Below are 57,671 nucleotides of genomic sequence, written 5' to 3' on the forward strand. Positions count from 1 at the left end.
GCGTCTAGGGGAGACCCCGCAGGCGAAAGCCGAGGAGGCTCCCCGACCGCCCGCGGAAAGCGAGTGCCTGGAGTGGAAATCAACGGCCAAATTGTACAACTCATAAAAAATAGACAAACTCGATTTTCCTCGAGTTTGTCTACAGTCTGGCCCATGTAATATACACGGGTTTTTTCATTATCTGGAGCATTGTTTAAATATCGAAAGATTGCCCCGTCTACATCCGCACTGATGTCTACAATTACTAATCTTTTTTCATAATCATTAACATATCTCTAGTAATTAAATGATCTTATCTATGTTTAGGCCATTTTACACAATTGATGACTAAGTCTAAACCTTGAGCACTGTCTTAATACATTGTTGATTTGAAATCTGTTGAAAATGCGGGTATTTTAATCATTACCCCCTGTTTTAAACATGTCGACTTTAGATAAACGGAAACAGGAAGACAGAAGATGTTAGACAGCTGAATTTTTGAAAATTAAATAGTAACTAATTGGAAAGGTTAAAAGAAAAGCGTAGTAACTTTTAGCATGGTAAGAATTGCTGGGATATTCCGCGAAACTTCTTAGAACTGCATAATGCTAAAATAGAAAATTTGTGGCTTTAACCCTGGTGCAGGAGGAGAATAGCAAAAATAACTTATATTGTACTACCGAGGTATGCATTTATATCCAAGCCTACGAAGGTATAGTCGGTTTTATCATTGGAAAATATTGCAGATGAATTAGTATTTTTAAGGATATGATTGGCAAATGGTTAGGTTAATTGAATTAAATCAATTGGCTACCTTTTTGGAACTTGATAAAGTACCGAATAATTGTGTGATGTAGGCAAAATGAACATACTTAACATAAAAAGTATCTTCCTTAAAGTTAATAGAGTTTTTAGACCAAAGAGGTGTGTAGCAGTGAAAAAAGGGAAATGGAGTCTACAGTTTACTATTATGATACTGGTGTGTGGGGTAGTAGCCCTATCATTATTTATTACAGATATTCTTATTAGCCAAACAGTAGCGGATACAATAGAGAAGAGCCAGACTGAAAAAGCAGTAAACGTAGCACGCATGGCAGCACAAGCGCCGCTTGTAATCGAAGCGTTAAGTGGAAGTGGGAACAATCAGGAAGTTCAGCAATTTGCCAATAGGATAAAAAAATCGACAGATGTAGAATTTGTAGTAATAATCGATAATAATGGAATCCGGAAAACTCACCCCGATCCAAGTAAAATAGGAAAAAAATTTGTTGGGGGGGATGAGAAAGATGTATTACGAGGTAGAGAGCACATATCTATTTCCAAAGGAACTTTAGGCAGGTCATTGCGTTCTTTCACCCCTGTTTATGATTCAGAGGATAATCAAATTGGAGCCGTGGTGGTCGGTATTTCTCTTCAAAAAGTTAATGATGCTGTTTTAAAAAGCCGTTTTAATATTTATGTGGGAACCGTTTTTGGAATATTAACCGGAATTGGCGGGGCTATACTTTTGGCAAGGTATATTAAGAAAATATTATTTGGGCTGGAACCTTTTGCTATTGCGAAGGTTTTAAAAGAGCGAAACGCCATTTTACAATCAGTTCGGGAGGGAATTATAGCGGTAGATCAGAGTTCAACCATTACTCTCATAAACAAAGCAGCTTTAAAGATATTTAAAAAAGCGGGCATTAATGAAAATCCAACGGGTAAAAAGGTAACTGGTTACATGCCTGACTCAAACCTGGATAGAATCCTGGAGACCGGCAAGGCCGAATTGGATAAAGAGCAGGATTTAAACGATAGTGTCTTACTAGTGAATAGGGTACCAGTATTTGTGAAGGATGAAATCGTAGGTGCCGTGGCTACATTTCGTGATAAAACAGAAATACATCTGCTGGCGGAGCAGCTGACTGGAGTCCGTTTATATGCTGAATCGTTAAGAGCCCAGTCGCACGAATTCATGAACAAACTTCATGTAATACTTGGTATGGTGCATATGCATTATTATGATCAGCTTGCAGCATATATTAGTGATCTTGTTGACCACAGAGAGAACGAGATTGGCTTTATTACCAAAACCGTTAAAGATCCAGTACTAGCCGGTTTTTTAATTGGAAAACTAAGTTATGCCAGGGAAGCAGGTGCTAAGCTGGCATTATCCTCTGACTTTCAATTGCCAGAACCAGAAAATGCATCTATTACTCATGAGCTAATTACGATAATAGGAAATTTGATTGACAATGCTATAGAAGCAGTGGAAAAAAGGCCCGTTAAACGAATTGAATTAAAGTTTGATTATGCAGATGATATTTTAACTATTGAAGTTCATGATACTGGACAGGGAATATCTGATGCCAATCTTAATCATATCCTTCTAAAAGGATTTACAACAAAAGGAGATGACAGGGGGATTGGTTTATATTTGGTTAAGGCAAGCCTGGATAAGCTAGGTGGAGATCTCGATATTAGTTCAAAAGAAGGTCAAGAAACAACGTTTGTGGTTTATATACCATACAAAAGCAAGGATGATGTAGGATGATTAAGGTAATGATCGTAGAAGATGACCCGATGGTTGCTGAGTTCAATAAGCGCTATTTGAATCAAGTCGATGGCTACGAATTAGCTGCTGTCTGTTCCTCAGTGGATCAAGCTCTGAATGTATTGGAAAATCAAAGAATTGGGTTAGTTCTATTAGACATTTTCATGCCTGGGAAAAATGGACTCGATTTACTCTCACAAATTCGAGAAAGTGAAAAAGAGATAGATGTTATTGTCATTTCTGCTGCGTCGGACATTGAGAGGATTCAGAAAGCATTGAGACTAGGTGCTGTTGATTATTTAATTAAGCCGTTTGAATTTGAACGTTTTAACGCGGCCTTATCAGCATATCGGAACAAATCAGCTTTTATTCAAGATAAAAATATGCTAAATCAAGAAGAATTAGATTATCGAATATTGCATCAAGAAGAAAATCATTTACCAGAGGAATTACCGAAAGGATTAGCTCAAGATACCTTAAAGATTATATGGAATGTGATACGGGTATTTAAAAATGCTCCCTTTTCAACAGAGGAAGTCGTAAATGTGGCGGGTATATCCAGGGTATCAGTAAGGAAATATTTAAAATTCATGAAGGATATCGGGGTCCTTGATGTTAAGGTAATCTATGGAACGGTAGGCCGACCAGTCTCCCAACACAAATTTAATGATGACAAGAGCCATATTATTCAACGTTATCTGTAAGTAGCTAAATGGCTGCTTACTTTTTTTAATTACATAATACTAAAATTAGTTAAATAAGCTAGTGTCCCCCGTAAATGACTACTAAGATATACACTGGCGATTGAGTTATTTATAAATTTTTCATGGGATTAAACAAATAAGCAGTAATGAGGAAATATTTATGTTTTTATGTGCTGTATATTTATTTTCCTTTTTACAGTTTTCTTTTAGTAATTACACTTCCACAGGGAAGAATATACTCTATTGCCTGGTAATGATTATTTATAAATATACATTTTTAGGAAGAGGGTACGTCTATGACAGCTTATGATAAGACAAAAAAGGGCTTGGAAACAACTTTAAGAGGAAAAGGTATTCTGTCAAACCCTTTTATTAATAAAGGGGTTGCTTTCACTAAGGAAGAAAGAAATGAACTAGGATTGGTAGGCTTGCTGCCATCCCAGGTGCTTACTCTTGAGGAACAAGTAAAAAGAGCTTATGTACAATTCTCCACTCAACCTAGCGATATTCGGAAGAATGGAATGTTATATGATTTGTTTAATAGGAATGTGGTACTGTTTTACCGCCTACTTAAAGACCATCTAAGTGAAATACTTCCGATCATTTACACACCTACTGTAGGAGAGGCCATTCAACAGTACTCCCAAGAATATCACCGTCCAGGAGGTCTATACCTATCTATAGATAATATGGAGGGAATGGAAGATGCATTTAAAAACCTGGACCTTTCATCTGATGATATCGATTTAATAGTTGTTACAGATTCTGAAAGTATTCTTGGAATCGGAGATCAGGGAGTTGGTGGAATTAACATAGCCATTGGCAAATTGGCAGTCTACACTGCAGCTGCGGGAATTGATCCAAGCAGGGTGCTACCTATTGTCCTGGATGTTGGGACTGACAACGAAAGCCTGATTAGTGATCCACTGTATATTGGTAACAGGTTTGGGCGTGTTCGCGGTGATGAATACACCGAATTCATTGATTTATTTGTTAAAAATTCTCAAGCCTTCTTCCCAAGGGTATTACTTCACTGGGAAGACTTTGGAAATATAAATGCACGAAATATAATCGATAATTATGGTGAAAAGATTCTCACTTTTAATGATGATATACAAGGTACAGGTGCAGTAACACTAGCCGCCGTAAAGTCTGCATTACAAGTAACTGGTGTTCCTTTAAAGGAACAAAGAGTTGTTGTTTTTGGTCCAGGTGCAGCAGGAATCGGTAATGCTGATCAGATGGTTGAAGCAATGATTCTTGATGGCATTTCAAGAGAAGAGGCATATGGTAACTTTTGGGCTGTCGATTATCGTGGATTGTTGATAGATGACATTCCGGATGTTTTGAAATTCCAAAAGTCGTATTGCCGGAAAGCTGAAGAAGTTGAGGAATGGGCTCGGAATGAAGTCGGAATTATCCCATTATTAGAGGTGATAAAAAAGGTTAAACCAACCATCTTAATCGGTACTTCTGGTCAAACAGGAGCTTTCTCAGAAGAAGTTGTAAAAGAAATGGCAAAGCACGTGGAACATCCTATTATTATGCCGATGTCAAATCCGACTCCCTTAGCGGAAGCTGTTCCTGAAGACCTTATAAAGTGGACTCAAGGTAAAGCCTTAATAGCGACAGGAAGCCCGTTTGATGATGTTGACTATAATGGTGTGATTTATACAATCGGACAATCTAATAATGCATATATTTTTCCAGGACTTGGACTTGGTGCAATTGTCGCAGAAGCAACAATAATCTCTAAGGGCATGCTTGCAGCAGCATCATCTGCTGTTTCAAGATTATCGGATAGCACTAAGCATGGTGCTTCTTTACTCCCTTCAATCAAACAATTGCAAGAGGTTTCTAAATCTGTAGCCATCGAAGTGGCAAAGACAGCCATTGAAGAAGGAGTTGCGAAAGCGGATATAAAAGATATTGAAAAAGCAATTACAGAATACATGTGGAAGCCGGAGTACAAAACTATTCATGGGAAATAAATCCATATTATTTTGTTGTCTCAAAAGAAAGGGGATCCGTTTTAGGGGATCTCCGTTTAAGTCAGTCATAGTAGAATCTTTTAAATAGGACAATTTTTTGGAAAGAGAAGTGCATCTCGAGTGAATATTGGGAATATATTTTTAACATTAATACCAATCTTTTTTACAATTATTATTGGTTATTTGGGTGGCTATTTTAAAATTTTTAATTCAGAATCATCCAAAGGGCTTAATACGTTAGTTACAAAATTTGCATTACCTGCACACTTATTCATTGGGATCACGACAACCTCAAAACAAACCTTAATTAATCAATGGTCATTTTTCTTAACTATGACCATAGGTGTTATTGGCTTTTACATTATCCTTTTAATAGTGGCTCGTTTGGTGTTTAAATACGATTTAACTAAAGCATCTATGTTTTCATTAAACGCAACTCAGCCAGCCTTTGCTTTTATGGGGATATCTGTATTAGGCAGTTTGTTTGGGGCGCAAGAGATAGCTATACCTATTGCGATTACCGGTATTGTGGTGAATGCCCTCCTGGATCCATTAGCAACAATAGTTGGTACGGTCGGACAATCCAGATTGGGTAAATCTAAAGATGAAAAAACAAACATTCTAGGTATTGTTTTGCATGGTCTTAGCGAACCGCTTGCATGTATTCCCTTACTTGCTGTTGTATTAACACTATTAGGGTTCCAGGCACCGGATATCATAAAAAATGCGCTTGATCAAATTGGGTCAGTGACATCTGGGGTTGCATTATTTGCTGTTGGTGTAACCGTGGGTATCCGTAAGATTAGCTTACGACCAATTGCTTTTGGTATTTCCATTTTAAAAGTTGTGGCTATTCCATTATTTATGATTCTGGTTGCTCATCTAATTGGCCTTGATCATGAAGATACAATTAAAGCTATTTTGCTAGTATCATTTCCGGGATCTGCTGTAGCTGCAATGATTTCAACTAGATTTGATTCATTATCAACTGAAACAGCATCTTCATTTGTAATTAGTACCATTCTATCTTTAATTACATTACCTATCTATATTTCCTTGTTAATGTAGCCTTCTAAGTATCCATCCTTCTTGGATGGATACTTTTCAACAGAAGTTTGTGAAATACTGAACAAACTTATTATATAACATTAACCTTTTTTTGAAAAGAGTAGATGTTGGCTATTTTTATTTAAAGGGATGGCGTTTGATTAAAGGTGTAAGCCTAGGAAAATGCGTCGCAAATATTATCGATTGTAAAAATTATCTATTTATCAAAAAAGATTATAATAATAGGATTTGTATAATTACATATTCGAATGCAGCAGTTGACCAAATCTAAAATCTAAATCTTCGGTGTACAGGAATCATTTTTTAACTTACAAAACGTAGTTTGTACACAATAATAATTTTTATTAATTGGTAAATTAAAAACCAAATTATCTGATGATCAGGAACGGTTTGCAGTTCATTTAGGTGGGACTACGACATAACTGAAAGAATTGTAGGGACATGATTAAGATAGGGCCTTATTTGGGGCTAAGCAAAGAAGAGGACTTATATCTTAGGGAATATTTAGCTGAACCTATATGAAGCGAAGTATGGGTTTTTGTTTTGGGATAAAAAGGAATGAAGAATCGAATTCTACTAAAATAGATTATTATTCCTTTGACAATCGCCCGAAACTCCTTTATATTTAGCTAGTACTTTAGTGCTTAAAAGCGTTTCAGTAATTGTAGGGAGTGAAAAGTCCTATCCTTACCTTAGAGAATATACAAAATGAAAGCGGGGAAATACATTATGCGTCTGGAGGATGCAAAGCTAAAGCTCTCCTTACCTGAAGCAATTGGAGTTTTGGCAATTCTATTCTTAATTATTGCAACTGGTATCATACATTATGGACTTGCCCCCCATATTCCAATTATTGCGGCAATCCTTTTCTTATTTGTTTATGGGAAGATCAAGAAGCTGCCATTTTCGATTATGGAAGCCGCTATAGTCAAAGGTACAGTTTCTGGTATGGGAGCTATCTTTATATTCTTTTTCATTGGAATGCTGATTTCCATCTGGATGGCAAGCGGGACGATCCCTACCATCATGTACTATGGGTTTGACTGGATTTCCGGTGAATATTTCTATGCGATCACATTTCTGGTGTGTTCGCTAATTGGGCTTTGTATCGGGAGTTCACTTACAACTTCAGCCACAATCGGCGTTGCTTTAATAGGTATGGCGGCAGCGATGGATTTATCGTTGGCAATCACAGCCGGTGCAATCATTTCCGGTGCATTTCTTGGGGATAAAATGTCTCCATTATCCGACTCGACCAACCTTGCATCGGGAACGGTTGGAGCACCATTATTTGAACATATCAATAATATGCTTTGGACTACGATTCCAGGTTTTGTAATATCACTTATCATCTTTTATTTCCTTTCACCGAATGTAAAAGTGGCCCGTGTTGAGGAAATCGAAGCCATGACCAAAGCTCTGGAAATGGAAACGAATATAAGCATATGGAGTTTGATTCCGTTTGTCATCGTTCTAGTCATGGCTTTGAAAAAGGTGTCTGCCATTCCGACATTGTCGGCAGGAATCATTTCGGCAGCCATCATCGCTTTCATTCAAACGCCTAATTTGACGGTTGCAAAACTAGCAGATATTTTATACAGCGGATTTGTACTCAAGAGTGGAATGGATCAACTTGACTCAATCTTATCGCGGGGCGGGATTGAAAGTATGATGTTCTCCGTTTCGATGGTGTTGTTGGCATTGGCGATGGGCGGATTATTGTTCGAATTGGGAGTCATACCTTCTATTTTAAATGCGGTCCAGGATTCATTGACGAGTGTAGCGAAAGTGATTTCCGCTACTGTATTTGCAGGAATCAGCGTGAATTTCCTGGTGGGTGAACAGTATTTGTCAGTTATACTGCCTGGGAAAGCATTTCAGCAGAAATATGAAGATTTAGGCTTGCAGCCCAAAACGCTTGCGAGGGTGCTTGAAGATGCGGGAACAGTTGTGAACCCTCTGGTTCCTTGGGGTGTTTGCGGTGTATTCCTGACTCAGGTATTGGGTGTTTCAACCCTTGAATATGCCCCATTTGCATTCTTTTGTTTACTTTGTCCTTTGCTTAGCTTGATTTCAGGCTTTACGAAAATCGGTATCCATTATAAATGAAAAAACAGGCGGTCGGTTTTGACTGCCTGTTTTTTTATGTGATATCCCATAACCAAAGATTGGAGAGAGGGTATGACTAAAACCCCCTGACATGAACAGAAATGTCAGGGGGTGAAGGATTGGATCGTTTATTTTGAAGAAGCGATCTCATCTTTTGGGATGGACACGACTTTCTCTTTCTGTTCAAGTAAATTCATTCGCATTACGACATTTTGGTATATTCCCATTGACAGCATGAGCAGCAGTAAGGAAGATCCTCCATAGCTGATGAACGGAAGGGTGATACCAGTAATGGGAATTAGTCCAGTCGCACCGCCGATGTTGATCCCAACTTGAATGCCAATCATGGATGAGATCCCGATCAATAATAGGCTTCCAAATGGATCTTTACATTTTGCTGAGAGTATAAACCCCCTAAGGACGATAAACCCAAGTGTCAATAGAACGAAGCCTACACCGAATATTCCAAGTTCTTCTGCAATGATGGAAATGATGAAATCCGTATGTGATTCGGGCAGGTACCCGTATTTTTGTACACTGTCACCAAGTCCCACGCCTGTAAGGCCTCCTGATCCTATCGCATACAAGGAATTCACGAGCTGATACCCATTTCCTCCCTCTTGTCCAAAAGGATCTGCAAACCCGGTAAATCGAGACACTTTATTTTCAGAGAAAACGGATGAAAAATTTCCTGTCACGATTACTCCTAATGCAAATATTGTAACGAATATCGCAGTAATCAAAGAGAGTTTGGAAATACTCTTAAATGACATTCCGGATGAAAAGATCATCGTACTTGAAATTAGGAAAATGACAGCTGCCGTTCCGTAGTCAGGTTGAATCCCGATTAAAAAACAAATAAATACGAGAAAGAAAATCGGGGGGATGACGGCTTTATCAATGCTATTGATTCGATCCTGCCTTTTTCCGTAAATGGCTGCCAGATAAATGATCATGGCTAACTTGGAAAATTCCGCAGGTTGGACCGATTTTGTCCCTAACTTGAACCAGCTTGTGGCATTTCCTGCTGTATGGCCGAAAATAAATAGCAGCAAAAGGATACCGGCCATTCCAAACATCATAGACATCAAGAAAATTTTGTTTTTGTACATCTTATAAGGAAGAATCATCGTCACGATCATTGCCAGGAATGATATGACAAAGGCCGTTTTTTGTTTCTCGAAGAAGAAATCCATGGACTGGTGGTACCGAGCAACAGCTGTAATCATGCTCGAACTGTAAATCATCACTAAACCAAACAAACAGAGTAATACGACAGCGATGAAAATAGGGAAGTCGTATGCTTTAATTATTCTTTTCATTTGTGCGCTCACCTCAAATATGTATGCGCGAAAAAATCGCCTTCTTATATAGTAACGGAAAATCAGTTATATAGATAATAATTTTTATTCGATAATATGAATTTATCCTCCCAAACCCCATATTAAACACTAAACCCGATAAACTTGACAGCTGCAATTCCCTTTGGTTTCCTATACATTAACTTCGATAGTTATCGGGAATTCTCCTTTTAACAATGATTACTTTTACTATATATTCCATTTTGGTAGTGCTATTATGGCTAGGAGATTACTATTCAAGGTAAATTGGTGAGAGGAATTATTCGATGAACTTCAACAAAAAGTCACACACATATTTAATCTTGACGCGATATACGATTTAGATATCCCTGAAAAAATTGACCGGCTTGTCAATGTCGTAGGTAAGGACCATGTAAACGAATTTGCTAAAGGGGTAACTAATCTTAAGAGGTATACGTCCTTTAGCACCCGTTATGTGGCAGGGAATCGGGAAGGGATTCTTTACGAGCATGAATTGCGCTTTCCGAAAAGCTTTAAGAATCATTATGAACGACAAAATTTGAGGCTGAATTACTTGTCGAGGAGCTTAAAAAGAGATTCCTATTACGATAATCAGGCCCAGGATTGTTAAGGGGCATTCCCAAACAGGGGAAACGATTAAATTCGATGGTCGCTATTTCAACCTTAATTTTCTTGATCCATATATTTCATCGGAGAGGGAAACGGTAGTGAACCTGGTTACAATCGATTATATTATACAGGCTACTTTATCTCCGGCATTATATAATGAAGGCAGGGAAAACCTATCATTTAACTGGTCCCAACCCAAGTAAGGCTAGAGAATTTTATGAACTTTTCGTTGATGAATTGTATAAGAAAGACCAAAAGGCCATATTCCAAGGGGACTAAGCCAAACGCTCCTATCAAGGGTCCTATGAAGGCATATTTAGGACAAGAAGCCCCTTGATTACTTCACTTGGAAAGGACGTTTTGACAGTACTGCAGCCCAAAACGATTTAGTTGCTTCTGGAATCATTTGTCCTGATTTCAGGGAAGTTGTTCCTGCTATGGTCAATTTTTATTTAAAACATAAAAATGATAAGGAGTACCAGATAAGAATTTGGTAAAGAAAGGGGAATAGTTATGGAAAAAATACAAGGCAAGTGGGATGTGTATTCCCCGGCAACAGGTGAGAAGATTGCGGAATTCGTTCCAACACCACTGACCTCGATCCCTGATATATATAAGAAATCAAGATATGCGTTTCAAGCGTGGTCGAGTCTTCCCATCAAAGAACGGCTGCTATATTTAAAACGGCTTCGCTTATTGATGGTTGAAAAAATGGATGAAATAGCTGAAGTTATTTCAAAAGATACGGGAAAAGTAAAAATTGAAGCGCTGGTTGCTGACATTATGCCCACCATTGATGCGATCAAGCATATCGAGAAACATGCAGTAAAAGCTCTTTCCGGACAGAGGGTGTCCACTCCACTCATGCTAATTGGGAAAAAATCCTATGTCCATTTTATGCCCCGTGGAACGGTCCTCGTCATTTCACCATGGAATTATCCGCTGCAGCTCTCCATGGTACCCATTCTAAATGCTCTAGCAGCAGGAAATACAGTCATCGCCAAGCCATCAGAGGTAACTCCTTTAGTTGGGCTGTGCATTGATAATCTGTTTCATGAAGCTGGTTTCCCAGTGGGAACTATACAGTTTGCGCATGGGGGGAAAGAATTGGGTGCGGCACTAACTGAGCAAAAACCAGATTATATATTTTTCACTGGATCTGTAAGGACCGGAAAAATGATTGGTGAGGTCGCAGCTAAACAACTTATCCCAACTACTCTTGAGCTTGGCGGGAAGGATCCGATGATTGTTCTGTGTGATGCTAACCTGGAACGGGCTGTGAACGGGGCTCTTTGGGGTGCTTTTACAAACAGCGGGCAAGTGTGTATGAGTGTCGAAAGGGTTTATGTAGAACGTTCCGTTTATAAGGAATTCCTAACGATGCTTAAAGAAAAAGCGAAGTCCATGAGGCAGGGGATTCAATTAAACGATGATATCGGTTCAATGACTTTCCCAGCACAAGTTGATATTGTGGCTGGACACCTGGAGGACGCACTGAATAAAGGGGCCATACTTGAAACCGGAACCTCTCCGAAAGAGTGGAGAACGGGACAGACCCACTTCATTCCGCCGACGATTCTGTCCAATGTCGACCATTCCATGAAAATCATGAAAGAAGAAACGTTCGGACCCGTGTTGCCTGTTGTACCTTTTGATACGGAGGAACAAGTGATTGCCCTTGCAAATGAAAGTGAATATGGACTCAATTCGAGTGTATGGACGATGGACAGGGAAAAAGCAAGTCGGATTGCGTCACAGTTAGTTACAGGAGCGGTGACGATCAATGATGTGCTGATTACTGTTGCTAATCATCATTTACCATTTGGCGGTGCCAAACAAAGTGGCATTGGCCGCTATCATGGCGAGCATGGATTGAAGATTTTCTGTCATGAAAAAGCGATCATGATCGATAAAGGTAAAAAGAATACAGAAATCCAATGGTATCCATATGATGGGAAATATCCGAGGTTTTTATCGTTGTTTCAGAACTACTTTTCTGGAAAACCGAACTGGATCCGTTTTGGTAAAGAATATTTGCAGTTGATTAAATTATCCAAAGGGAAACGAAGAGGATGATCCAAATATAAAAAAGATTGTTATTTTCATAATAAGTGCGTATACTATTAATATACTTAATAACTGATTTTCCTTTCAAAGGGGAGTAGCGTTAGGGTTCGCCCTAAAACAAAGTCGTCATTACGTGAATGGGAACATTCATCGGCTTTGTTGACATGTTTTCATGTTCAGCAAGACCTTTGCCTATACGGCAGAGGTCTTTTTATTTTGCCAATGCCGATAGGGAGAAAATACAAACTATTGGAGGTTGAATGGATGGAAGCATCAATATTATTGGAATATGGTTGGGTCCTTCTTATCTTGGTTGGACTAGAAGGAATACTCGCTGCGGATAATGCAGTCGTCATGGCTGTCATGGTTAAACATTTACCAAAAGAACAACAACGAAAAGCCTTGTTTTATGGTCTGATGGGAGCTTTTGTTTTCCGCTTTGCAAGTCTATTCCTTATTTCCTTTCTTGTCGACGTGTGGCAAGTTCAAGCGATCGGTGCCATTTACTTACTTTTCATTGCTTTTCAGCACATTTACAAAAAATACGTTGGTAAAGGTGAGAAGGAAGTCACAAAACCTAAAAAGCAATCTGGCTTCTGGTTGACCGTGGTAAAGGTTGAAGCTGCTGATATCGCTTTCGCAATCGATTCCATGTTGGCTGCCGTTGCACTGGCTGTTACACTTCCTGCAACAGGCTGGATGAAAGTCGGCAGTATTGACGGAGGGCAATTCGCCGTTATGTTCCTCGGTGGTATGATTGGATTGATCATTATGCGGTTTGCAGCAAATGCATTCGTGAAATTGCTTCATCAGCGTCCTTCACTTGAAACGGCAGCATTTTTGATTGTAGGTTGGGTTGGGGTGAAGTTAGCGGTATATACACTCGCACACCCTTCACTGGCTGTCATCGATCATCATTTCCCTGAATCAACTCTTTGGAAATCGATATTCTGGGTCGTATTGATTGGAATTGCCGTAGGTGCGTGGATCATTTCAAGCAAAAAAGAGAAAAAAGAAAAAAAAGAGAATCAAATACAGGAAGCATAAAAAAACAGGCGTGCAAGTTTACGCCTGTTTTTTTATCTTCTTAATGTATTTATGGAGATGACCCACACAAGACCAGGTATGTTTGCGAATGATATGTTAAAAGATGTGAATATTAAATTCCGGTTAGAAAAATGACAATTGTCCCATTGATTTGTACAATGATCCTGTAAAAGATATTTTACTGTAATTGCACTGTAATAAACGAGAAGAAACTAAGTATTTTATCATGTGGATATATTATGTGATTTCATTTATATCGCAAAAATAGTTCTTTTGGCACTGTCTTTTAGACTCCCTCCGCTTAAGATAAGTATGTTGATGCGTATTTTTGTTCAACGGGAGCGAGGTGAGCAAATGCTTGGATTGATGTTTACAGCATTCAAAAAAAAGCGTTCTTTAGAAGAAACCGTATTGAAAATTCAACAAGGCGATATAAGCCTTCGTAATGATACTATAGAGTCTTTCAAACCTTTTATTGCAAAAACCGTCTCATCAATCTGCAGACGTTACATATACGAATCAGATGATGAATTTAGTATTGGAATGATTGCTTTTAATGAGGCAATCGATAAATATTCCCCGGAAAAAGGCCGTTCTTTATTGGCATTTGCCGAAACCCTCGTTAAACGAAGGGTTATAGATTATTTAAGAAGCCAGTCAAAACGGAAAGAAGTCCTTTTGGATTTATCTCTGAATGATGATAATGATCAAAGCCATATATATATCGATAATGAAAATTCCATGAATGAATACGAGAAGCAAAAGGAATCGGAAAGAAGAAAAGAAGAAATTCACCTTTATATAAGCCATCTACAGGATTTTGGTCTGTCATTTGAGGATTTAGTCGAAAACTCTCCAAAACATGCGGATGCCAGGAAGGGAGCTATTATGATTGCTAAATTGTTAATGGAAGATGACGAACTGAAAGAAATCCTGTTTGCAAAAAAGCGGCTGCCAGTAAAGCAGCTTGAAGGAAAAGTGGATGTAAGCAGAAAAACGATTGAACGGAACAGAAAGTACATCATTGCTGTGGCAATCATAATAAACGGAGATTTTTTGTACTTGAATGATTATATAAAAGGGGCTATCAATGGATGAAAAAAGGAGTAATTCTTTCAGTTAATAAGCGTTTTGTAACCCTATTGACCCCCGAGGGTGAATTTCTAAAAACCAAAAGGCAGGAAAGGGAATATGAAGTAGGTGAGGAAATCACTTTTTCGCCTATTAAACAAAAGGTCACTTTCGCCTTTCCCAATTTTAATTCATCTTTCAAAAAAAAGGCCGTGCTAAGCATTGCCTCCACTTTCCTGATTCTCTTTTCGTTTCTTCCATCCTATTTCTCTGAGCATGTATCGGCATACATGACAATTGATGTGAATCCCAGCATTGAATTGGAGCTTGACCATCATTTAGAAGTTCTCAAACTTAGCGGGTTAAATGAAGACGGCAAGCTTGTGATTGGTCAGCTGAAAGATTGGAAAGGTAAGGACATTAAAACGGTTACAAACCGAATCGTCGAAACGACGATGCAACTTGGATATCTGAAAGAAAAAAAACAAATAGTCGTTTCCACAACGATATTGGATAAAGATAAAAAATTGGATAAGAACTTAAAAAAAGAGATAAAAGAAATATCAGAACAGAATAATGTTTCTAATACGAAGATGAAAGTGATTCAGGCAACAAAAAGCGATAGGAAGCAAGCAAGGGAACAAGGCATATCCACAGGTAAGTATGTCGAAAAGAAGTTAAATGAAGATAAAGAGAAGGTAAAAGTCAATACGAGGGAGTCTGCACCAGCAACGGATAAAAAAGTAGAGGAAAAGGTTGTTATTCCGAAAGAGCAGAGCGAAACGCTGAGTACAGAAAAAAAATCGGTTGAGGAAAAGAAAAAAGAGAACAATACAACAAATGAATTAAAGCAAAAGTCAGTAAATGAAGCAAAACCAATTGAACAGAAAAACTTAGGAACACCATCAGACCAAAATAAGGGAAAAACCAAAAGTGAAGATAAAAATGGAAAACGGAATGAGATAAATGACTTTAAGGAAAAAAGCATGGAATCAAAAGGAAAACCTGTCAGCAATCAAAATAATCACAGCAACCAATTTAAGGACAAGCAGAAAAATGAAAAGGAAGATAAAAGGCTTGATGGGAAAAGATATACATCGGTCAATGAAAAGGGAAGAGAAAGAGAACGGAATAATGGCGATCATATAAAGCTCGAAAATAAAAGTAAAAAAGATAAACAAGATAAAATAGTGATAAAGGTTAAACAAGATTGGGATAAGTGGAAAAAGGGTAAGGGCAATAATGGAAACGGACAAGGGAATAATTAAAAGAGTCCAGCACGGAGCTGGACTCTTAGCCATGGATATTCAATTGTGATAGTAATTATTGACCTTGACCTTTAAGTTGAGATTGAGCTTGTGCTACAAGTCGTTTCGTAATTTCTCCGCCAACTGAACCATTGGCACGTGCTGAAGTATCGGAACCTAGTTGTACACCGAATTCTGATGCAATTTCATATTTGATTTGTTCTAATGCTTGTTCGATTCCAGGAACAAGAAGGTTGTTACTGCTGTTAGCCATTTGAATCTCCCCTTTACTTTTTCAACGGCTTTTGCCGCTGTAATGATAGTATAAGTAGAATGCGGAGTTTTACTTATAGTAGCGGAATCAAACTTTTTGGTAAACCTGCCTTATTGTTGTAAGTAAGACAGTTTTAAAAGAGAATGGAAAAAAGAATGAAAAAAGGGTAAACTAGATTTTTAATGGTTATGTGATTCACATAACTATAAAGGAGTAAGAAAGGAAACTCTTTATGTTTGCTATCAAAAAAATATTATCAAAATTAACACCAGCTCAGCTTATCGTCGGTTATTATTTTTTAGCTGTCAGCATCTCGACAGCGTTGCTTAGCCTGCCGGTTGCCCTAAAACCTGGTGTTGAGTGGGAATTCATGGATGCCTTATTTACAGCTATCAGTGCTGTCAGTGTTACAGGATTAACTGTAGTCAGTACGCCTGATGTGTTAAGTGAGGCTGGCTATTTCATTCTGATGTTCGTTCTCCAGTTTGGCGGGATTGGCATCATGACACTCGGAACCTTTTTCTGGCTAATATTGGGCAAGAAGATCGGTTTGAAGGAAAGGCAATTGATCATGACCGATCAAAACCAATCGAATCTTTCGGGCCTTGTTAAATTATTGATTCAAATCATTCAGATATTCCTCGTTATTGAAATGATTGGTGCCCTGGTTTTAGGTATTTATTTTTTGAATTATTATCCAAACTGGAAAGACGCCTTCTTAAATGGCTTATTTTTGGCAGTCAGTTCCACTACCAATGCCGGTTTTGATATCACCGGTATATCGATGATTCCTTTTAAAGGGGATTACTTCGTACAGTTCATCACGATTATCCTGCTTACCCTTGGAGCCATTGGGTTTCCGGTCTTGATCGAGTTGAAAGAGTTTTTGTCCAATAGTGCCCGTACTTATAAGTTTCATTTTTCTTTGTTCACGAAGCTGACATCAGTCACTTTCTTTTCCCTTATCATTGGGGGGACGATCCTGATTTACCTTCTGGAAATGAATGGGTTCTTTAAAGGTAAGAGCTGGCATGAATCGTTCTTCTACTCGTTATTCATGTCCTCCAATACGCGAAGCGGAGGGTTAACAACAATGAATGTGAGTGACTTTTCGGAACCGACCCTTTTATTGATGAGCATATTAATGTTCATTGGGGCATCCCCAAGCTCAGTCGGGGGAGGGATCCGCACAACCACTCTGGCTATCATGATTCTGTTCTTATGGAATTTCATGAGGGGAAGGCGATCCATCAAAGTGTTCAAACGGGAGATTCATCCAGATGATATCCGAAAAGCGACAGCAGTTATGATCATGGGTTCCTTCCTGTGCATATTGGCCATCTTCATTTTATCGATTACCGAGAATTTCACTTTAACCCAAATCATTTTTGAGGTATGTTCGGCTTTCGGTTCAGTTGGCCTTTCGATGGGAATCACGCCTGATCTCAGTAATACCGGTAAAATTGTCATTATGATCATTATGTTTATTGGCCGGGTCGGGATAACGTCCCTGCTTTATATCATAGGCCATAAAGAAGTTACGGAAAATTATCATTATCCAAAGGAACGCGTCATCATTGGGTAAATGATTTAAGTTGAAAAGAGACCTTTCCATCAAGGAAAGGTTTTTTGCGTTGTTTGCAGGAATCAAAGGTAAAATGTTGAAGTTTACCTATAAGTGAGTTTTTTACCGTTTTAATATACAGTATATGCATATTTGAACCCTTACTTGCTGGAACTCCGTCGAATGAAGTTTAAATCATTAGTAAAGGAGGTGGAAAAAATGAACAAATATACTGGAAGGATCATTGTCCCTGCCCTATTCTTCATATTGATATTGCCCTATTTAGGATGGCTGGGCCATGAAGAACGCAGGTTTTCCGCCTTTGCAGGAATATATTTACTCGCCATTCTATCCATTGCTTGGTGTTTGGGTGCTATCTATGATAATAAACGGAAAACGATAGCTATATTGCAAGATAGCGAAGGACGTTATCGCATCTTCTCCAAGTACTCCAAAAAATTGGTCAATAGCTTCAATGAGGTTATTTTTCAAACGGATGATAAAGGAAAATGGTTGTATTTAAACCCAGCATGGAAATCGATGAGTGGTGCGACGGTGAACGAATCACTTGGGCTTCACTTTTCTAAACATATGGATATGACTTCTTATCAGGACGTATTAAAGGCCTTTGCGGAATCCTTTCATCAAGGAAATAAATATTTTCGAGTGGACATTAAACTGAATGCGAAAAAAGGTACCAGTTGGGTTGAAGCATTCGTTAAACTAATTTACGATGACGCAGGGAAATTCATAGGGACGGTAGGCATATTATCGGAAATTAATGAACGTAAACATGCAGAAGAAAAGCTTGTTAGCCTAAACGAACATTTGGCAATCACATCAAGCAAGTTATCAACGGCTGCACAACTTGCGGCAGGGATTGCACATGAGGTCAGGAATCCGATGACAGCCATAATGGGGTTTGTAAAGTTGATTAAAGATGGCGGTGCTGATAAAGATGAATATTATGATATTATTTTTTCGGAAATAAATCGAATCGAGCAAGTCCTGAATGAACTTTTGCTGCTTTCGAAACCCGCGGAGGCGGTTTTTCTTGAGAAGGATTTAAAAGAAAGCTGTAACCATGTCGTTACACTGTTGGAGACAAATGCCGTATTGAACAATATTCAAATTCATAAAAATTACGATACAGAACCCATTTTTATTTACTTTGATGAAAACCAAATCAAGCAAGTATTAATAAACATGATAAAAAATTCCATAGAATCGATGCCGAATGGCGGAGATATTTTTGTGAGCGTAAACGAAAAAAATGGGGAAGTTTTTTTGAGCATTTTGGATGAAGGGGAGGGTATCCCGGAAAACTCCCTTCAAAAAGTAGGAGAACCATTTTTCACTACAAAAACATCAGGAACGGGATTGGGTCTTTCCGTTTGTTTTAGAATCATCGAAAAGCACGGCGGAAAAGTGTTCATAACAAGCGAACTGAAAAAAGGTACGAAAATCGTTTGTGTATTCCCCGCAGTCCTACCAAGTGATTATAACGGGAACGAAAATGTCCAGATAACGGGACAAGAACGACATGAAAATATATAATTCAATCGTTATAAAAGTCAGAATATTGCGTGTACTCCAACGGTAATAACATACTAACCGGTTAGTCAGTTTTAAAGGAGGAATTCAATTTGCAAATTGAACATGATCAAGAGGTGCAAAATCTGGAAAAGAAGTTAACGGAATTCATGAAAAATACGTATTCCCAAATGAATCTGTATATCAAAAGCAGCTAGATTCACAGAAGAGCCGATGAGTGATATACCGCCGCTTTTATCTGAATTAACGGCAAAAGCAAATTGTGGAATTTATTTTTACCTTATCGCAAATATGGAGCAGGTTTAACAAATCTAGAATATGCCCCGCTTTGTGAAATCATGGGAAGGACGATGATAGGACCTGAAATCTTCAATTGTAACGCACCGGACACCGGAAATATGGAAGTATTGGTGAGATACGGTTCCGATGAACATAAAGAACGCTGGCTGCAGCCATTGCTTGCCAGGGAAATACGCTCATGCTTCTCGCTAACAGAATCAGAAGTGGTGTCTTCCATGCTACCAATATAGAGTGCAGTCTTGAAAAGGCAGGTAATGAGTATGTCATAAACGGCCGGTTATGGTGGTCTTCAGGAGCAGGAGAGCCCCGATGCAAGATTGCCATCGTTATGGGTAAGACAGATCCTGAAGCGTCCAAGCATGATCAACAGTCAATGATTCTTGTACAGCTGGACACACCGGTTTTCAAAATCGAGGAAATGCTCCCCCTGTTTGGTTATAATCATGCTCTGCATGGCCATGCGGAAATCAATTTTGCAAATGTGAGGGTCCTGGCAACGAATATACTATGGTGAGAAGGTAAAGGGTTTGCGATTGCCCAAGGAAGACTCGGGCCTGGAAGGATACACCACCGCATGAGTCTGATCGGTGCTGCTGAAAGAGCACTTGAAGAATTATGTAAGTGTATTCAATTCCGTTTCGTTTGGTAAACCTTTGGCGAGGCAAGGTGTGATCATGGAATGGGTTGCCGATTCACGGATTGAATTCGAACAAGCAAAGCTTATTACTTTAAAAGCTGTATGTGATGGAAACTGTCGGGAACAAGGGAGAGAAGGCGGGAGATAGCCATGAAAAAAGTGGTGGCACCAACTAGGGCATTAAAAGTGCTGGACAGGGCAATTCAAGGGTTTGGAGTTGCAGGGATTTCAACGATTTACCGTTTGCTGCACATTGGGCAAATGCACGGACATTGAGGCTTGCTGATGGTCCTGATGAAGTGCGCCGTTCACAAGTAGCTAAAATAAAAACCTCGAAAATACCAACAAAAGCATGAGGTGAAAGTATGAAAGGTACCGGCCTATTCAATCTAACTGGAAAGACGCCGATCGACTGGATTTGTCGAAGCAGGGGTGAATGTCGTGCTTTGTTCAAGGAAAAAGGAAGCATGCGATGAAGTTGCTTCGCAAATTGAAAAACTTGGAGGCAGGGCGCAGTCCTTCAAGTGTGATATCACAAATCCGTCAGATGTACAGGAAGTGGTTAACGAGACTTACCGGGAATTCGGTGCCATTGACATTTTAGTGAATAATAGCGGGGCATCCTTGGGGGCTCTGGCCGTCGACATGCCCCTTGAAGCCTGGCAGAAGGTGATGAATGTCAATGTAACCGGAACTTTTATCATGAGCCAGACTGTAGGAAGGATCATGAAGGCTATGGTCTTACGGAAGCTTCGCCAACTACGCATTGCAACCCGGTATTTGCTGAAAGGAAGCATGGGAGTGTCGGGATCGGAATCCCTTCGACAGAATATAAAGTGATGGATCTAGGAGACGGGACTTTAGAAGTGGCCCCAGGCGAAATGGGGGGATTGGTCATCAAAGGACCTCAAGTGATGAAGGGTTACTGGAATATGCCAGAGGAAACGGCGGTGACTCTTAGGGATGGTTGGCTTTATACGGGTGATATCGCCAAAGTTGATGAAGAAGGGTATCTCTATATTGTTGACAGGAAAAAAGATTTGATCATTGCAAGTGGGTATAATATCTACCCGCGTGATGTCGAGGAAGTCCTCTATGAACATCCTGCTGTCCAGGAAGCGGTTGTCTTTGGAGTTCCAGATGCTTACCGAGGGGAGTCGGTAAAAGCGGTGCTTGTACTTAAAAATAATAAATGGCAAGTGAACGGGAAATCATCGAGTACTGCCGTGCAAACCTATCGGCTTATAAAGTTCCGCTATTCGTTGAATTTCGTGAGGAGTTACCAAAAACAAATGTCGGAAAGATTTTAAGGCGTGCTTTAAGGGAGGTAATTTCCAAGAAATAAGAAGGCTTTGATAGTACGGAGCGTATGATATCAATTCAGCTGAATTTTTACAGATTGCGAGGATGCTTACATGAAAGAAAAAATGACAGAACATAGCATGCGCTTATTCGAAAAGAAGGGCTTTAGTGAAACTTCGATTTCTGATATCGTCGAATCGGTTGGAGTGACAAAGGGAACATTTTATTATTACTTTAAGAGCAAAGAGCAGTTGCTTATGGATATTCATATTGCTTATATAGACGAGTTGCTTAGTGAGCAGGAAATCATCATTTCGGATACTAGGAAAAACTGTAAGGAAAAGCTTTTCGTTATGGTATATATGCTTTTAAAAAGCATCAAAACAAAAAAATCAAGCGCCACGGTCTTTTTCCGTGAAATGAAAAATCTAAGTGACGAAAAACTTGCACAAATCCTTCCTAAGCGGGATGAGTTCCGTAATAAAATCAAACAGGTGCTGGTGGAAGGCATCGAGAGCGGAGAACTACGTTCCAACCTTGATGCATCCATCATCTCTTTTGCTATTTTGGGTGTGGCCAATTGGAGCTATCATTGGTTCGACTCTGAAGTTGAAAAAACCGAACAGGAAGTAGCAGACATTTTTATGGGGATGATTCTACAGGGCATTAAAGCTTGACCAGGCTACATACTGACCAATTAGTAGAAGGGCATGACCAGCAAGCAAATTCAATCAATAACCGTAATTGGGGCTGGGCAGATGGGGCATCAAATTGCGATGCTTGCTGCATTTGGAGGTTACGAAACGATTCTTCAGGATGTTCAGGAAAACGCGTTGAATATAGCCCAAGAAAAATTGGATCATTAAACACCCAGATATGCTGTTGCCTGGCATTGAAGTCTTTTTTCTTACCGGGCTTCTGGAAAGCTTAAGCTTGCGATCGGCGTCATTTATCCGATTGAAAAGGCGGCAGATGACCATGCAGAAATGAACGCCCGTCTAACTAAAGGAAAGTGGATTTTACAAGTTAAATGAGAATAAGGGGTATATACCGAATGAGCTATACACCCCTTGGTTGTTATTAAGGATTTCACTTGTACCATTGACCCTTCCAGAACCACTCAATCCGTATCAATGCTAACATCTTTATCAGGATGCATAAAAGGAGGCTGCGGCGTTCTTTTAGCCTCTAACAGTTCACGGTTTTCAGTTGAATTCCAGCCTATATCATTGGTGGGGTGTATCCAGTCGTCTCCAGCCATGATTTCCGGGTCTGTATCTTCGCTCCAATTTTCGAGTGGTGAGTTTTCAGATGCATATTTACTGTCACCAATGACGACTCCATAATCATTGACAAATGGAGCTCGTGGTTTTATGCCGGTCCCTTTATAGCTTGGTGCGTTAATTTGGTGGGGTTGTGTATCATCGATAATTGGTGAATCCAATTTCTTTTTCATCTAGAATCTCCCTTTCCGTTTTACGGTTATTTTTTCTCGTCTGTCCCTATAATATCCCTGAATAATTTTCGGCAGTTTTACCCCATTCTAAAACGTAAACTATATTAAAAAGGGTGGATGAAAATGAAACGGAAAGCTAATGTAGATGGTGCTGTCAAAGCAAGTAAAACGCCAAAAAGAAACCAAGCCGAAAATGAGTTTTCCAATGAGTTCGCATTAGAGGAAAACCCAATAAAAGGTGCCAACCGCAATTCAAAGCAAGGCAGAAAAGGAAGAAGTTAATGGAAAAAGAAAAACGGAACTCCCAGGAAAAGGTGGGGGAACATGTACGAACTGAATTTGGAATCGAATTCAGTGGCGATATGAACGCAACCAAAATTTATGAAATATTAGCAAAAGAAAATAAAAAACGTGATAATAAATAAATAAATAAGGACGGACCCATTTTGGGTCCGCCCTTAATCTTTAAAAAATGGCATTTCTAGATTTTGGGAGCGGGAAAATGTTTGATCCCTTTCCACTCGGATCAAAATAGGCAAGCATGATCGATGGTTTCTCGACGATTGTACCCTCTGCTAAATACGTTTCCAAATCAAAGGGTATTGCCTCGAGCAAGGTGTGTTTGTGTATTTCTTTTTCATTAAGTGCCAAGGCTGTGAAAGACGAACCAAGCTGTTCAGGTTTATTCAGAATATCTTCATATATCACTTTCCGTCCATTTTTATCCAGGGAAGCTTCCCACCAAGGTTTACGTGGTTTGTATTTTTGGTTCATGAAATAATCCAATTTCATGAGTCCGATAATGTTATTCAGTTCAGCAGATTCCCGGGAAGCCAAAAACTGCTGTAAGCGTCTGAACAAGTCTTCAAGCTGGTGTCCGATTCGTGACCAGCCTTGTTCATCCCAAAAGGTACCGAAATCCTGAAAAAAGTCGAATGGTGATTGAAATACCGTTTTGACAAGGTATTCCGTGGTGTGATCCATTCTATGATCGTTCCAGTATTTTTCAAGGACGTCTTCAACTTGTTTAATGCGGACAATGTCATCGAAGCTTAAAACATTATTTCCCAGGATTTCATAAGGAGCATGATCACTGTAAATATATTGGTGTTCATTGGCACGTATCCGTAAACCCGTACCACGGAGCATCTTTAAGAAGCCAAGCTGCATCTCTTCGGGTCTCAGCTCAAAAACATCATTGAAAGTCTTTTTGAAAGAATGATAATCTTCTTCAGGTAAACCGGCAATCAGGTCTAAATGCTGATCAATTTTCTGCCCATCTTTTACCATAGTTACGGTCCTGGTCAGTTTTTCGAAATTCTGCCTTCTCATAACTAGATCATTTGTATGGTCATTCGTCGATTGTACCCCTATTTCAAAGCGGAACAATCCTGCAGGGGCATTATCGTTCAAGAACTGGATAACTTCCGGACGCATGATGTCCGCAGTGATTTCGAACTGGAAAACCACACCGGGAAGATGCTCATCGATTAAGAATTGAAACATTTCCATGGCATAGCTTCGGCTGATATTGAAGGTTCGGTCAACGAACTTAATGGTCTTTGCACCATTAGCCATAAGGTACCTGATATCTTCTTTAATCTTTTCACGATCAAAATATCTGACACCCACTTCAATCGATGACAGGCAAAATTGGCAGCTGAACGGGCATCCTCGGCTAGTTTCGATATAGGTGACACGTTTAGATAAATCGCCACGGTCTTCCTCCAAACGATAAGGAGAAGGGAGCGATTTCAAATCAACCTTGCCGTTTTGAGGCTGGATGATTTTTTTTCCATCCAGTCGATACGCAATGCCTCCGACCTTCTTATAGTCATTCGAACCTTCAATTTCAGATAAAAGGGACTTGAAGGTGACCTCACCTTCGCCAATTACGATAAAATCAGCCCCGGGAATCTGATCAAGCCATTCTCCAACATCATATGTGACTTCAGGTCCTCCGAGAATGATGACCAATTCTGGATTGATTTTCTTCAGCATGGCTACTACTTTCATTGTTTCCTCGATGTTCCAAATATAGCAGCTGAATCCTATGACATCTGGTTTTTTGGAATGAAGGTCACCAACTATGTTCATAATCGGATCTTTTATCGTATATTCTGCTAGATGTACATTATAATCTGGCTGGGCATAAGCCTTTAAATAGCGGATGGATAGCGATGTATGGATATATTTTGCATTAAGAGTACTGATTATTATATTCATGTTAAAGGGCGTAAAAGAAACGCCTGGCTCCTTTCGTGTACATATCTTTTTAAGCCAACAAGCACTAACGAGTAATTTTACCATAGTGCGCTCCATTTGAAAAATGAGTTATTGAATGAACGGAAATCTTTCAGCTTTAAAGCCGAACTGGAATTACTTTTTGAAAAAAACGGATAAAGCAGAAAATGCTTTATCCGTTTTATTTAAAATGCTTGTTTTATATATTCTTTCGTTTTAGTCATGAATCGTTTTGTTTTGGTCGCCTTCAATTCGATGATCGGCTGTGCCATTGTGGCAATCATTTCGCTTGATAATAACACGGTAATCAAGAAGGATAGACCGGCAAGCATGATAAAGCTCTCTGTATTGCTGAAGTAGTCATGTATAGTGCTTTCACGGAAGAAGCGGATGAAGAATCCGTGCAGCAGATATACATAAAGGGTTTGTTTACCCCAATTCGTAAAGAAATATTGTCCGCGTGGGATGAATGAAAGGAAGCTGAACACTGAAATTACGCTCAATCCATAAAATCCCAGGCGTTTAAACATGGATATGATTGTCGCATCTTCAAGCTCGGTATATGGTTTCGAACCGAGGAGCCATTTATAATTGACATCGGCATTTAAATAAAAACCGATAAAAATTACTAACATGACACTAAGTGAAGCCAAACGAACCTTGGGTGTGAACAGTTTCTTTAAGTGTTCCTTGCTTAAATGGTATCCGATCAAAAACATCGGGAAAAAAACGAATGTCCTCGAGAGACTAAGGTAATTGGAGACATTGTCAATATACCCAATCAATAAAGCGATTAAAATGGATAAACCTATGCCTACTGATGGCTTTAGCTTTGAAAAACCAAGCAGCATGATGTTCCAGCAGAATAAACTGATCAAGAACCAAAGCGACCATTGGGGATCAAGCAAGTCAACAGTGATTGCAGAACGTTCATATAAAAAATAATAGTAAACGGTATATATCAATTGGAAAATGATGTAGGGTAAAATTAGTTTTTTTGTAATTTTGGCTAAATACCCTTTTTGATAAAAACCTTTCGCAAAAAAACCTGAAACTAGAATAAAGGCCGGCATGTGAAAGGAATAAATGGTTTTATATAAAGCGTAAATCGTTTCACTATCATGTATATACGTATTCAGCAAATGTCCAAAGACGACAAAAGCCATGAGAATGAATTTGGCGTTATCAAAGAAAAAATCACGTTGTTTCATAGTTGCCTCCTAAAATTTTTAAGGTAGCTAGAGAGCATTGTTATTTCTTATACCCTAAATACATTGATCTAAATCAATATTTATAAAATTTATAAAAATAATATTAAATTAACCTTAACGCTAAGTTTTAAGTGATTCAACATACTATTATTTGACATAAAGGATAATTTAGGTTTTCGATGAATGCACGGATTTTCGATAATACCGAGGAAAATCCAGATGGGTGTCGAATAAAGTTTGATAAGTATGGGTTTTGAAAAGGGGTGTCAATATGAATATCGGTTATGGGAATGAAACGGAAAATAAACAGGAAATTATAAAATTGAATAAACAGATCGAAGGGTTTTTGAACATTTTCAATTCAATGCCAGAGCCTTATATTAGGGTTGATGAGGAACTAAGGCTCACTTATGTAAATGATGCCGCTTGTGCACTGCTGGAAACATCGAAAAATCAGCTGTTGTCCATGAAGATAACTGATTTTCTCGAGGTTAGCCCTTTAAATGATCAGGAAGAGTCCGGTACTCCAAAAAAGCCGAGTGAAAGTGAAAGACAGATGATCCAGCTCCATACCGGTGCCCTAAAGCATATAGAGTTTATACCAATAGGGGCTCCTTCCGAAGGACAGCAATTTTATCGTTTAGGGGATGTGACATTGGATCTTTCATCATCCCGGGAAACAAGAATGTCAAGGCAGATGTTTTTGGACCTTTTTGATACGGCCGTAGAAAGCATCGTCCTATTCGATGGTTCAGGAATAATCATGGAAGTGAACCATGCTTTTATCCATGTCATGGGCATCCCGAAAAAAGAGATTGTCGGCAAGAATATGAGGGACCTCATTTCCCCTGATTATAAGGCATATTGGGACGAGAGCATAAAAAGAGCATTTGTTGAGTCGAACTTCAAAGGAGAGGTGGAGATAATGATCGGGGTTGAGCGGCATCATTTTGCTTTTTCTATCAGCTCAGCGGTAGGAAATGAATTATACATGTCGGTGCTTCGAAGAATTACAGAATCAAATTTAATAGAAAAGAAGTTAGAGACGAGCGAACGGATTTTTGCGGAATTATTCGACCAGTCCATGGATGCAATCATATTCTGGAATGATGACGGAATCATTTTTCGAGTCAATCAATCAGCATGTAAAATATTTGAATCAAGCAGAGAGGAATTGATAGGCAGTTATATCTGGAAATACGTATACAGCAACAAACATCATTTTGAGCAGATAATGGAAACGTTTGAAAGGGACACCCAAGTGAGGGGGGAACTGATTTATAAAATGCCGAATCACCAAATAAAATTACTTGAATTGACTGCCAAAAAACATGAAGGTGATGGGTATAACGTAACGATATTTCGAAATGTCAGTGAACGCTGGCTGATTGAGAAGGAATTAAGGGATAGTGAGAAGAAATTCAGGAAGATTTTTGAGGGGACATTAGACGGCTTGATTTTATGGAACCATGAAGGGTTCACGGATATTAATGAAGCGGGTCAGGAAATATTGGAAATATCGAAGCGTAAACTGCTTTCTTTATCTGTAAAGGGATTCATCGAGAAAATCCCTGGAAATGTTCCTGCCTTGAACGCACATATTGATAATGTTTACAAGCATGAGGTCTACTCATCCATCATTCCGATAACATTCGAAGACGGAACAATTAAGCATATTGAATTTTTAACGAGAAAGAATTTATATTCGAACTTGAATCTAAGTATTTTCCGTGATGTGAGTAAAAATCTCGAAATGCAGGAACAGATCCGGAAATCAGATACTTTGAATGTCGTTGGTGAATTGGCTGCAGGGATTGCCCATGAAATCAGGAATCCAATGACTGCTTTAAAAGGGTTTATCCAGTTGCTTGAGGATGGTGTTAAGGGAGATTTCTCCACATATTTTCATGTGATTACATCTGAAATTAAGCGAATCGAAACCATTATCACGGAATTTTTGGTACTGGCAAAGCCACAGGCGCTAAAAGTTTTTAAACAGGATGTCCATACCATTTTGAGAGAGACGCTAGAATTACTGGCCGCTCAGGCATTGTTGGAAAATATTCAATTCGAGACAGATTTCGAAGAAGATGAGTTTAAGGTTTTATGTGAAGCGAACCAGTTAAAGCAAGTGTTCATTAACATAATCAAAAATGCATTGGAAGTCATGCCGGATGGCGGATCTGTACGAATTAAAACAACCCGATATTCAGAGAAATATATTTGTATTTCTATTACCGATCAAGGCATGGGGATCTCAACGGAAAAGCTAAAAAAATTAGGTGAACCTTTTTATACGACGAAAGATAGGGGAACTGGGCTGGGGCTAATGGTCAGCTATAAAATCGTTGAAGAGCACAAGGGCTTTATAGAAGTGGAAAGCGAAGTAGATATAGGGACGAGCTTTCATATATATTTGCCATTCGAGTGAGAGGTGGAAATGTTCTAGACCTTTGCCCAGTAACCAGAAAAGTATGGAAAATCCTAATAGTATATGGGGGTCCTTATTCAATGGATTCCTTTTTTTAGTTTCCGTTTTCCATCATTATTATCTTGGAATCACGACTGAGGTTGTACCTGTCCAAAAAATATTGGGCTCACATTAAAGGGACTATCATTTTTGATAAATTTGTCCGGTTTGATATTGAGTTAAACTGCTGAATTATTTAAGAGGAAACGAACAGTGAAAAATCAAATGGGAGAACTTTCGAATCGAGGTTCGGAGCTGGCTTCATATCAAATCCTCCTAATCATTATAAGAGGAATATGGGTTAGATATTTCCGTCATATCCTGTCTGCTGGAGGGTCAAGCTTTATCGCAATTTAAGAAGTTTTGTCTTTTTTTGCGAATCTATTTACATATAAGGCATATTTTGTAATACTTCTTTATTATGATGTAACTTTAAAAGGGCAGGAGTAGTGAATGCAGTTATGAATTCTAGGTGTGTAACGGAAATTTGTTCTGAGATTCAAATGAAGCGTTGGGAAATGATGGAGCTGGCAAAAATGTATGGAATAGGCCATGAGTTTACCCTTCGCCAAAGCGAGCAACTTGATAAACTTATAAATGAGTATTTGATCCTTCAACATCATTCGTCAGTGGAAGTGAGAAATAAGCGCGAAGAAATGGTTGTTATTGTACAGAAGCCCTTTAATGATGATATTACAATTTAAATGGAACTGAGAATGCACCATGTCTTCTTAAATTGGCGGTATTGGAGATAATCACCTTTAGGGCTAATGATCAGGTGACCGTTTTCTGATGGAAATGAACTTTACAAACATTTCATAAATAATGTCAAGAAAGACTCATATAAAGGACAATCATTTTCTTTTGAAATTCCTATGGGTATGAGGCATACATTGAGGGGAGGCCACCAGAAGGTGTCCTTTCTAACATCGGGAGTAGTTTAGAAGTCGAACTTAACTGAGTGGATAACACTGATAAATAAAAACTAAAGGCTGACCCAAATAATGGAGCCAGCCATTGTCAGGTCCGGAAATCACAAAATTTCCAATAATATTACCATGAACAAAAGACCAACAATGAAGGAATAGGTTGAGGTGCGTTCATTACCATCCCCATGGCTTTCAGGAATCAACTCCTTATAAACGATGAAAAGCATGGCTCCGGCGGCGAAAGCTAGGCCGTAAGGAACCAGGAACCCAATGTAAGAGGTTAAATAATAACCCAATAAGCCCGTAATTATTTCGATGGTACCAGTTAAGGTTGCTATCAGGAATGCAGTGAATTTACCGATTTTTTGATTAATTAAAAACAAAGCGACTAGTAAACCTTCCGGAGCATTTTGCAGGCCGATGGCAAAGGCGATCAAGTTACCTGTATCAGCTGAATCAGAGGCGTAACTGACACCAACAGAAAGGCCCTCAGGAATATTATGCAGTGTAATGGCAGTGATGATAAGCAAAGCCTTTTCATCAAACTGAATACCACTTTTCGTATGGCTGAGATCGATATGCGGAATGTTTTTCTCCATGATCGTCAATGTCATTACGCCGAGAAAAACCCCAATGACAAGCTGTATATACCCTCCGGTGGCTATAGACTCCGGGATCAGGCTCAATAACGAAGCAGCCATCATAATACCAGCGGTAAATGCCAGAAGCGTGTCTCTGAATCGATGTGTGATTGAATCTTGAATGAACAAGATCGGTAACGCACCGAACCCTGTAGACATGGCAGATAGGATGCTGCCTAATAGAACTCCACTCATGAATTTCTCCTTTGTATGGTCCATATCAACTTTATCAACTTAAACAATACTTCATTGTATGGGATGGTAAAAAAATATGTTCCAGGAAACACCCATTTTGCAGTCATGCATGAATGATCTGTATCATTCTTCTGCATACCATTTTTTCAATGTTAGATCAGTCGGCAGCAATACGCTGATGATCCCCAGCAATGGCAGGAATCCCACTAGCTTAATCATGGATTCGATCCCGATTATATCAGCAATGGCACCCAGTGAAACGGATCCAATGGCTCCCATTCCAAAGGCTAACCCTACAGTCAAGCCGGCCATTGTTCCGACTTTTCCCGGGACCAATTCCTGTGCGTATATTACTGTGACAGAAAAACTGCTCATTATAATGAAGCCTGCCATCAATAATAGGATAAAAGCGGCTGTAGGTGGTACGAATGGTAAAAGTGCGGTTAATGGCATACTGGCAGCGAACGAAAAGAGAATCACATTTTTGCGACCGTATCTATCCGCAAGCGGGCCACCGAAAAACGTACCTACAGCTCCAGCGGCTAAAAAGGCAAATAGGAAAATCTGAGCGGATTTTATCGTAAATGAATGCTGCTCGATTAAATAAAAACTATAAAAGTTCGTCATGCATGATACATACCAGGAACGGGCAAATATAATGAATAAAATTAATACCAAGGCTTTGGCCACTTTATGGGACCGCTCTTTATTGATTACTTTTGCCGCAACCTTTTTAGGCTGGAAATGAACTAATTTTTGAGAATACCACTTGGCAATATACAGCAATAGGATAACGGCCGTTAAGGCAACTAGGCCAAACCAGAGTGCACCTTTTTGACCAAATGGAACAAGCACGATGGCTGTGATGAGTGGGGCAAGGGCCTGCCCGCTATTCCCGCCTACCTGATAAATTGATTGTGCCAGGCCTCTTTTGGGGCCGCCTGCCATGTAGGCAACCCTAGAGCCTTCCGGATGGAAAATGGCTGATCCAAAGCCCATCAAGATGACTGCACCAAGGATTATGGTATAGTTTGGGGCAATTGCAAGAATGATGACCCCAATTAATGTACTGGTCAATCCAATGGGCAATGCATAAGGAAGGGGCTTTTTATCAGTATAGAACCCAACTGCGGGTTGAAGAAGGGATGAGACGATATTCAGGCAGAATGCAATCATCCCCAGCTGAGTATACGTTAGAGACATTGATTTCTCGAGGATTGGGAACATGGCCGGTACAACGGCTTGAAGAGAATCATTCATTAAATGGCATATGCCTATGATGATCATGATTTTCAGAGTCATATCTTGTTTTTGGGGTTTTGCTTTAATGGCAGCGATGCGTCCCATATGTATATTTCCTTCTTCCTGATTAAGAATTTTACCCATTCCATAATTAAAATAGATTCGATAAGGTACGTATGCATGACACCTTTAAAAAAATCGGAATCGTTAGTCCTAGCTTCATTTATAAATGAAACTCCTCAATGCATTACTAAGGATGGTCATTAATTAGTGGTAGGCTGATTGTCACGGTTGTACCGTTGAGAGGTTTACTTGTAAGCTCGATGGTTCCGTTAAAAGATTCAATTATTCGTTTACACACAAAAAGTCCTAATCCGGTTCCTTCCTTTTTCGATGTATAGAATGGTTCGAACACTTTACCGATATCTTGTTCATTCAGTCCTTGCCCGGTGTCGATGATTATGATTTTAGCCCGTTCATTTTCATGGTGGATTCGTATCCTTAACTTTTTTCCAACTTCCATGGCCTCGAATCCGTTTTTGGCAATGTTAAGAATGACCTGTTTGAGTTGGTCCTTTGTACAATGAACCAGGATCGGTTCCTTTACGATATTCCATTCCACTTCAATATTGAAGTGACGTGCTTCTGATTCTATTATTGGTCTCAATTCGGCAATGATACTGCGAATATCATATAAGGATAAGGTCTGGACCATGGGTTTCCCTAAAATCAAAAACTCGCTGACGATACTATTGATCCGTTCAATTTCCTTCATGATGACAGAGTAATAAAACTGATCTTGTTCTTCAGGATGTTTTTCAACCAGTAACTGTACCAGTCCCTTTATGCCCGTTAGTGGGTTTTTTATTTCATGTGCAGTACTAGCAGCCAATGTGCCGACAAAATCTATTTTTTGTTTATCGTTTAATAACTTTTGGTTTTTCGTATTTCTGCGTACGATCAGTTCCTCCACGACGGTATAGATTATGTGAGTAAAGAAGAAGGTGAAAAAGACAAGCATTAAAAAGACATTCATGTTATTTGTGTTAATCTTGTCAGGTATCTTCACGGACAGTTTCCAGTCCACTTCGGTTAAAGGAACATCCACCCATGTTGGATGTTCAGTAAATTCTTCGGCATTTATATCTAAAATTCGGGTTTTATCGCTTGTTTCCAATCTAAAGGTATGACCAGGGCTGAGCATTTTTAATATTTTTTCCATATGATCCAGCCTAATATGTGCCAATAAAAACCCTTGCGCCTTTTTCTCATGATCCAGAATGGGAGCAAAAATGGAAAAATAATTGAAATCCGGGTCATACAGCTCCTGGGTTCCTACAACAACGGCTTTTTGAGTTTTTACTGCACGCTTTATATCATCCTGTTCAATTAAATGGTAATTATTGAAATGTTTATTCGTCCCCGAGATGGAAACGCCATCCTGATTTAGCCAATATACTCCGGCATACCTGGAATCTGTATCTTTGATCCATTTCATAAGGTGTTCGGTTTTTTTATCATCCATATAAAGAACAGAACTGCTAAGGCTAAGCAGCTCAAGGTTTTCCTTTGTTTCACTGATAACTTGATCTATGTATTCTTGATAAACCGTTCCCGCCCATACAGCTTGTTCCCGTCTTTCTTTTTGAATGGAACGTTCTAAATACATCCAATAAATGATGGATAGAATAATTAATGGTAGAATAACAATAAGTAGATATGTGGTGAATTTATGCCTTGTTTTCATGTTCGTCACTACTTTAACTTTTTTTTCAAGTATATCAAACTGAGTGATTAAACAATAGTGCATACTAACAGAGCAGATTGACAAAAAAGTCATAATGCCATATAATAACTTTTAATTCAAGATATTTTAATTAAAAACTTTAAGGTTGTGAAGTTATGGAGAATAATAACATCCAACAGTCTTTGAAACTGTTTATTGTGATGTCTAGAGCTCATCGATCAATTAATGATGTGGTGAATAAACATATAGCCGAAGAAGGTTTGAATCCAACTGAGTTTGCCGTACTGGAATTACTTTATCATAAAGGCGATCAGCCTCTTCAGCAAATAGGCGGAAAAATCCTGCTAGCGAGCGGCAGCATTACCTATGTCGTGGATAAACTTGAACAGAAGGAATATCTACAGAGAATAGCATGTAAAGAGGATCGCCGTGTAACCTTTGCAAAAATAACGGATAAAGGAAAGGCCTTTATTGAAGGAGTATTTCCTGAGCATGAAAAAAGAATCGATGATATCATGAGTGTACTTACTCAAGATGAAAAGGCCACCGTGATAGAATTACTTAAGAAGATTGGATATTCAGCTCAAAATTAGCTTAAGAACCAGCACCCCGATTTTACTGCAGGTGCTGGTTTTTTATGTCTAATTGGATGTTGTGCAATGCTGGTACAACCTTAATTTGTTCAAAGGACATGAAGGTTTTTACTAACACTGTGGCGAATTAAATTATATTACGATAACCGCGATAATGAAGAATGTGTCTTGACGTTAATCCGGATTTTACAGTCAAAAAAAAATCTTGTTATATCTGAAAAGGAGTGTATATATGAAATTTAATGAGTATGAGTATAGACGTCCTGAAATGGATGAGATTAAAACCCGGTTCATGAAGGCCTTGGAAAAGTTTACGGACGCTGAAAATGCTGCTGCACAAATAAAATCCATGGAAGAAATAAGTGAAATTCGAAATTATGTGGGTACGATGTTTAATTTGGTCTATATTCGACATTCCATTGATACCAATGATGAATTTTATAAAGCGGAGAATGATTATTTAGATGAATTCTCCCCTGAAATGGAAGAGTTAACATCAAAATTTTACAAAGAACTCGTCCGCTCGAAATATCGTCAGGAGCTTGAGGGGAAATGGGGAAATCAACTATTTGACTTGGCAGAGGCACAGCTTAAAACATTTTCGCCCGAAATCATACCGCAACTGCAAAAAGAAAATAAATTGTCAAGTGAATATTCGCAATTAATTGCCTCTGCAAAAATTCACTTTGATGGAAAAGAGCTAACACTTGCGCAGCTTCAGCCTTTTATGGAGTCGGCGGACCGTGAGTTAAGGAAAAATGCAAGTAAAGCATATTACGGTTTCTTTGAAGAAAAGCAGGAGGATTTGGATCGTATATTCGATGAACTTGTCAAGGTGAGGCATGGGATTTCGATAGCGCTAGGTTATGAAAACTTCGTGGAGCTTGGGTATTATCGAATGACAAGGACTGATTATAATGCTGAAATGGCTGCTGCTTTCCGCAAGCAGGTGAAAGAAGAAGTGGTACCGCTTGTAACTCGACTGAAGGGCCGTCAGCGTGAACGGCTTGGCTTGGAGAATTTGAACTATTATGACGAGAATTTTCATTTCAGAACGGGTAATGCCGTTCCAAAAGGCGATGCTCAGTGGATCATCGAAAATGGGAAAAAGATGTACCAAGAGCTTTCACCTGAAACGAATGAGTTTTTCAACTTTATGATCGATAATGACCTGATGGACCTTGTGGCGAAGAAAGGAAAAGAAAGCGGGGGCTACTGTACTTTTATAGAAGACTATAAAGCTCCATTCATCTTTTCAAATTTCAACGGGACTTCGGGGGACATAGATGTTTTAACACATGAGGCAGGCCATGCATTCCAAGTGTATCGCAGCCGTAATCTTGACATTCCAGAGTATTATTGGCCTACCTATGAAGCGTGTGAAATCCATTCGATGAGTATGGAATTTCTAACCTGGCCATGGATGGAGCTATTTTTTAAGGAAGATACGGAAAAGTATAAGTTTTCCCATTTAAGTGGTGCACTTACATTTCTCCCGTATGGGGTAGCCGTTGATGAATTTCAGCATTTTGTCTATGAGAATCCTGATGCCTCCCCAATTGAAAGAAAGCAGGCTTGGCGTAAGATCGAGATGGAATATTTGCCGCATCGTGATTATGAAGGGAATGAATTCTTGGAGAATGGTGGGTATTGGCAGCGGCAAAGCCACATTTATCAGGCACCTTTTTATTATATCGACTATACATTGGCTCAAATTTGCGCTTTCCAGTTTTGGAAAAGGTCGGCTGAAAAAGATGAAACGGCTTGGAGGGATTATTTGAACCTGTGCCAACTTGGAGGCAGCAAATCTTTCCTTGGTCTCATTGAATCTGCGAATTTGAAATCCCCATTTGTTGAAGGTACTGTTCAGTCCGTTGTGAAGGTGATAGACGAATGGCTTTCAACTGTCGATGATAAAGCATTATAAAAGATGAGATTTTATATGATACGGTAATAAATTGAATGCTTTAAAAAAAACGCTTGAGAATTACTCCTTAAGCGTTTTTAATCTTTCATCACATTCAGGAAGTTAGGCAGGGCACATACAAATCAACTGCTTTTAGTCTTAGGGAAATGCATAAGAGGTGAATAGGGTGCAATGATGGAGAGAACTTTTTCTTTAATGCCTTTAAGTCATGGTAAAAAACAGCTGACATAAGGAATATTGCTTGGCTTGTCTTAAATGTCCCTTCCTTACATATAAATGTAGGGAGGAGGGGAGAGTATGCTGTCAAGGTGGTCAGGGATTTTTCAGATTGCAGCGGTATATGTAGGCACAGTCGTCGGTGCAGGTTTTGCAACTGGAAAAGAGATTGTTGAGTTTTTTACCCGTTATGGCTTTTATGGCTTTATTGGTATTTTAATAGCAGGTTATATTTTCATTTTTACTGGAACGAAAATCATGCTCATTTCCGCAAGAATCAGAGCATCTTCTTATGAGGAATTCAATGAATTTCTTTTTGGAAAGAAAATAGCAGGAATCATCAATATCTTTTTCCTTATCATGCTGCTAGGGGTGACGGCTGTCATGATTTCCGGTTCAGGCGCCGTTTTCGAGGAACAACTTGGCGTGCCGAAAAGTATAGGAAGCTGGTCTACGATCATCCTGGCATCCTTGGTCTTGATGATGGGTATGCGCGGTGTATTCACTGTAAACTCTTTTGTAGTACCAATCATGATCTGTTTTAGTTTGATCCTTTTTTTCTCGACTTTGGGAAATGGGGATTTCTTCAAGACCCTTACTAAAGTTCCCGATGAAGTGATTACCTTGAAAGTGATTTTGTCACCATTTGCCTATACAGCCTTTAATCTTGCTTTGGCACAGGCTGTGCTGGTTCCGGTGGCTTATGAAGTCCGGGATGAGAAGGTCATTAAACATGGAGCAATCCTTGGGGGGATATTCCTAACCATCATTTTATTATCTGGGCATTTTTCACTTATGACACTTCCTGACGTGAATAGTTATGAAATTCCTTCGGCAGTTATTATGAGAACGGCAGCCGGTCAATTATATTGGATGTTCATTTTGGTGATCTACGGGGAGATATTCACTTCGGTCATCGGAAACATATATGGATTACAAAGGCAAATCAGCAATTATATCAAATTGCCAAGCATGCTAATCATAGCTGTGATTTTTTTTATAGCTTTGATCATTAGTGAATTCGGATATGGAAGGTTATTAGGATACATTTATCCGATTTTTGGATACATAAGCCTGCTTTTTTTAATTCTGGTCTGGAAAAGCAAGGCAGGAAAGAAGTAATGAAGTACGGGGGCAAGATATTTGCCCTCCGTCCCAGGGGAAATGGGGGTTCATCCTTTCATAAGCGTCTTAGCCATTTCTAGAAAAGCATCCCGGAAATCCATATCTTTTTTCGTGAAAATAGTTAAGCGGACGGGTGCTTTCTCATCCTTGAGCAATATGGAAGTGATCACATCATCCCCACTTTCGACTTCAAATCCCGCGCCGTTCTCTATATCAAGTGCCGGATCCCTAATCGTTTTTGAATGGCTTTTCAGCTGGGTATGAACATTTTCTTCCACCTCATCCCAATTGACATCCGCTGTCAACAATTCGATTCTCATATAAATGGAGTCATCTTCAGTCAGGAAAATAATATCCTTTCCAGGTTCTTCGGCACTTAATTTAAATTGTTGCAAAACATAGAGGCTGAACGGTTGATTATCACTTCTTTTTAAGAACGCTGTTTTTTCTATTGCTTTCCCATTACTTGTATATTGCAGGTTTTGCTCCATCAGTCTTACTTTGTTGTTGTTTCCGTCATGGCCACCTTGAGAAGAATTGCTTTCGTTCTCCTCGTTTACTGAATCTCCCTGTGGCCCATCTGCATTTTTGTCTGTGGTCATACCGCAGCCAGTCAGCAAAGCGGCGAATGCGGCACAGCCAATAGAACGTGCCCAACTAGTCATTTCTTTTCCCTCATCTCTCTGATAGAAATAAAAATTCATATAATAGATATCCCCGCAATCACAAATGCAGGACCTTTAATGAAATAGACGGTATGGAGTGAATATTGTTACAAAAAAGCAGGAGAATGAATTGGCATGCTTCTAAAAAGTGAAAACGGAATGGTCATTAAGAAACCATCCCGTTTGTTTACATTGACTTATCCTATGATTTTATAATTTTTATGGTTGACGACGGTCTTCTGTTCAAGTTCCAAATCACGATAATTTTCCATATACGTGACGTCCACGATTACTGAGTTCTCGTTCACTTTCTCGACGATTCCTTTTAAGCCTTCTCTAAATTCAATGATATTTCCAACTTCCGCTTTCTTCATGGTTATCATCCTTTCCCATTTCGTTTCCAATGATCAAACTATGGAGTAATTGGATTATTCGAACATCTTGCCGTTTAGATATTGACGTGGGGAGTGCAAGTAAGAGATTAGATTCTCTTCTGTCGGTACAGTAAGCTAAACTGTTAAAGGAGGTGCAATTCTTGTATGGAGCAGTTGTAATGATGTGGCATAATTTGGTATATCTTGAGAGCGCAGTTATGCATACCAGTATGTAATCCTATGTACAAAAAATGCCAAACATTTTACATTATGATATTTTACTATACAGTTTGCACTATTTTAAAGCATTCGTAAAGAATAATGTAGCAAGAGGGCCTTAAAAAATTCCGATTTATATTAAGCGGCATGTTTATGATAAAATGAAAACGGAATTTCTCCTGTATGAATATGGATAGAACATTTGATAATTAAGGAGGATAATATTATGAATGCTGAAGAAGCAAAAGATGTACTCGATAAACTGGCAAATCGGGAAATGGATGAATTCAGGATAACAAAGGAAGAATTTTTAGCTTTTCGTGAGGTTCTTGTAAAAAGGGACGACTTTAAACATTTTCGGGGGAATGCTCAACATAACGGTGTGATAATTTATACGTATTTAGAAGAAGCGAGAAGTTAATGCCCGGATATATTGGGGTGGCTCATGACTGGGCCACCCTATTATTATTTACAGTGGAAAATCATTTGCTTCCTTAATTTAATTAAAGTGGACTTTCTCCACGATTTTACAGATGCTGTAGTGACTTGATATAACTCAGCAATTTCAGTCACTGTTTTATTCTTCAGGTAGGTTTGCAAAAGCCAGCGTTGCTGATTCAATGTCAAGCCTTCAGTATAGTGTAAGATGCTTTCGATGGCGAAGGCCTCTTCGTGCATTGAAAAAGGATCTTTAATCTCTAGTATGGTGGAATCAAATGGTTTGCTGTGGGCTTCATATTTATGATGATGCTTCAATTCATTCAGGATTTTGCCTTTGATTACTGTGTAGGCATAGTTAGAGAATTGTCCGTATTCCTCATTGAAACTTCTAAATGAATCCCATAAAGCAATCAATCCTACTTGAAAATATTCTTCCTTATTTTTATAGATGGAAAGTGAACGGATAATATGATGGATCATAGGGGTGAATTCAGTCTTTAGAGCTGAGAAATCATCCATTAAGCAGCTACCTTTAGAAAGCGCACTTTCAGTATTCCCGGGTCCTTCTACCATAAATGATCCGTTAGGCTATTGCGAAATGGCATAACGGAAAAATGTATGGGATGAAAAGTGGGTTATCAGGCGTGAACCAGAAACTAAATTGAAAGGAAAAGGGAGATTCGGGAGTATTGAAAGTGTTTTGAGCGTGGGGATGATCAAAAGAAAAACACATCCGGATAGTGGATGTGCCAATTCTTCTTCGAAAGATTTTAAGTTCTTTAATGGTGACTCCTTCTCGTTTTCATTTTCGTTCAAGTTAAACCTATATTCATATGAAGATGATGTGCTTTTCTTTTACAGATACTTTTCCTCGCAAGCATCATTTAGTATAAACGTCAGCAATAGCTCAAAGTCTCCGTTCACATGGATAACACTGGGTTACTCCACGGAGGCTGATATCGAGAACGGGCATGTCCCATTTTGGCTTTCATTATCTATATTGGGTACTTTTATTATTTTGAAAAAAACCAGGAAGTGGGGGAGAAAAGCTGACAAGCTTCATTCCTGTTGTATTTCATTATGTATCCCCCTGAACATTTCTATTGCAATTTCCAAAGTAGGCATATTGATAAAACCATTATTTTTGTTAACTCTGCGATTTTCGGAATCCAGCATCCTGTGCGTCATGCTCGGTACAAAACATTTCTTCTGGTTTAGTTATTTCGTAATATTGGCCCGAAGGAATGTGATATATTTTATTGCCTTTAGAATTTATATTGCCTTTAATTTTTGGGTTACTGCAAGATGAGTTCACAGTGGTTTTTTCCTCTGATTTTTCCCCGGGCTTCGAATCATCAAACCCTCTTGAAGTTGCATAGTTTTCAATTGACCATATACCGATTTCGTCTTTTTGGGCTTGTTTCTGAATATCTTCAAATTCATCAAGATATTTAGTGTTCGGTGCATATACATAGGCTACCCTGGCCAGTCCTTTTTCAAGCAGGAGCTTATTCACCATTTTTCCATCAACATAAAAATAGGCAAGCAGCCGGCCGTATTTATCTCTTTCACCAATGCCGGTTTCTACTTCCACTTTAGAACCAGCAGGCATTAAATCCTTGGTGAACTTGCTTGCTTCAGGTCCAAAAGGCTGAACGGGCTTGGAAGGGTGCACGGTTTCCGGGGTATCTACCAAAAGGAGCCTGACCGTTTCTTCATTTCCGTTAGTCATTTTGATTTTTACTGTATCTCCGTCAACAACCCTGACGATCTTGGCTGTGAATGTCTTGCCTTTTTCTTCTTTGGAAGAATCCGTTTTGGATTGGATGTCTTCATTTACCAACGAATCATCCTGTTTGGATTCATTAATCAGGTTATCTGATGCGGCCTGGCAGCCAGACAAAGAGATCAGGCAAATGGCAGTAAGGAAAAAAACATACAGATAAGAATGTAAAAAGGAATTTTTGTTCATGATAAGTTCCTCCATTTCAAAGGTGTTTTCCATGTCCGTCATGGATATATTCGGCAGGAATAATACTAACCTATAAAAAAGGGAAAGAAAATGAAAAATCATAAAAATTTTTACATGGATCGCTACTCCCTATCATGATAGTTTCTTATAATGATAGGGTGGAATATGAGAGGCAGGCGTGAAAAATGATGTTTAGGCTTGAAAATATTAGGTATAAAGGGATTCTGCATATTGATGAGTTGGAAATATCCGCTTGTGTGGTTACTTGTTTGACTGGGGAAAGCGGAGCAGGAAAAACCTCATTGCTCCGATTATTGAACAGGATGGATGACCCGGATAGCGGTTCGATCTATTATCAAGATCAGTTGCTGGATAAATTCAACCCAATAGAGCTCCGGCGTAAAGTCACAATGCTGTCTCAGACATCGTTCACTTTACCCGGAACGATTGAAGAAAATCTCCAGCTGGGCCTGGAATTGACAGAACGGAAAAAAAAGGAAAAATCCGAATTGGTGAAGGCGCTTGAAACCGTCGAGTTACAGAAGTCATTAGACGAGGGAACGGAGAATCTTTCTGGCGGGGAGAAACAGAGGCTCGCACTGGCGAGGTTACTTTTATTGAAACCCGAAGTGTATTTACTGGATGAGCCGACAGCAGCTCTTGATGAGGAAACCGAACTGAGGATCATGAGCCGATTTTTAGAAGAAGTAAAACGGGAAAAAGGAACGGTCATCATGATAACGCATTCAAAACAACTAGCGGACATCTGTGCTGAAAAGATGATCGTCCTGAAAAAGGTGAAGGGGAGTGACTATTAATGGAGGGGAATGGGATAATAGATATTGAGTTCTGGCGTCTTTGTGCGGCCTACTTCTTTGTTGTAGTTCTGCTCATTATCGTGAAATGGCGAGGGATTTCAAGGGAAAAGCAAATCATTCTAGCCACGATACGGATGACGGTCCAACTCATTCTTGCCGGTTACGTTTTGACATATATCTTTGAAAATCCCCACCCTTTACTTTCTATAGGGTTTCTATGTGCAATGGCTCTGTTCTCCATCCATAATATTTTTAAGCAAGTGCCCTATACGCTTAATGAGAAAATCAAAAGGATGGTTATCCTAAGTATGTTGACAGGTCCCATGGCCGCCCTGTTTTATTTTAATCTGGTCGTGATCCATTTCACGCCTTGGTATGAGCCAAGGTATTTCATTCCAATAGCAGGGATGATCGTGGGGAATGCGATGACTGGAGTGACATTAGCGCTTAAAAACCTCCATGATGGGATTAGCAGTAATCGCGAAAAGGTAGAAGCGATGTTAATGCTTGGAGCGACACCGGCGAGGGCCGTGAAGAAATATGTGGATGCTGCATTCGATTCGGCCGTACTCCCAACTTTGAACAATATGCTCGGAATGGGGATTATTTTCCTTCCCGGAATGATGACAGGGCAAATCCTGTCGGGGATAAGCCCGCTCATCGCAATTGAATACCAGATTGCCATACTTATTGGGATTCTCGGGAGTGTTTCATTAACAGTTGTCCTTTTCATTATGCTGAGTTTCAGAGCTTTTTTCACCAAAAATGCACAGCTGTCCATTTAATCATTGAAGAATCTGAAAAGTAATAGTTGCAGTTCTATCTATATTTTTGTACTATTTTTTAGGTACCAGATAGTTTTGGTTTGTTTGTTGGGAATGATAATGCTATTCTGATAAGGAAAAGGGTTTTTTCATTTCTTTCCTGATTGGATAGAGAAAATCCCTTACATAACCTAATTTTTTTAATTTATCTTAAAGGAGATTGATTTATATGGTAGAAAAAACATTTACAGTAACTGCAGAAACAGGAATTCATGCTCGTCCGGCTACATTGCTTGTACAAGCTGCAGGAAAATTCGATTCAGAAATAAACCTTTCTTATAAAGAGAAAAAAGTGAACCTTAAGTCCATTATGGGTGTAATGTCACTAGGAATTGGCAAAGGGGCAGAGATTACGATTTCTGCTGAAGGAAGCGATGAAAATGATGCACTGAACACACTTGCTGAAACATTGAACAGAGAAGGATTAGCAGAATAATGTCCACTTTGATTAGTGGAATAGCAGCTTCAAACGGAATAGCCATCGCTAAAGCCTACCGGCTGACTGAGCCAGATCTATCGATTGAAAAAAGAAGCATAGAAGATGTCGGGGCCGAAATATCCCGTTTTAAGGATGCTATTCAAAAGTCAACAGTTGAATTGGAGATAATCAGGGATAAAGCCGAAAAGGACTTAGGGGCCGATAAGGCCGCTATTTTTGACGCGCACCTGCTTGTTTTGGCTGATCCGGAACTTATAACTCCAATTCAGGATAAAATACAATCAGAAAACGTCAACGCTGAGTTCTCCTTAAATGAAACCGCAAGCATGTTCATTACGATGTTTGAACAAATGGATAATGAATACATGAAGGAACGTGCAGCAGATATCCGAGACGTCACCAAACGGGTATTGTCACATCTTTTAGGTGTTCATATTCCAAATCCAAGCATGATTGCTGAAGAAGTGATCATCATTGCGGAGGATTTGACTCCATCCGATACAGCACAGTTGAATCCGGCTTACGTCAAAGGTTTTACGACCGATATCGGTGGACGTACATCCCATTCAGCCATAATGGCGCGTTCATTGGAAATTCCAGCAGTCGTTGGGACAAAGTCAGTAACCTCGTCCATCGAAAATGGTGACTTGGTCATTATTGACGGGTTAAAAGGTGAAGTGCACATCAACCCTACTCCTGAACTTGTAAAACGCTACGAAGAGGACCAGGAAGCCTATGCTTTGCAAAAGGCTGAGTGGGCGAAACTGGTCCATGAACAAACGGTTACAAAAGATGGACATCATGTGGAATTGGCTGCAAATATTGGTACGCCGAAAGATCTAGAAGGCGTTCATCGAAATGGCGGTGAAGGCATCGGGTTATACCGTACGGAATTTCTTTATATGGGCAGAAATGACTTTCCAAGTGAAGAAGAACAGTTCGAAGCATACAAAGCGGTGCTGGAAGGAATGTCAGGAAAGTCTGTAGTCGTCAGAACGCTTGACATAGGCGGAGACAAGGAGTTGCCGTATTTAGAGCTTCCTAAGGAAATGAATCCTTTCCTTGGATACCGAGCGATTCGCCTCTGCTTAAATGAGCAGGAGATTTTCCGGACACAGCTCCGTGCCCTGCTTCGTGCAAGCATCTACGGAAATTTGAAAATCATGTTCCCAATGATTGCGACACTAGGCGAATTCCGCGAAGCAAAAGCCGTCTTGGCTGAAGTTAGACAGGAATTGCTTGATAATGGTGTTCAAGTTGCTGAAAAAATTGAAGTCGGAATTATGGTTGAAATCCCTTCAACTGCAGTAATGGCTGATATATTTGCTAAGGAAGTCGATTTCTTCAGCATAGGTACCAATGACTTGATTCAGTATACGATGGCCGCTGACCGAATGAATGAGAGAGTATCTTATTTATACCAACCATATAATCCAGCGATTTTACGCCTGGTTAAAATGGTTATAGATGCAGCTCATAAAGAAGGGAAATGGGCCGGAATGTGCGGTGAGATGGCTGGAGATGAAGTGGCCATCCCGGTCTTGATCGGAATGGGCCTTGATGAATTCTCAATGAGTGCCACTTCTATTTTAAAAGCACGTTCTTTAATCAGCCAACTTTCACTTGAAGAGATGAAAAAACTATCTCAAGAAGTTTTAGTGCTGGATACGAATGATAATGTGAAAGAAGCGGTAATTAACGCTTTGAAGCAATAAATAATGACAAACGGCACCCCATCCCCTTCGGTTGGGGTGCTGTCCTGTAATTTTTCTTAAATCTTTTTAGAAAGAATGTTTATTGCAACAAAATGGGGGTAAATAAGAAGCAAGCACAGTTGTTTGGCTCTATTAGGGCAGCTGACATTCTCATTTCCCCCTTTGTCGCCGGTTGGTTAATCCAACCGGCAGTTTTTTTGAGTTTTTCCAAGGGAAATAAAAAAACACGGGAATGATTATTCAAATTTTTCACTTTTCGATTATGACGATATAATGGAATTATAATTTATTTATTGAAAATGGAGGATTGATAGTATATGGAACTACATTTGAAAAAGAAAAATGCTTTGATTTTAGCTTCAAGCCAAGGTTTGGGGAAGGCGATGGCAGCTGAACTGGTTAAAGAAGGAGCAAATGTCATGATAGCCAGCCGTGATGGAGAAAAGCTTGCCGCCGTCCAAAGGGAATTATCACAGCTTGGGGCGGGTAAAGTGGCTTATATGGCAACGGATATAACAAAAGCTGAAGATATTAAAAGCCTGGTTGAGCGAACAGCTGAGGAGTTCGGCGGTATCGACATTCTTATTAATAACGCCGGAGGTCCTCCCGGTGGTTCATTTTCAGATTTCAATGATGAAGAATGGCAACAATCCTTTGAACTTAATTTATTAAGCTTCATCAGGACGATCCGTGAGAGCTTGCCGCATCTAAAAAAACAGGGCGGAAAAATTGTTAATATTGCATCTTCATCCATTAAGGAGCCTATTCCAGGATTGATATTATCGAATACATTCCGCACCGCAATCGTGGGATTGTCAAAGACGCTTGCTTCCGAGTTAGCTCCAGACGGGATTTTGATCAATACAGTTGGTCCTGGAAGAATTGCAACAGACCGCATTCAGCACCTTGATAAAATGAATGCAGAGAAACAAGGTGTCACTCCCGAGAAAATAACTGAACAATCCATAAATAAAATCCCTCTTGCCCGTTACGGGGAACCCGAGGAATTTGCTAAGTTCGTTACTTTCCTTGTTTCAGGTGCGAATACATATTTAACCGGCCAGTCCTATTTGGTTGACGGGGGAATGATAAAGTCCATTTAAGGTTTTTTGAAACAAAATGATTGGGAGGAATTTGCAGTGACGAAATCAAACGAAGTTATCGGATTCATAGGTTTAGGAGTTATGGGAAAAAGCATGGCCGTAAATCTACTAAAGGCAGGGTTTGAGGTATTTGTTTATACCAGGACGAAAGAGAAGGCAAGTGAATTGCTTTCACAGGGCGCGAAGTGGGCATCTTCACCTAAGGAAATAGCACAGTTAGCTAATGTGATCATTTCCATGGTAGGATACCCTAGCGATGTGGAAGAAATTTATTTTGGAGAAAATGGGCTTATCGAGAATGGGAAAAAAGGAACCCATTTAATCGATATGACGACCTCCACTCCATCCTTGGCCATGAGAATATCAGAGGAAGCCAAGAAAAGAGGAATGCAATCATTGGATGCACCGGTTTCCGGAGGAGACATCGGTGCTCGTGATGCGAAGCTTACGATCATGGTGGGCGGGGATAGTGAGGCATTTGAAGCGGTGCGGCCCATTTTTGATATTATTGGCAGCAATGTTGTACATCAAGGCCCAGCTGGGTCAGGACAGCATACGAAAATGTGCAATCAAATCGCCATTGCATCTAATATGATCGGAGTAACTGAAGCGATTTCTTATGCCAAAAAGGCGGGATTGGATCCAGACCGGGTTCTAAGAAGCATATCATCGGGTTCTGCCGGTAGCTGGTCACTGTCCAACCTTGTGCCGCGAATGGTCAAAGGGGATTTTGAACCAGGTTTTTATATCAAGCATTTTATTAAGGATATGAAGATTGCACTTGACGAAGCGGAAAGAATGGGAATGGAGGCCCCTGGATTAAGCCTGAGCAAATCCCTATATGAGGGGCTGGCAGAAGCTGGCGAGGAAAATAGCGGTACCCAGGCATTATATAAACACTATAATTAAGTGCTAGTATTTCTTTTTCATGAATAAGCTGATAGCGACAGCCTTTATAAAAAGGAGCGATCGATATGGGCGAATTCGATGATATCAACATGAAATTCCAGGAATTAGAAGATGGTCGATATATTGTCAGGATTGAAGGTTATAAACGCGAAAAAACCATTCACCAAACAAAGCCCATTCGTTGGGATCTGAAATTAATGAATGAAAGTCCGCTAATCTTGCCGGTGAAATTCAGTCATATTGAAACGAATGCCGGTTTCCAGATCCTGATGCGCGAATTGAAAAGTTTAGGTCTTTCTAAGCCGCGCTCCGCAAAGGAATTTGAAGAAGTGATGGCTGACTTACTCGGTTCCATCGTTGAAGTGAGCCTTACCACGACAAATAAAGAAGAAGGATATCGGGAAATTCGTTTTTTACGGAGATTGTATTAGTTGTCCCGCCTGGTGAAAAACCATCAGTAGCCTGAAATCTTTGAGAATAGGAAAGTGGCCCTCAATCATTCCATTGAAGGCCACTTTTTTTGTCCGAGTCGCTCAAGATAAAAATGCTTCTATACGGTCCAAAGCCTTTTCCAGTGTTTCCATGGAATAGGCATAGGAAATCCTAAAGTACCCTTCCCCAAGTGGAGAGAAAGCGTCACCAGGGACTACCGCCACTCTTTCCTGTTTGACAAGATTGAGGCAAAAGTCAATGGAAGAGGTATAGCCCTCAGGCAGCTTTATAAAGAAGTAAAAGGCACCATTTGGTTTGACTATTTCCAGTTTCATCGCTTGTAATCGACTGTATACGTATTCCCGTCTCCGTGCATACTCGGTCTTCATGGGAATGGCATCATCCTTACCTGCCGTCAATGCAGCCAAGGCAGCTCTCTGCGATATGGAGGAGGCACAAGTCACATTGTATTGATGGACCTTCAGAATATGCTGAGAGATGGCTACTGGCGCAAACAGAAGGCCAATTCTCCACCCGGTCATGGAATGGGACTTGGATAAACCGTTCAGGACGATGGTTTGTTCTTTTAAGAAAGTGGCAATCGATACATGTTCCTGATCGAATACAAGTTCACTGTATATCTCATCAGCCAATATGAAGATGTCCTTGCCCTTTACAAGTTCGGCAATGTCCAATAATTCTTCGGCAGACAATGTTACCCCAGTCGGATTCGATGGATATGGAAGAACGATGCAACGAGTTTGATCAGTTATGTACTTTTCAATTATATCTGCAGTCAAACGAAATCCATTTTTTGTTGTATCGGCGTAAATGGGTGTTGCACCGCACATTTTGATGATAGGTTCGTATCCTGGATATACCGGCCCTGGTAATATGACTTCGTTCCCTGGAATGAGAATCGTTCGAAAGGTAATGTCAATGCCCTCGCTGGCACCTGAGGTCACGATGACTTCATTCGCTGGATCATAATCAAGCTTGTATTTATCCTTTACATATTCAGAGGCAGCTTCCCTTAATTCCAGATAACCGGCATTGTGAGTATAAACAGTATAATCATTATCGACGGCTTTTTTTGCCGCTTCTTTTATATGCATTGGAGTGGGAAAGTCAGGCTGTCCTATCGTTAAGGAAATGGTGCCTTCGATATCAGCGACCATATTGTAGAATTTACGGATCCCTGATATTTGAACGTCTTTTACTAAAGGGTTTATTAAATGTTCCATGATGAATATCCTCCCTTTTCATACTTCATGAGATTATGTACTATGTTTGACGGATTCATTCTATTTTATCATTTAGTTTGGATGGGGGAGAAATACTTTTTGAGATTATTGAATTAAAGGTATAATGAATGATAAGAAAATTTTGAGGGTTGATACATATGATAAGGACTTGTGCAATTACTACTAACCAAGAAATCAGTTTCGGTTTACCTCTATCAGAAATGAATAATCCGGATATCGAGTGGTATTGGGTGGATTTTTCCAATCCCACAAACAATGAAATCAAACTTTTATCCAGTCATTTTCACTTTCATCCGCTGGCAATTGAAGACTGCCTGGATGATTTTAACCAACGTCCCAAAATGGATTTTTATGAGGACTACCAATTTCTTGTAATACATGCTCTCAGGCAAAAGATCTTTAGAGCGGTTGAATTGGATATGTTCGTTGGAGAAAAATGGATAGTCACTTTTCATAAGGAAGAAATGCTTGAACTTGAAAAGGTCTGGGAAGAGATTTCTGACAATAAAATGTTGAAGCATGGTCCCTTTTTCTTGATGCACAGGATAATTGACAGGATTGTTGATGAATTTTTCCCTCCCGTCTATAAAATAGAAGGCGAGTTGGGTAGCATTGAGGACAATACTGAAAATGAAACGATAAACGATTTGATGGATCAGCTATTCGATTTACGTACGGATATGTCCAGGCTCCGTCGTACCATATTACCGATGCGTGATTTATTGTACAGGATGATTTCATCAGAGCGCCTGAATTACTTAAAAGACCAGCACCTATATTTTAATGATGTGTATGATCATCTTCTTAAATTAACTGAAATGCTGGAATCCTATAGGGATTTCTCCTCCGATATCCGGGATAGTTATTTGTCGGTGAACTCTAATAATATGAATTCAACGATGATGACATTGACTGTAATCACTACCATTTTCATGCCGCTGACCTTCATAGTAGGCGTATATGGGATGAATTTTAAGTATATGCCGGAATTGAATTGGCACTATGGCTATTTCCTCATCCTTGGAATGATGGGCGGAATTGCCTTGATGATGTTTTTATTCTTTGTTAAAAAAGGTTGGCTCAATCCAAGGAAAAGGTCACGAAAGAGCTGAAAATACCCAACTGACCTGTTAGTTATATGATGGGAAAAATACCGAATTTATGAGTGCTAGGTGTTGAAATGGAAGTTTCGGCTGTTGACAGTCCAGAGAAAAGCGGGCTGTATGCTGGATTTTGGTTACGCTTTGGCGCGAATATCATTGATGGAATTATAATAGGAATCCCTACTGGAATCTTATCGGTTTTTATGAGTATTTTTTTGAGTGGAGCCGATGGAATTAGAGGAAAAGACAATGGATCCTTTATTTTTATCCATGCTTAGCTTTCTTTATTATAGTTTGTTGCATTCCTCTAAATGGAAAGGGAGTGTCGGTAAAATACTCCAGAATATTAAAGTGACGGATTTATATGGAGAACGAATCGGGTTTGGAAGGGCTGCAGGGCGTTATTTTGCGACGATCCTATCAGGTATGATCTTTTATATTGGTTATATCATGGCAGCGTTTACGTCGAAGAAACAGGCACTTCACGATATGATTGCGGAACGGTAATGGTAAAAAAATGAGCTGGGTAAAAAGGGGACCTGTATGGGTCCCTTTTTTGTTTGGCCTTAATAGATAAACACATCTTGATCCTTTTTTATCATTGCGCTAAACAAAAGACAAAATTAACCGAATTATTAGGTATGTGTTGATAATAAAAAAACATGATAGGTCCATGTAACTGACAAGCAGGATTTTTATGCTGTTTAAAAGATTTAGGGAATTATAAAAAGTAAGAGAAGGGCGAGATGAAATGGAAACTAATAAAGGGATATTACTGGAAAGTGGTACAAATGAGCTGGAGATAGTGGAATTCGGCATCGGTAAGAATAAATTCGGCATTAACGTAATTAAGGTGAAAGAAATCATTAATCATGTTCCTATCACGCTTGTACCTCATTCCCATCCAAATGTGGAGGGGATCATTGAGCTTCGCGAAGAAGTCCTGCCGGTTGTGAATGTAGCGGATGCTTTAGGATTTCCGCCATCTGAAACTCCTGAGCAGGATAAATTCATAGTCGCTGAATTCAATCAGCAAAAAGTGGTTTTCCATGTTCATACAGTAACGCAGATCCATCGTATTTCCTGGTCTCAAATAGAGAAGCCTTCGGATATGTATCAAGGGCTTGAAAGTCAGATTATCGGAGTAATAAAATTAAAAAGCGAATTGTTACTGTTACTCGATTTTGAAAAAATAGTGGTCGAAATCAATCCGGAATCGGGAATAAACATCCAGCAGGTTAAAAAGCTCGGTAGCCGACAAAACTCAGATAAAAATCCTGATTGCAGAAGATTCTCCATTACTGAGAAAGCTGCTTTTTGATACATTGTCGGAAGCAGGATTCAAGTACTTGGAGTTTTATGAAAATGGACTTGATGCAATTAATTATCTGGAGAATTTGATTGATTCAGGAAAAGTGGTCGAAAAAGAAGTGCAACTTGTGATTACCGATATTGAGATGCCCCAAATGGATGGTCATCATTTGACTAAAAGAATAAAGGAAAGCGGTGAACTCGCATTATTGCCGGTGATTATTTTCTCTTCCTTGATTACGGACAGCCTGCGTCATAAAGGGCAGGTCGTAGGGGCTGACGCCCAAATCAGCAAACCCGAAATTGCTGAGCTAATAAAATTGATAGACAGGTTTATATTATAAATGTGAAAACGGGCCGATGAGGCATTACCTCACGGCCCGTTTGATTTATCCGGAATTCATACTTAATACTTGGAACCTTTTCCTAAAAAGGAGGATGGGAATGGGTTGTGAAAAGGTTGCTTGACCGACCCACGCCCGTAAGCCCTTTTCTCGGTATTGGTTGGGGTCGGTTGTTTTTCACCTGCTTGTCCAACGTAAGATTGCAGGATTTGTTTGGCCTTGGATAATGACAACGCAGCTTTAGGATTACGTATGGATGCTGCCCGGCTGCCGAGGTGGGGTAGTTTTTTCAAATCTTCCTTAGTGGGAGGCAGATGAAAAACATATGATCCGCATTCGACAATCACGTCGGATTGTTGTGCTGCAAAGCGAGGGTTATCAGAGAAATGAAGTCCAATCTTCTTCGCTTTTCCTTCTTGCATAAGCTTGCTTAATGCGAGCCGTTTCAAATTATATAAATTTTTAGGCTCCAACGCAGTTTTTGCGTGCTTATTAACAATAAACACGGCTTGGGCAAGGGAGTTAATCGAAAACTCATCCCTTTCAGAATGTCCTTTCGTTTGGTTCATTATGGAAACTCCTTTTCTTAATAAGGTTAGAAGGGCATTGCAGACTCCTTCAATAAAAACCTGTTTTTATAATGGGTGAAATATAGACGTGTGCCAATAAGGCAAGAAATAGTTAAAAATTAATGCATGTACATCTCTAGGCTATGACAATCATTTCCCAACACTTTACCATCTATGCATTTCATATTATACCACTTCAAAATATATAAGGAAGTAAAATTCAATCGGATGCCTTTTAAGCTAAGAAAAAGAAGGCGTTTAATGACGCCTTCTGTCCAATCCTTATCTAGTGTATATATTGATATTTTCGGATACTCCAGCCTGTGCGCCGAATTGTTGTTGCTGGTAGCCCTGAAAACCTTGATAAGCAGGGTAAGCAGGGTAAGGAGGGTAAGCGGGTGGAAATGGGGGAGGATATGGAGCGTAGACTGGTGGACGGTTATTGAATAGCAACGGTCCAATTGCCAATCCTGCAACAAAAGCTACAGGCGCCAATAGAGGAAAGAAAGGAAAGAAGCGCTCGTCATTCCAATATTCAGGTCCATATTCATTCCCATATGCATTTCTGTATTCGTTCTGTAGCATCATGGTTTGTGGATAGTGGTAGTAAGGAAAATGCTGTACTTGCATAATTAGCCTCCTTTTCTCTAATTCTTTACATAGTATGGATTTTTTTTAGAAAAGAGCCTGTTTCATCTTAATCTGTTATAATGAATCTACTTGTGAGAAAAATTTGGGGTGACTGTAATGGATCGGTTAAAAAGCTTTATTGCCGTCGGTTTCGGCGGAGCAGCGGGAGCGTTATTGCGTTATTGCGTAATCTTGACCACTGCCCATTCCTTCTTCCCGTTTGGAACCCTCTTAATAAATATAGTAGGCAGCTTTTTACTTGGTATGATAAGTGGCTATTTCGCCTCAAAAAAGAAATCGTATGTTTTTTTGGCTCTGGGAAGCGGGTTTTGCGGCGGTTTCACCACGATGTCCACGTTTTCCCAAGAAATGGTGAATCTATTACAGACTTCTCTGCCATTTGCAGGACTGTATCTTGTGTCCACGCTTTTATTTGGTTTGGTCGCCGGTTTCCTCGGACTGTGCCTTTCTAATATAAGGAGAGGTGAGACCTTATGATAGAAGTTTTTTCAGTTTTTATAGGAGGCTTTTTTGGAGCATCCTCTAGATATGTCTTACAGATTATTTTTAATAGGCTATTGCCAGGTGGCTCAATACCCATTAGTATTTTACTGATTAACCTTATAGGATCTTTCGGTTTAGGAATGGCATTTCCACAGAAAGAAAGCTGGGCTTTATCTTTACAAGTTTTCATTACAATAGGTTTCTTAGGAGCTTTTACGACCTTTTCCACATTCAGTATGGAAACACTAGAACTTATTAGAAAACACCGTTATATAGATGGTCTTATCTATATAACGGTGTCGGTTATAGGTTGTATCGGAACTTTCCTGTGTGGCTACTTAAGCATGTTATGATTTTATGCCGCTTACCTATGTTGCTGGTAAAAAAAACCTGGTTTTCTCAGATATACATCTAATGCTATAATTCATAAGAATACATTACAAATGATTTATGGAACAAGTTGTTTTAGTCGCACAGGTTTTGTTAATAAGTCTGGCGGTTTTCCCCTGTGTTTTTTTCTTATCATTTTTCGGCCTGGAATTCGTAAACCGTCAACTCAGGACGCGAAAGAAAACGATAAGGGAGTCGGGTAGTGCCAAGCCCTCTATTAACATGTAACGTTAACGAATCGATTTCATACGTGCCTTCTCGGTACTTTTCAGCGTATGGGGGAGTTACAAGGGCTCCGGCAAAGGGAATTTGTACTTGGCCCCCATGACTGTGACCGCTTATTTGATATTGGATGTCGTAAGTCCTTGATATGTCGGCAAGGTCAGGAGCATGCGAAAGCATAATGGTGAACACTTCTTCTGGAATGCCTGAAAGGGCTTTTTCAAAATCCGGTTTTCCAAGCATAGCATCATCAACCCCGGCAATGAATATTTCTTCTGCCGTTAATAAGGTAATCTTAGTCGAGGTATTTTGCAGCATGGTAAAATGAGATTTGTTCATGATATCGCTGTAAATTTCCGAGCCATATCCCCCATGATCATGGTTGCCATAGATGCTGAATTTTCCAAGCGGCGCTTTGAGCTGATTCAAAACAGGAGGGATTTTCTGTTGAGCCTTGTATTTATTAGGCTGGTCCATTAAATCTCCTGTAAATAAAATAACATCCGGGTCGAGTTGGTTTATCTTATTGACAATTGCTTGTAAATCTTTAAGCTGAAATTGAAAACCTAAATGAGTATCACTGAATTGGACCATTTTCATGCCATGGAAACCTTCAGGGATAAGGGGATGTCGAATGATTTTATGCTTGGTTTCTAACCATTTCGGCTCCAAATTATGGGCATAATAGCTGCCGCCAATACCTAAACCGGTTAAGGTAGCCAATGTACCAAGGCTTTTTTTTAAAAATGTTCTTCTGGATATGGGTTTATTCAAATTAATCAACCTATCTAATATAAAAATGTTACTTCCTCATACTAACAAACAATATTCATAAAATGAAGAAAATATCTTCTGTACGCACATGAAAAACATGTAAACTGGGGTTTAATGAAACCGTATCCGGTTTGAAATTGAACATCTATACGGAGGTAACATGATGACCGAACCAATGTTTATTACACTGATTATACTTCTATGCGCCATTGCGCTTTTTATACAAGGAAAATTCCGCGCAGATTTAATTGCACTTAGTGGACTTTCCATACTTGGTTTACTGGGGATACTTACATTGGATGAGCTAGTGGCCGGGTTTGCGAATCAAGCGGTGATCATGCTGGCTGGGCTATTTATCGTCGGTGCCGGCCTTTTAAATACAGGAATCGTGGAAAAGGCAGGAAATAAGTTGTTAGGTTTATGCGGGGGCAGTGAATGGAAATCGCTGCTTATCGTCATGCTTACAGCTGGAATATTAAGTGCGTTTTTAAGTGGAACGGGCATTGTTTCCATACTGCTTCCGCTCGTTATGAGCATGGCTTTACAACAAAAAACAAGTCCGACAAGGTATTTATTGCCCCTTGCCTATGCAAGCAGTATTGGCGGACTATTAACACTTACCGGTACACCCTCCAATATGGTCGTTGCTGATGTATTACGGCAAAACGGAATAGGAACATTATCATTTTTTGACTTTACACCAGTGGGCTTAATCGCTTTTGCAGCAGGATTATTGTTCATGTTGACACTTGGGCGCCTGTTACTACCCGAGAAAACGATTGCCGCGAACAATAGTGTCAAGGGACTGTCAGCAGGGGAGCTTGCCGGCATGTACAAAGTGTATGACCGATTGCATTATCTGCATATACCCGCTACTTCCGATATTGTTGGGGAAAGGCTGTCAGACCTTCAGCTTCCTATCCAGTATGAATTGACTTTGATTGAAATTCAGCGGAAGCCAAAGGATAAGCAATTGCCGCTGTTGCAAAGACAGCTGACGATTCCAGCCAGAGCGGATGAAGTTCTTCATCCTGAAGATATCATTTTGGTGTTTGGGGAAGAAGAAGCAGTTGAGAGATTGGCACTTAACTATGAACTGGAGTTTAAGCATTTCAATACCGAACAAATAAAAAAACATTTTCTAAGCAGTAGATTTGGATTGACGGAAATATTGATCGTTCCGAATTCGGATTATGAAAACCAGACCTTGATAGATGTGCATTTTCGTGAGAAATACCAATGTAATGTGCTGGCAATCAATCGGAATGGTGAATATATTCAAGCGGATGTCGGTACGGAACGTCTGAAACCGGGGGATGCAATCCTGATACATGGAGAATGGGAGAACATTGAGAGGATATCCTCGGATTTACAGGATGTCATCGTTATTGGCAGTACTTCGGAAGATGGCTCTCCGGTCAACTCCAAAGGTAAAACATGGATTGCCTTGGGCATCACTGCATTGATGGTCATTCTTTTATCGATGGAGTCAATCCCTGCTGTGCTATCAGTATTGACGGCCGCATTGTTGATGGTAATCACTGGCTGTGTCCGTTCGATGGAAGATGCTTACCAAAAGATTAACTGGGAACCTGTTCTATTGATCGCCGCCATGTACGGAATAACGGCAGCATTGGATAATACGGGTGGAGTAAGAATGATAAGTGATTGGCTGGCCGTTCTATTCAGTAATATCGGGGCACATGGCATATTAGCTTTCTTTTACCTCCTGACACTTATCCTAAGCCAATTCATCCCGTATGGAGCAGCGACGGTAATCATGACGCCCATTGCCCTGACGTCTGCAGTGAATCAAGGAATCGATCCTCTTCCTGTATTTTTATGCCTTGCAGTTGCAGGCAGTTTGGCGTTATCCACGCCTAGGGTTGCCACTACAAATGCGCTTGTCATGACAGCAGGTGATTACAAGTATAAGGACTTTATCGTGATCGGGATATCCATACAGATCTTCATTGGCGTTATCATGGTGATCACCATCCCATGGTTCTTCCCTTTTTAATTAGGCATTAAGGCATTGTTCGATTTATGAACAATGCCTTTTCGACGAAGAATCGTTTAGTTTCATTCAAAAGTCATGACTGAAAAAAGAGTTATGTTGTAGGAATTAAAATTAAATATTATCAATTCTAGAAACTAATGGTATAATTTTTGCATATTGGTGTTTCGTAATTAGGGGGAAGATGCATCATGGATACAGAAAAAATATTGAAGAATTTAGACAGGGTGACACCATTCTTTCAACCGATTTTCAGTGCAGATCAACATCAGGTAATCGGATATGAAATTTTAGGGCGCTATGAGGAACAATCAGAATATAAAAGCCTTGGCTCTTTTTTTCACGATTCTGCAGTGCCGGAAGAGTATAGGGTGGAAGTGGATAATTACGTTCTTGAAATAGCCTTGGAAAGAATAAAAGACTATGGTGAAGATTTTCTTATCTTTATTAACAGAGATCCAAATTTGCTTATGCTGGATCATGGCGAAGAATTCATGGAGATTTTACATCGTCATTTTCAACCGGAGGAAATGCACCGGATTGTGCTGGAATTATCAGACACGATCAGTCCGGAAAACTTAGACCCTTTGCAGCATGTGCTCGCTTATTTTAAAACATATGGGATTAAGATAGCTCTCGATCATTTAGGACAAGACACGCAATTGGACCGAATTGCACAAATTTCTCCTAATATTTTAAAAGTTAACCTGGACCAGCTTCGCATATCAGGTGGAGATGCCTATCAGGTCATACTGTTTTCTCTAAGCATGCTTGCGCGAAAAATAGGCGCCAATCTACTATTTGAGAACATTGAGTCTGAATACCAGCTTCGCTTTGCATGGAAAAACGGTGGACGATATTATCAAGGGTATTTTTTGGCGAAACCGGAAGGTGAGTTCATCAATAAGGATTTACTGCGTGAAAAATTCCATCAAGAATGTCAGTCCTTCATTTCACTTGAGACCAAGAAGCTTGAAGCCGTTTATCAAAAGACTTCGCAATTCAACGAAAATATGCAAGGCTTCTTAAAACAGCAAAAGCGAGTTGGCTCCCATGAAGATTTTCTTCGTAGTTTGGCGAAAAAATTGGATTACATATGTTTTCGGCTTTATATTTGTGATGAAGAGGGGTATCAAAAATCACCCAATATCCTCCATAAGGACGGGCAATGGTTAGTACAACCCAAATATATGAATAAAAATTGGAGCTGGAGACCTTATTTTCTCGAAAACA

General features: G+C 39.6%; 52 protein-coding genes and 4 pseudogenes (1 of these 56 running past the window's edge). 40 read left to right on the forward strand and 16 right to left on the reverse strand.

Translation table 11 applies throughout. The annotated features are described in order from the left end of the window. Positions 1–913: 913 nt before the first annotated feature. The 5 genes from dcuS to nhaC all read left to right on the forward strand — a co-directional run bounded on the left by dcuS (position 914) and on the right by nhaC (position 8,387). Positions 914–2,515 carry a DcuS/MalK family sensor histidine kinase gene (gene dcuS, locus ACFX4X_RS06565; RefSeq protein ID WP_377382599.1) on the forward strand — a complete coding sequence of 534 codons (1,602 nt, stop codon included), beginning with the start codon at positions 914–916 and terminating at the stop codon, positions 2,513–2,515. Then, entirely contained in the window at positions 2,512–3,219 is a 708-nt protein-coding gene (locus ACFX4X_RS06570) for a response regulator (RefSeq protein WP_089364135.1), read from the forward strand. The genes dcuS and ACFX4X_RS06570 overlap by 4 nt, the downstream gene beginning before the upstream one ends. 296 nt (positions 3,220–3,515) lie before the next feature. Further along, positions 3,516–5,210: an NAD-dependent malic enzyme gene (locus ACFX4X_RS06575; protein WP_377382601.1), complete on the forward strand. Its 1,695-nt coding sequence runs from the start codon at positions 3,516–3,518 to the stop codon at positions 5,208–5,210. Positions 5,211–5,330: 120 nt separating this feature from the next. After that, positions 5,331–6,278: an AEC family transporter gene (locus tag ACFX4X_RS06580; RefSeq protein WP_377382603.1), complete on the forward strand. Its 948-nt coding sequence runs from the start codon at positions 5,331–5,333 to the stop codon at positions 6,276–6,278. Positions 6,279–7,007: 729 nt separating this feature from the next. Next, positions 7,008–8,387: a Na+/H+ antiporter NhaC gene (gene nhaC / locus ACFX4X_RS06585; protein WP_377382604.1), complete on the forward strand. Its 1,380-nt coding sequence runs from the start codon at positions 7,008–7,010 to the stop codon at positions 8,385–8,387. A gap of 128 nt (positions 8,388–8,515) precedes the next feature. On the opposite strand, the gene ACFX4X_RS06590 is transcribed toward nhaC, so the two are convergent. Further along, complete coding sequence (locus ACFX4X_RS06590) at positions 8,516–9,709, reverse strand: FtsW/RodA/SpoVE family cell cycle protein (protein ID WP_061462210.1); 1,194 nt, start codon at positions 9,707–9,709, stop codon at positions 8,516–8,518. A gap of 307 nt (positions 9,710–10,016) precedes the next feature. Between ACFX4X_RS06590 and ACFX4X_RS06595 the strand changes: the two are divergent. The 6 genes and pseudogenes from ACFX4X_RS06595 to ACFX4X_RS06620 form a co-directional block, all read left to right on the forward strand. Continuing rightward, positions 10,017–10,340: pseudogene (locus ACFX4X_RS06595) on the forward strand (SDR family oxidoreductase); the annotation flags it as partial. Beyond that, entirely contained in the window at positions 10,312–10,542 is a 231-nt protein-coding gene (locus ACFX4X_RS06600; protein ID WP_377382689.1) for a hypothetical protein, read from the forward strand. The pseudogene ACFX4X_RS06595 and the gene ACFX4X_RS06600, both read left to right, overlap by 29 nt. A gap of 310 nt (positions 10,543–10,852) precedes the next feature. Beyond that, positions 10,853–12,415, forward strand: coding sequence for an aldehyde dehydrogenase family protein (locus ACFX4X_RS06605; RefSeq protein ID WP_377382607.1), 1,563 nt, complete (start codon positions 10,853–10,855; stop codon positions 12,413–12,415). Positions 12,416–12,670: 255 nt separating this feature from the next. Beyond that, positions 12,671–13,453, forward strand: coding sequence for a TerC family protein (locus tag ACFX4X_RS06610; RefSeq protein ID WP_317776688.1), 783 nt, complete (start codon positions 12,671–12,673; stop codon positions 13,451–13,453). 354 nt (positions 13,454–13,807) lie between these two features. Next, positions 13,808–14,551, forward strand: coding sequence for an RNA polymerase sigma factor SigI (gene sigI / locus ACFX4X_RS06615; RefSeq protein WP_061462214.1), 744 nt, complete (start codon positions 13,808–13,810; stop codon positions 14,549–14,551). After that, positions 14,548–15,792: an anti-sigma factor domain-containing protein gene (locus ACFX4X_RS06620; protein ID WP_377382609.1), complete on the forward strand. Its 1,245-nt coding sequence runs from the start codon at positions 14,548–14,550 to the stop codon at positions 15,790–15,792. The genes sigI and ACFX4X_RS06620 overlap by 4 nt, the downstream gene beginning before the upstream one ends. A gap of 55 nt (positions 15,793–15,847) precedes the next feature. Here the strand turns inward: ACFX4X_RS06620 and ACFX4X_RS06625 are convergent, their stop codons facing one another. Then, the gene (locus tag ACFX4X_RS06625; RefSeq protein WP_061462216.1) at positions 15,848–16,045 is read right to left on the reverse strand and encodes an alpha/beta-type small acid-soluble spore protein; all 198 of its coding nucleotides are present in this window, start codon (positions 16,043–16,045) and stop codon (positions 15,848–15,850) included. A 232-nt stretch (positions 16,046–16,277) separates the two neighbouring features. Between ACFX4X_RS06625 and ACFX4X_RS06630 the strand changes: the two genes are divergently transcribed. The 7 genes and pseudogenes from ACFX4X_RS06630 to ACFX4X_RS06660 all read left to right on the forward strand — a co-directional run bounded on the left by ACFX4X_RS06630 (position 16,278) and on the right by ACFX4X_RS06660 (position 22,268). After that, positions 16,278–17,630 carry a TrkH family potassium uptake protein gene (locus ACFX4X_RS06630; protein WP_284471375.1) on the forward strand — a complete coding sequence of 451 codons (1,353 nt, stop codon included), beginning with the start codon at positions 16,278–16,280 and terminating at the stop codon, positions 17,628–17,630. Positions 17,631–17,828: 198 nt separating this feature from the next. Beyond that, positions 17,829–19,166 (forward strand): ATP-binding protein, encoded by a 1,338-nt coding sequence (locus tag ACFX4X_RS06635; RefSeq protein WP_377382611.1) that lies wholly within the window; start codon positions 17,829–17,831, stop codon positions 19,164–19,166. 89 nt (positions 19,167–19,255) lie between these two features. Then, a pseudogene (locus ACFX4X_RS06640) lies at positions 19,256–20,456 on the forward strand (acyl-CoA dehydrogenase family protein). Positions 20,457–20,541: 85 nt separating this feature from the next. Beyond that, positions 20,542–20,940: an SDR family NAD(P)-dependent oxidoreductase gene (locus ACFX4X_RS06645; RefSeq protein WP_377382613.1), complete on the forward strand. Its 399-nt coding sequence runs from the start codon at positions 20,542–20,544 to the stop codon at positions 20,938–20,940. Beyond that, positions 20,829–21,445: pseudogene (locus ACFX4X_RS06650) on the forward strand (AMP-binding enzyme); the annotation flags it as partial. The gene ACFX4X_RS06645 and the pseudogene ACFX4X_RS06650, both read left to right, overlap by 112 nt. 70 nt (positions 21,446–21,515) lie before the next feature. Next, positions 21,516–22,079: a TetR/AcrR family transcriptional regulator gene (locus ACFX4X_RS06655; protein WP_377382615.1), complete on the forward strand. Its 564-nt coding sequence runs from the start codon at positions 21,516–21,518 to the stop codon at positions 22,077–22,079. Between the two features lie 33 nt (positions 22,080–22,112). Continuing rightward, positions 22,113–22,268 (forward strand): 3-hydroxyacyl-CoA dehydrogenase NAD-binding domain-containing protein, encoded by a 156-nt coding sequence (locus ACFX4X_RS06660; RefSeq protein WP_309145512.1) that lies wholly within the window; start codon positions 22,113–22,115, stop codon positions 22,266–22,268. 254 nt (positions 22,269–22,522) lie between these two features. Here the strand turns inward: ACFX4X_RS06660 and ACFX4X_RS06665 are convergent, their stop codons facing one another. Beyond that, complete coding sequence (locus ACFX4X_RS06665; RefSeq protein ID WP_289337920.1) at positions 22,523–22,858, reverse strand: DUF3905 domain-containing protein; 336 nt, start codon at positions 22,856–22,858, stop codon at positions 22,523–22,525. 123 nt (positions 22,859–22,981) lie between these two features. On the opposite strand from ACFX4X_RS06665, the gene ACFX4X_RS06670 reads away from it, so the two are divergent. Both ACFX4X_RS06670 and ACFX4X_RS06675 read left to right on the forward strand, forming a co-directional pair. Beyond that, the gene (locus ACFX4X_RS06670) at positions 22,982–23,140 is read left to right on the forward strand and encodes a hypothetical protein (protein WP_089362349.1); all 159 of its coding nucleotides are present in this window, start codon (positions 22,982–22,984) and stop codon (positions 23,138–23,140) included. Further along, positions 23,140–23,283: a hypothetical protein gene (locus ACFX4X_RS06675; RefSeq protein ID WP_167555972.1), complete on the forward strand. Its 144-nt coding sequence runs from the start codon at positions 23,140–23,142 to the stop codon at positions 23,281–23,283. The genes ACFX4X_RS06670 and ACFX4X_RS06675 overlap by 1 nt, the downstream gene beginning before the upstream one ends. A gap of 40 nt (positions 23,284–23,323) precedes the next feature. Here ACFX4X_RS06675 and ACFX4X_RS06680 read toward each other — a convergent pair whose 3' ends face one another. Both ACFX4X_RS06680 and ACFX4X_RS06685 read right to left on the reverse strand, forming a co-directional pair. Further along, a complete protein-coding gene (locus ACFX4X_RS06680) occupies positions 23,324–25,084 on the reverse strand; it encodes a B12-binding domain-containing radical SAM protein (protein WP_377382691.1) in 1,761 nt (586 codons plus the stop codon). Positions 25,085–25,287: 203 nt separating this feature from the next. Beyond that, positions 25,288–26,313: an acyltransferase family protein gene (locus tag ACFX4X_RS06685; RefSeq protein ID WP_284471371.1), complete on the reverse strand. Its 1,026-nt coding sequence runs from the start codon at positions 26,311–26,313 to the stop codon at positions 25,288–25,290. A 271-nt stretch (positions 26,314–26,584) separates the two neighbouring features. Here ACFX4X_RS06685 and ACFX4X_RS06690 point away from each other — a divergent pair, with 271 nt between their 5' ends. Further along, positions 26,585–28,744, forward strand: coding sequence for a PAS domain S-box protein (locus tag ACFX4X_RS06690; protein WP_377382618.1), 2,160 nt, complete (start codon positions 26,585–26,587; stop codon positions 28,742–28,744). 500 nt (positions 28,745–29,244) lie between these two features. Next, on the forward strand, positions 29,245–29,487 hold the full coding sequence (locus ACFX4X_RS06695) for an aspartyl-phosphate phosphatase Spo0E family protein (RefSeq protein ID WP_318684406.1): 243 nt from the start codon (positions 29,245–29,247) through the stop codon (positions 29,485–29,487). Between the two features lie 329 nt (positions 29,488–29,816). Here ACFX4X_RS06695 and ACFX4X_RS06700 read toward each other — a convergent pair whose 3' ends face one another. The 3 genes from ACFX4X_RS06700 to ACFX4X_RS06710 form a co-directional block, all read right to left on the reverse strand. Next, entirely contained in the window at positions 29,817–30,548 is a 732-nt protein-coding gene (locus ACFX4X_RS06700; RefSeq protein WP_061462225.1) for a ZIP family metal transporter, read from the reverse strand. 123 nt (positions 30,549–30,671) lie between these two features. After that, positions 30,672–31,895: an MFS transporter gene (locus tag ACFX4X_RS06705; RefSeq protein ID WP_061462226.1), complete on the reverse strand. Its 1,224-nt coding sequence runs from the start codon at positions 31,893–31,895 to the stop codon at positions 30,672–30,674. Between the two features lie 145 nt (positions 31,896–32,040). Next, a complete protein-coding gene (locus tag ACFX4X_RS06710; RefSeq protein ID WP_377382620.1) occupies positions 32,041–33,537 on the reverse strand; it encodes an ATP-binding protein in 1,497 nt (498 codons plus the stop codon). Between the two features lie 155 nt (positions 33,538–33,692). Between ACFX4X_RS06710 and ACFX4X_RS06715 the strand changes: the two genes are divergently transcribed. From ACFX4X_RS06715 to ACFX4X_RS06725, 3 genes are all read left to right on the forward strand, one after another. Then, complete coding sequence (locus ACFX4X_RS06715; protein WP_034314147.1) at positions 33,693–34,130, forward strand: MarR family winged helix-turn-helix transcriptional regulator; 438 nt, start codon at positions 33,693–33,695, stop codon at positions 34,128–34,130. Positions 34,131–34,362: 232 nt separating this feature from the next. Further along, positions 34,363–36,057 (forward strand): M3 family oligoendopeptidase, encoded by a 1,695-nt coding sequence (locus ACFX4X_RS06720; RefSeq protein WP_318684397.1) that lies wholly within the window; start codon positions 34,363–34,365, stop codon positions 36,055–36,057. A 297-nt stretch (positions 36,058–36,354) separates the two neighbouring features. After that, positions 36,355–37,395, forward strand: a complete 1,041-nt coding sequence (locus tag ACFX4X_RS06725) for a YkvI family membrane protein (protein ID WP_284471367.1) — start codon at positions 36,355–36,357, stop codon at positions 37,393–37,395. A 50-nt stretch (positions 37,396–37,445) separates the two neighbouring features. Here the strand turns inward: ACFX4X_RS06725 and ACFX4X_RS06730 are convergent, their stop codons facing one another. Further along, positions 37,446–38,063 (reverse strand): hypothetical protein, encoded by a 618-nt coding sequence (locus ACFX4X_RS06730; protein ID WP_377382623.1) that lies wholly within the window; start codon positions 38,061–38,063, stop codon positions 37,446–37,448. Positions 38,064–38,260: 197 nt separating this feature from the next. Next, positions 38,261–38,437, reverse strand: a complete 177-nt coding sequence (locus tag ACFX4X_RS06735) for a YkvS family protein (RefSeq protein ID WP_064505160.1) — start codon at positions 38,435–38,437, stop codon at positions 38,261–38,263. Between the two features lie 445 nt (positions 38,438–38,882). Here ACFX4X_RS06735 and ACFX4X_RS06740 point away from each other — a divergent pair, with 445 nt between their 5' ends. Beyond that, entirely contained in the window at positions 38,883–39,077 is a 195-nt protein-coding gene (locus ACFX4X_RS06740) for a hypothetical protein (protein ID WP_061462231.1), read from the forward strand. Positions 39,078–39,121: 44 nt separating this feature from the next. Here ACFX4X_RS06740 and ACFX4X_RS06745 read toward each other — a convergent pair whose 3' ends face one another. Further along, the gene (locus tag ACFX4X_RS06745; RefSeq protein WP_176431871.1) at positions 39,122–39,616 is read right to left on the reverse strand and encodes a sigma-70 family RNA polymerase sigma factor; all 495 of its coding nucleotides are present in this window, start codon (positions 39,614–39,616) and stop codon (positions 39,122–39,124) included. Positions 39,617–40,244: 628 nt separating this feature from the next. Continuing rightward, the gene (locus ACFX4X_RS06750; protein ID WP_377382625.1) at positions 40,245–41,069 is read right to left on the reverse strand and encodes a thermonuclease family protein; all 825 of its coding nucleotides are present in this window, start codon (positions 41,067–41,069) and stop codon (positions 40,245–40,247) included. Between the two features lie 185 nt (positions 41,070–41,254). On the opposite strand from ACFX4X_RS06750, the gene ACFX4X_RS06755 reads away from it, so the two are divergent. The 7 genes from ACFX4X_RS06755 to ACFX4X_RS06785 all read left to right on the forward strand — a co-directional run bounded on the left by ACFX4X_RS06755 (position 41,255) and on the right by ACFX4X_RS06785 (position 47,308). Continuing rightward, positions 41,255–41,887 (forward strand): ABC transporter ATP-binding protein, encoded by a 633-nt coding sequence (locus ACFX4X_RS06755; protein ID WP_377382627.1) that lies wholly within the window; start codon positions 41,255–41,257, stop codon positions 41,885–41,887. Continuing rightward, a complete protein-coding gene (locus ACFX4X_RS06760) occupies positions 41,887–42,672 on the forward strand; it encodes an ABC transporter permease (RefSeq protein WP_377382629.1) in 786 nt (261 codons plus the stop codon). Before ACFX4X_RS06755 ends, ACFX4X_RS06760 begins: the two co-directional genes overlap by 1 nt. Before the next feature lie 208 nt (positions 42,673–42,880). After that, positions 42,881–43,147: a phosphocarrier protein HPr gene (locus ACFX4X_RS06765; protein WP_061462235.1), complete on the forward strand. Its 267-nt coding sequence runs from the start codon at positions 42,881–42,883 to the stop codon at positions 43,145–43,147. Then, positions 43,147–44,865, forward strand: a complete 1,719-nt coding sequence (gene ptsP, locus ACFX4X_RS06770) for a phosphoenolpyruvate--protein phosphotransferase (protein WP_377382631.1) — start codon at positions 43,147–43,149, stop codon at positions 44,863–44,865. Before ACFX4X_RS06765 ends, ptsP begins: the two co-directional genes overlap by 1 nt. Before the next feature lie 317 nt (positions 44,866–45,182). After that, on the forward strand, positions 45,183–45,968 hold the full coding sequence (locus tag ACFX4X_RS06775) for an SDR family oxidoreductase (RefSeq protein WP_061462237.1): 786 nt from the start codon (positions 45,183–45,185) through the stop codon (positions 45,966–45,968). A 6-nt stretch (positions 45,969–45,974) separates the two neighbouring features. Beyond that, the gene (locus tag ACFX4X_RS06780) at positions 45,975–46,877 is read left to right on the forward strand and encodes an NAD(P)-dependent oxidoreductase (RefSeq protein ID WP_284471359.1); all 903 of its coding nucleotides are present in this window, start codon (positions 45,975–45,977) and stop codon (positions 46,875–46,877) included. Between the two features lie 65 nt (positions 46,878–46,942). Next, complete coding sequence (locus tag ACFX4X_RS06785) at positions 46,943–47,308, forward strand: hypothetical protein (protein ID WP_061462238.1); 366 nt, start codon at positions 46,943–46,945, stop codon at positions 47,306–47,308. 102 nt (positions 47,309–47,410) lie between these two features. Here ACFX4X_RS06785 and ACFX4X_RS06790 read toward each other — a convergent pair whose 3' ends face one another. After that, positions 47,411–48,553: an aminotransferase A gene (locus ACFX4X_RS06790; protein WP_377382633.1), complete on the reverse strand. Its 1,143-nt coding sequence runs from the start codon at positions 48,551–48,553 to the stop codon at positions 47,411–47,413. Between the two features lie 158 nt (positions 48,554–48,711). On the opposite strand from ACFX4X_RS06790, the gene corA reads away from it, so the two are divergent. The 3 genes and pseudogenes from corA (at position 48,712) to ACFX4X_RS06805 (ending at position 51,332) form a co-directional block, all read left to right on the forward strand. Continuing rightward, positions 48,712–49,686, forward strand: coding sequence for a magnesium/cobalt transporter CorA (corA, locus tag ACFX4X_RS06795; RefSeq protein WP_284471357.1), 975 nt, complete (start codon positions 48,712–48,714; stop codon positions 49,684–49,686). Positions 49,687–49,926: 240 nt separating this feature from the next. Beyond that, on the forward strand, positions 49,927–50,184 hold the full coding sequence (locus ACFX4X_RS06800; RefSeq protein ID WP_377382635.1) for an RDD family protein: 258 nt from the start codon (positions 49,927–49,929) through the stop codon (positions 50,182–50,184). 244 nt (positions 50,185–50,428) lie between these two features. Beyond that, positions 50,429–51,332, forward strand: a pseudogene (locus ACFX4X_RS06805) (chemotaxis protein). Between the two features lie 62 nt (positions 51,333–51,394). Here ACFX4X_RS06805 and ACFX4X_RS06810 read toward each other — a convergent pair. Both ACFX4X_RS06810 and ACFX4X_RS06815 read right to left on the reverse strand, forming a co-directional pair. Next, the gene (locus tag ACFX4X_RS06810) at positions 51,395–51,901 is read right to left on the reverse strand and encodes a YkyB family protein (RefSeq protein ID WP_061462243.1); all 507 of its coding nucleotides are present in this window, start codon (positions 51,899–51,901) and stop codon (positions 51,395–51,397) included. Between the two features lie 282 nt (positions 51,902–52,183). Then, the gene (locus tag ACFX4X_RS06815) at positions 52,184–52,531 is read right to left on the reverse strand and encodes a hypothetical protein (RefSeq protein WP_375166246.1); all 348 of its coding nucleotides are present in this window, start codon (positions 52,529–52,531) and stop codon (positions 52,184–52,186) included. Between the two features lie 117 nt (positions 52,532–52,648). Here ACFX4X_RS06815 and ACFX4X_RS06820 point away from each other — a divergent pair, with 117 nt between their 5' ends. Continuing rightward, on the forward strand, positions 52,649–53,029 hold the full coding sequence (locus tag ACFX4X_RS06820) for a fluoride efflux transporter FluC (RefSeq protein WP_061462244.1): 381 nt from the start codon (positions 52,649–52,651) through the stop codon (positions 53,027–53,029). Further along, a complete protein-coding gene (crcB, locus tag ACFX4X_RS06825; RefSeq protein ID WP_284471355.1) occupies positions 53,026–53,388 on the forward strand; it encodes a fluoride efflux transporter CrcB in 363 nt (120 codons plus the stop codon). Before ACFX4X_RS06820 ends, crcB begins: the two co-directional genes overlap by 4 nt. 169 nt (positions 53,389–53,557) lie before the next feature. Here crcB and ACFX4X_RS06830 read toward each other — a convergent pair whose 3' ends face one another. Next, entirely contained in the window at positions 53,558–54,421 is an 864-nt protein-coding gene (locus ACFX4X_RS06830; RefSeq protein WP_061462246.1) for a metallophosphoesterase, read from the reverse strand. A gap of 163 nt (positions 54,422–54,584) precedes the next feature. Here ACFX4X_RS06830 and ACFX4X_RS06835 point away from each other — a divergent pair, with 163 nt between their 5' ends. Then, positions 54,585–56,441, forward strand: a complete 1,857-nt coding sequence (locus ACFX4X_RS06835) for an SLC13 family permease (protein ID WP_377382638.1) — start codon at positions 54,585–54,587, stop codon at positions 56,439–56,441. Between the two features lie 188 nt (positions 56,442–56,629). After that, a protein-coding gene (locus ACFX4X_RS06840; RefSeq protein WP_284471353.1) for an EAL domain-containing protein crosses the window boundary here: on the forward strand, positions 56,630–57,671 show its 5' portion. 164 nt of this gene lie beyond the right edge of the window; the window shows 1,042 of its 1,206 coding nt (coding positions 1–1,042); it begins with the start codon at positions 56,630–56,632; its stop codon lies beyond the right edge, outside the window.

It is taken from the genome of Peribacillus sp. YIM B13481, from assembly GCF_042787985.1.
GTDB lineage: Bacteria > Bacillota > Bacilli > Bacillales > DSM-1321 > Peribacillus > Peribacillus simplex_A.

What these genes read in the sequence shown, in the direction of transcription:
- ACFX4X_RS06605 (WP_377382607.1), top strand. Translation starts at nt 10,853, where the DNA reads ATGGAAAAAATACAAGGCAAGTGGGATGTGTATTCCCCGGCAACAGGT.
- ACFX4X_RS06755 (WP_377382627.1), top strand. Translation starts at nt 41,255, where the DNA reads ATGATGTTTAGGCTTGAAAATATTAGGTATAAAGGGATTCTGCATATT.
- ACFX4X_RS06710 (WP_377382620.1), bottom strand. Translation starts at nt 33,537, where the DNA reads ATGAAAACAAGGCATAAATTCACCACATATCTACTTATTGTTATTCTA.
- ACFX4X_RS06735 (WP_064505160.1), bottom strand. Translation starts at nt 38,437, where the DNA reads ATGAAGAAAGCGGAAGTTGGAAATATCATTGAATTTAGAGAAGGCTTA.
- ACFX4X_RS06660 (WP_309145512.1), top strand. Translation starts at nt 22,113, where the DNA reads ATGACCAGCAAGCAAATTCAATCAATAACCGTAATTGGGGCTGGGCAG.
- ACFX4X_RS06690 (WP_377382618.1), top strand. Translation starts at nt 26,585, where the DNA reads ATGAATATCGGTTATGGGAATGAAACGGAAAATAAACAGGAAATTATA.
- ACFX4X_RS06740 (WP_061462231.1), top strand. Translation starts at nt 38,883, where the DNA reads ATGAATGCTGAAGAAGCAAAAGATGTACTCGATAAACTGGCAAATCGG.
- ptsP (WP_377382631.1), top strand. Translation starts at nt 43,147, where the DNA reads ATGTCCACTTTGATTAGTGGAATAGCAGCTTCAAACGGAATAGCCATC.
- ACFX4X_RS06575 (WP_377382601.1), top strand. Translation starts at nt 3,516, where the DNA reads ATGACAGCTTATGATAAGACAAAAAAGGGCTTGGAAACAACTTTAAGA.
- ACFX4X_RS06685 (WP_284471371.1), bottom strand. Translation starts at nt 26,313, where the DNA reads ATGAAACAACGTGATTTTTTCTTTGATAACGCCAAATTCATTCTCATG.
- ACFX4X_RS06835 (WP_377382638.1), top strand. Translation starts at nt 54,585, where the DNA reads ATGACCGAACCAATGTTTATTACACTGATTATACTTCTATGCGCCATT.
- corA (WP_284471357.1), top strand. Translation starts at nt 48,712, where the DNA reads ATGATAAGGACTTGTGCAATTACTACTAACCAAGAAATCAGTTTCGGT.
- ACFX4X_RS06590 (WP_061462210.1), bottom strand. Translation starts at nt 9,709, where the DNA reads ATGAAAAGAATAATTAAAGCATACGACTTCCCTATTTTCATCGCTGTC.
- ACFX4X_RS06680 (WP_377382691.1), bottom strand. Translation starts at nt 25,084, where the DNA reads ATGAATATAATAATCAGTACTCTTAATGCAAAATATATCCATACATCG.
- ACFX4X_RS06765 (WP_061462235.1), top strand. Translation starts at nt 42,881, where the DNA reads ATGGTAGAAAAAACATTTACAGTAACTGCAGAAACAGGAATTCATGCT.
- ACFX4X_RS06700 (WP_061462225.1), bottom strand. Translation starts at nt 30,548, where the DNA reads ATGAGTGGAGTTCTATTAGGCAGCATCCTATCTGCCATGTCTACAGGG.
- ACFX4X_RS06720 (WP_318684397.1), top strand. Translation starts at nt 34,363, where the DNA reads ATGAAATTTAATGAGTATGAGTATAGACGTCCTGAAATGGATGAGATT.
- ACFX4X_RS06745 (WP_176431871.1), bottom strand. Translation starts at nt 39,616, where the DNA reads ATGGATGATTTCTCAGCTCTAAAGACTGAATTCACCCCTATGATCCAT.
- crcB (WP_284471355.1), top strand. Translation starts at nt 53,026, where the DNA reads ATGATAGAAGTTTTTTCAGTTTTTATAGGAGGCTTTTTTGGAGCATCC.
- nhaC (WP_377382604.1), top strand. Translation starts at nt 7,008, where the DNA reads ATGCGTCTGGAGGATGCAAAGCTAAAGCTCTCCTTACCTGAAGCAATT.
- ACFX4X_RS06625 (WP_061462216.1), bottom strand. Translation starts at nt 16,045, where the DNA reads ATGGCTAACAGCAGTAACAACCTTCTTGTTCCTGGAATCGAACAAGCA.
- ACFX4X_RS06725 (WP_284471367.1), top strand. Translation starts at nt 36,355, where the DNA reads ATGCTGTCAAGGTGGTCAGGGATTTTTCAGATTGCAGCGGTATATGTA.
- ACFX4X_RS06705 (WP_061462226.1), bottom strand. Translation starts at nt 31,895, where the DNA reads ATGGGACGCATCGCTGCCATTAAAGCAAAACCCCAAAAACAAGATATG.
- ACFX4X_RS06815 (WP_375166246.1), bottom strand. Translation starts at nt 52,531, where the DNA reads ATGCAAGTACAGCATTTTCCTTACTACCACTATCCACAAACCATGATG.
- ACFX4X_RS06775 (WP_061462237.1), top strand. Translation starts at nt 45,183, where the DNA reads ATGGAACTACATTTGAAAAAGAAAAATGCTTTGATTTTAGCTTCAAGC.
- ACFX4X_RS06750 (WP_377382625.1), bottom strand. Translation starts at nt 41,069, where the DNA reads ATGAACAAAAATTCCTTTTTACATTCTTATCTGTATGTTTTTTTCCTT.
- ACFX4X_RS06695 (WP_318684406.1), top strand. Translation starts at nt 29,245, where the DNA reads ATGAATTCTAGGTGTGTAACGGAAATTTGTTCTGAGATTCAAATGAAG.
- ACFX4X_RS06675 (WP_167555972.1), top strand. Translation starts at nt 23,140, where the DNA reads ATGGAAAAAGAAAAACGGAACTCCCAGGAAAAGGTGGGGGAACATGTA.
- ACFX4X_RS06760 (WP_377382629.1), top strand. Translation starts at nt 41,887, where the DNA reads ATGGAGGGGAATGGGATAATAGATATTGAGTTCTGGCGTCTTTGTGCG.
- ACFX4X_RS06730 (WP_377382623.1), bottom strand. Translation starts at nt 38,063, where the DNA reads ATGACTAGTTGGGCACGTTCTATTGGCTGTGCCGCATTCGCCGCTTTG.
- ACFX4X_RS06630 (WP_284471375.1), top strand. Translation starts at nt 16,278, where the DNA reads ATGTTTGCTATCAAAAAAATATTATCAAAATTAACACCAGCTCAGCTT.
- ACFX4X_RS06670 (WP_089362349.1), top strand. Translation starts at nt 22,982, where the DNA reads ATGAAACGGAAAGCTAATGTAGATGGTGCTGTCAAAGCAAGTAAAACG.
- ACFX4X_RS06665 (WP_289337920.1), bottom strand. Translation starts at nt 22,858, where the DNA reads ATGAAAAAGAAATTGGATTCACCAATTATCGATGATACACAACCCCAC.
- ACFX4X_RS06655 (WP_377382615.1), top strand. Translation starts at nt 21,516, where the DNA reads ATGAAAGAAAAAATGACAGAACATAGCATGCGCTTATTCGAAAAGAAG.
- ACFX4X_RS06620 (WP_377382609.1), top strand. Translation starts at nt 14,548, where the DNA reads ATGAAAAAAGGAGTAATTCTTTCAGTTAATAAGCGTTTTGTAACCCTA.
- ACFX4X_RS06810 (WP_061462243.1), bottom strand. Translation starts at nt 51,901, where the DNA reads ATGAACCAAACGAAAGGACATTCTGAAAGGGATGAGTTTTCGATTAAC.
- ACFX4X_RS06790 (WP_377382633.1), bottom strand. Translation starts at nt 48,553, where the DNA reads ATGGAACATTTAATAAACCCTTTAGTAAAAGACGTTCAAATATCAGGG.
- ACFX4X_RS06715 (WP_034314147.1), top strand. Translation starts at nt 33,693, where the DNA reads ATGGAGAATAATAACATCCAACAGTCTTTGAAACTGTTTATTGTGATG.
- ACFX4X_RS06785 (WP_061462238.1), top strand. Translation starts at nt 46,943, where the DNA reads ATGGGCGAATTCGATGATATCAACATGAAATTCCAGGAATTAGAAGAT.
- ACFX4X_RS06610 (WP_317776688.1), top strand. Translation starts at nt 12,671, where the DNA reads ATGGAAGCATCAATATTATTGGAATATGGTTGGGTCCTTCTTATCTTG.
- ACFX4X_RS06570 (WP_089364135.1), top strand. Translation starts at nt 2,512, where the DNA reads ATGATTAAGGTAATGATCGTAGAAGATGACCCGATGGTTGCTGAGTTC.
- ACFX4X_RS06635 (WP_377382611.1), top strand. Translation starts at nt 17,829, where the DNA reads ATGAACAAATATACTGGAAGGATCATTGTCCCTGCCCTATTCTTCATA.
- sigI (WP_061462214.1), top strand. Translation starts at nt 13,808, where the DNA reads ATGCTTGGATTGATGTTTACAGCATTCAAAAAAAAGCGTTCTTTAGAA.
- ACFX4X_RS06800 (WP_377382635.1), top strand. Translation starts at nt 49,927, where the DNA reads ATGGATCCTTTATTTTTATCCATGCTTAGCTTTCTTTATTATAGTTTG.
- ACFX4X_RS06820 (WP_061462244.1), top strand. Translation starts at nt 52,649, where the DNA reads ATGGATCGGTTAAAAAGCTTTATTGCCGTCGGTTTCGGCGGAGCAGCG.